Genomic DNA, 57,671 nt, shown 5'->3' on the forward strand with positions numbered 1-57,671 from the left:
ATCTGGCTCGCCTACGAGCCCAACGCCCTGGACGGCAAGGACAGCGAGTTCGCCAACGACGCCACCCGCGCCTCCAACGAACGCGGACGTTTCGCCACCTACTGGAGTCGCGCCGGCGGCCAGCAACTCAATACCGTGATGGCTGAGGAGGACATGACCAAGACCACCCTCAACCTCAGCGGCACGCCCTACAACATCTGGTACACCTGCCCCCGGGACAGCCGACGCATCTGCCTGCTCGACCCCTATGCCGACACCATCGGCCAGGACAAGAAGCAAGTGCTGATGACCACCATCTCCCTGCCACTGCTGGTGGACGGCAAGGTGCTGGGCGTGATTGGCGTCGACATCGCCCTGGACGCCCTGCAAGCCGCCGCTGTCGAGGCCCAGCGGGACCTGTTCGACGGGGCCGGGCACATGATGATCCTGGCCGGCAGTGGGCTGCTGGCCGCTGTCGGCGCTGATGCCGGCCAGGTCGGCAAGAACATCAATGAAACCTTTGGTGCCCAGGGCAAGGACATCCTCGCGACGCTCGCCGGCAGCCAATCGAAAGTCCTGCAGCAAGGCGACTTGATCCGCGCGGTCTATCCCTTCAGTCCGATTGCCGATGCCAAGGCCTGGGGCGTGACCATCGACCTACCACAACAGGTGCTGCTGGCGGACTCGGTCAAACTGCAGACCCTGCTGGATCAAGCCCAGACCAGCGGCACCCTGAAGACCCTGCTGGTCGCCGTCGGTGCCGGCCTGCTGGGCCTGCTGCTGATGTGGCTCAGCGCTTCCGGCGTGACCCGGCCGATCAACAGCGTGGCCGAGATGCTCAAGGCCATCGCCAGCGGCGACGGCGACCTGACCCAGCGCCTGAACTACAGCAAGAAAGATGAACTGGGCGAGCTGGTGAGTTGGTTCAACCGCTTCCTCGACAAGCTGCAACCGACCATTGCCCAGATCAAGCAAAGCATCACCGAGGCCCGCGGCACCGCCGACCAGTCTTCGGAAATCGCCCGCCAGACCAGCGAAGGCATGCAAGTGCAGTTCCGCGAGATCGACCAGGTGGCCACCGCGTCCAACGAAATGAGCGCCACCGCCCACGATGTCGCCAACAGTGCCTCCAATGCCGCGCAGGCCGCCCGTGGCGCCGACCAGTCGGCCAAGGAAGGCATGACCATCATCGAACGCAGCACCCGGGATATCAGCCTGCTGGCCGACGAGGTGAGCAAGGCGGTGGGTGAAGTCGAAGCCCTGGCGGTGAGCAGCGAGCAGATCGGTTCGGTGCTGGAAGTGATCCGCAGCATCGCCGAGCAAACCAACCTGCTGGCCCTCAATGCCGCGATCGAAGCGGCCCGTGCCGGCGAAAGCGGTCGCGGCTTTGCGGTGGTGGCCGATGAAGTGCGCAACCTGGCCAAGCGCACCCAGGACTCGGTGGAAGAAATTCGCGTGGTGATCGAACGCATCCAGAGCGGCACCCGTGACGTGGTGACCACCATGCACGCCAGCCAGAGCCAGGCGCAGAACAACGCCGGACAGATCCAGCAGGCGGTCCAGGCCCTGGGCAAGATCAGCGACGCGGTCACCGTGATCAGCGACATGAACCTGCAGATCGCCAGCGCCGCCGAGCAACAGAGCGCGGTGGCCGAAGAGGTCAACCGCAACGTCTCGGCGATCCGCAGCGTGACCGAAACCCTCACCGAACAGGCCAGCGAATCGGCTCAGGTGAGCAGCCAACTGAACGCCCTGGCGACTCAGCAGATGAAACTGATGGATCAGTTCCGGGTGTAACACCCAGCAGGCCTCTGACCTCGCGACATCGGTCAGAGGCGCTGCCGATCACCACAGATTATCGATACCGCGACTGTTGAATCACAACTTCAGCAAGCCGCTGTACAGCCCGTAAGCCGCCAGCGACGCCCCCATGAGCACCGCCGTGAAGATCAGCTTCTCCAGCGCCGTGAACAACGGCTCGCCCTGCTCGCGCTTGGCCTTGGCGAACAGAATCACCCCGGGCGCATACAACAGGGCCGACAGCAGCAGGTACTTCAAGCCGCCGGCGTACAGCAGCCAGATGGCGTAGCTCAGGGCCACGACGGCGACGAACAGGTCCTTCATCCGCTCCCGAGAGGCTTGCTCGTAGGTTTCCCCACGGCCGCTGAGCAACACCGCGTAGGCCGCCGACCACAGGTAGGGCACCAGGATCATCGACGATGCCAAATAGATCAGGCTGGTATAGGTGCCTGCGGAAAACAGGGTGATCAACAGGAAGATCTGGATCATCACGTTGGTCAGCCACAGGGCATTGACCGGCACATGGTTGGCGTTCTCCTTCTTCAAGAAAGCGGGCATGGTCCGGTCCCGGGCCGTCGCATAGAGAATCTCCGCGCACAGCAGGGCCCAGGACAACAGCGCCCCCAACAGGGAAATCGCCAGGCCGATGCTGATCAGCAAGGCGCCCCAGGGGCCGACGATGTGTTCCAGCACCGCCGCCAGGGAGGGGTTCTGCAGCGTGGCCAATTCCGGCTGGCTCATGATCCCCAGGGACAGCACGTTCACCAGCACCAGCAACGCCAGCACTCCGAGGAAGCCGATCACCGTGGCCCGCCCGACATCCGCGCGCTTCTGCGCCCGAGCCGAATACACGCTGGCGCCCTCGATGCCGATGAACACGAACACCGTGACCAGCATCATGTTGCGCACCTGATCCATCACCCCGCCAAAATTCGGATTGCTGCGTCCCCAGATATCGCGGGTGAAGATGTCGGCCTTGAACGCCACGGCAGCAATGACGATGAACATCACCAGCGGCACAATCTTCGCCACCGTGGTCAATTGGTTGATGAACGCCGCCTCCTTGATCCCGCGCAGCACCAGAAAATGCACGGCCCACAGCAGCAATGACGCACAACCGATGGCCACCGGGGTATTGCCCTGGCCGAACACCGGGAAGAAATAGCCCAGGGTGCTGAACAGCAGGACGAAGTAGCCGACGTTGCCCAGCCAGGCACTGATCCAGTAGCCCCAGGCGGACGAGAAGCCCATGTAGTCGCCGAACCCCGCCTTGGCATAGGCATAGACTCCGGAATCCAGCTCCGGCTTGCGGTTGGCCAGGGTCTGGAAAACGAACGCCAGGGTCAGCATGCCCACCGCAGTGATCCCCCAGCCGATCAGCACCGCACCGGCATCGGCACGGGCGGCCATGTTCTGTGGCAGGGAAAAGATCCCACCGCCAATCATGGAACCCACGACCAGAGCGATCAGTGCACCGAGTTGAAGCTTCTGCGCCGGTTGTGTCATTCCTACCTCTGCCTCAGTGAGTCGATCTGGCGATAAACCTACAGTTTATTAAATAACGTCTACAAATGTGCGTCTAACAGTAACAGTCAATTAATCATCCTTTATCCGCACAGGCTTTAGATACCCTGCAGAAGGCACTGAATAACCGACTGTTTTGTTATGTAAATGTACTAAGTGCCATCACTACCAAGTGATTAATCGAACACGCGTGAAGATTTGCACATTCTTCAAAACGGTCTAGCTTCAAACGTCGCTGGCAATGAGAATCCCTATTGATCAGGAGATCAAAAAGCCTCTGGAATGGCCCTCTCAGGGCAGCATTCTACCTCTCGCAATAAATCTTAAGTCATTCATTCACAACGGAATGCAGCGATGAACTGATCTAAGTCAGCTGTTCGGATTGCAAGCAGATTTACTCTGACGTCTCTCTTCTCCTGCATTGGAGTCATGCAATGTCTGAATCCCCCGGTAAACTAAGACTGGGCGCCTTAGTCGCCCTGGTAGTGGGTTCCATGATTGGCGGCGGGATCTTTTCCTTACCGCAAAACATGGCAGCCAGTGCCGATGTCGGTGCAGTTCTTATTGGTTGGGCAATTACCGCTGTCGGCATGTTGACCCTGGCATTTGTCTTCCAGACCCTGGCCAATCGCAAACCTGATCTGGACGGTGGTGTATATGCCTACGCCAAGGCCGGATTCGGCGACTACATGGGCTTTTCTTCGGCCTGGGGCTACTGGATCAGCGCCTGGCTGGGCAACGTCGGCTACTTCGTCCTGCTGTTCAGCACCCTGGGTTATTTTTTCCCGATCTTCGGCGAGGGCAACACCCCGGCCGCGGTGATCGGTGCCTCGATCCTGCTCTGGGCCGTGCACTTTCTGGTACTGCGCGGGATCAAGGAAGCCGCCTTCATCAACCTGGTGACCACGGTTGCCAAAGTGGTGCCGCTGCTGCTGTTCGTGCTGATCGCGCTGTTCGCCTTCAAGCTGGATATCTTCACCGCTGATATCTGGGGGGTGAAGAACCCGGACCTGGGCAGCGTGATGAACCAGGTGCGCAACATGATGCTGGTCACCGTCTGGGTGTTCATCGGCATCGAGGGCGCGAGCATTTTCTCCTCTCGGGCGGAAAAACGCTCGGACGTGGGCAAGGCCACCGTCATCGGCTTCATCACCGTACTGCTGTTCCTGGTGCTGGTGAACGTGCTGTCCCTGGGGATCATGACCCAGCCGGAACTGGCCAAGCTGCAGAACCCCTCCATGGCGGCGGTACTGGAACATGTGGTGGGCCACTGGGGCGCGGTGCTGATCAGCGTCGGCCTGATCATCTCGCTGCTGGGGGCGCTGCTGTCGTGGGTACTGCTGTGTGCGGAGATCATGTTCGCCGCAGCCAAGGACCACACCATGCCGGAGTTCCTGCGCCGGGAAAACGCCAACCACGTACCGGCCAACGCCCTGTGGCTGACCAATGCCATGGTGCAGATCTTCCTGGTCATCACCCTGTTCTCGGCCAGCACCTACCTGTCGCTGATCTATCTCGCCACCTCGATGATCCTGGTGCCCTACCTGTGGTCGGCGGCCTACGCGGTCCTGCTGGCAGTGCGCGGCGAAAGCTACGAACAGGCCCTGGCCGAACGCAAGAAGGACCTGATCATCGGCGGCATCGCCCTGCTCTACGCGATCTGGCTGCTGTACGCCGGCGGGGTCAAGTACCTGCTGCTGTCAGCCCTGCTCTATGCCCCCGGCGTGGTGCTCTTCGCCAAGGCCAAGATGGAACTGCACAAACCGATTTTCACCAACGTCGAGAAGCTGATTTTTGCCGCAGTGGTCATAGGCGCCCTGGTGGCGGCCTACGGTCTCTACGACGGCTTCCTGACCCTGTAACACCGCCTTTCAAGCAACACCCCTGATTGTTTTGTCTCTGGAGGATCACAGTAATGACCACGGAAAAAGTTAAGTACGGCGTCCATTCCGAAGCCGGTAAACTGCGCAAAGTCATGGTTTGCTCCCCAGGCCTGGCCCACCAGCGGCTGACCCCGAACAACTGCGACGAACTGCTGTTCGATGATGTGCTGTGGGTGGCCCAGGCCAAACGCGACCATTTCGACTTCGTCACCAAGATGCGCGAGCGGGACATTGATGTGCTGGAAATGCACAACCTGCTGACCGACATCGTTGCCATCCCCGAAGCCCTGGACTGGATCCTGGAGCGCAAGATCACCGCCAATCAGGTGGGCCTGGGCCTGGTCAACGAAGTCGGCTCGTGGCTGCGCAGCCTGGAGCCACGCAAGGTTGCCGAATTCCTCATCGGCGGCGTCTCGGCCGACGACCTGCCCAGCAGCTTCGGCGGCAAGACCATCGAGATGTTCCGCGACTTCCTCGGCCACTCCAGCTTCATCCTGCCGCCGCTGCCCAATACTCAGTTCACCCGCGACACCACTTGCTGGATTTATGGCGGCGTGACCCTGAACCCGATGTACTGGCCGGCGCGACGTCAGGAAACCCTGCTGACCACCGCCATCTACAAATTCCACCCCGAGTTCACCAACGCCGACTTCCAGATCTGGTACGGCGACCCGGATCAGGAGCACGGCAATGCCACCCTGGAAGGCGGCGACGTGATGCCTATCGGCAATGGCGTGGTCCTGATCGGCATGGGTGAACGCTCGTCGCGCCAGGCCATCGGTCAACTGGCACTGAACCTGTTCAAGCACAAGGCCGTGGAGCGTGTGATCGTCGCCGGCCTGCCGAAGTCCCGCGCGGCCATGCACCTGGATACCGTATTCAGCTTCTGCGACCGCGATCTGGTCACGATCTTCCCGGAAGTGGTGAGTCAGATCGTCGCCTTCAGCCTGCGCCCTGACGAAAGCAAACCGGGCGGCATCGATGTGCGCCGCGAAGAAGCCAGCTTCCTCGATACCGTGGCCAAGGCCCTCAACCTCAAGGCCCTGCGCGTGGTAGAAACCGGCGGCAACAGCTTCGCCGCCGAACGCGAGCAATGGGACGACGGCAACAACGTGGTGGCCGTGGAGCCGGGCGTGGTCATCGGCTACGACCGCAACACCTACACCAATACCCTACTGCGCAAGGCTGGGGTCGAGGTCATCACCATCAGCGCCGGCGAACTGGGCCGGGGCCGCGGCGGCGGCCACTGCATGACCTGCCCGATCATTCGCGATCCGATCGACTACTAAGCCTTTAGACGACACGCTCTCCGACCGCGCCTACCCGGCGCCGGTCGGACCGATTACCGAATCCGAGGAAAATAATCATGGCGTTCAACATCCACAACCGTAACCTGCTGAGCCTGGAACACCACACCCCACGCGAACTGCGCTACCTGCTGGACCTGTCCCGCGACCTCAAGCGCGCCAAGTACACCGGCACCGAGCAGCAGCACCTCAAGGGCAACAACATCGCGCTGATCTTCGAAAAGACCTCCACCCGTACCCGCTGCGCCTTCGAAGTGGCCGCCTATGACCAGGGCGCCAACGTCACCTACATCGACCCCAACTCGTCGCAGATCGGCCACAAGGAAAGCATGAAGGACACCGCCCGAGTGCTGGGGCGCATGTACGACGCCATCGAGTACCGCGGCTTCAAGCAGGAAATCGTCGAAGAACTGGCGAAATTCGCCGGGGTTCCGGTGTTCAACGGCCTGACCGACGAATACCACCCAACCCAGATGATCGCCGACGTGCTGACCATGCGTGAACACGCCGACAAGCCGATCCACGAGATCAGCTACGCCTACCTGGGGGACGCCCGCAACAACATGGGCAACTCGCTGCTGCTGGTGGGCGCCAAGCTCGGCATGGACGTGCGCATCTGCGCGCCCAAGGCCCTATGGCCCCATGACGACCTGGTGCAGCGCTGCAAGCAATACGCCGAGGAAAGCGGTGCCCGCATCACCCTCACCGAAGATCCGAAGGCCGCAGTCAAGGGCGTGGACTTCATCCACACCGACGTCTGGGTCTCCATGGGCGAACCGGTGGAAGCCTGGGCCGAGCGCATCGAGCAACTGCTGCCGTATCAGGTCAACACCCAACTGATGAAAGCCACCGGCAACCCTCGGACCAAGTTCATGCACTGCCTGCCGGCCTTCCACAACAGCGACACCAAGGTGGGCAAACAGATCGCCGAGCAGTATCCGCATCTGGCCAACGGCATCGAAGTCACCGACGACGTGTTTGAGTCCCCGGCCTGCATCGCCTTCGAGCAAGCGGAGAACCGCATGCACACCATCAAGGCGATCCTGGTTTCGACCCTGGCCGACCTCTAACTCGCCTCCCCCTGCCGGGGCTGACTTGCCAGCGAACTGATGTTCGCCGGCAAGCCGGCTCCTACAGAGCCTCTAGAAGGACTGCATTATGCGTATCGTCGTTGCACTGGGCGGTAACGCCCTGCTCCGCCGTGGTGAACCCATGACTGCGGACAACCAACGCGCCAACATCCGCATCGCCACTGAACAGATCGCCAAGATCCATCCCGGCAACCAGTTGGTGATCGCTCACGGCAATGGCCCACAAGTGGGCCTGCTGTCGTTGCAGGCAGCCGCCTATACCCAGGTTTCGCCCTACCCGCTGGACGTGCTCGGCGCCGAGACCGAAGGCATGATCGGCTACATCATCGAACAGGAACTGGGCAACCTGCTGGACTTCGAGGTGCCCTTTGCCACCTTGCTGACCCAGGTGGAAGTGGACGCCAAGGACCCGGCCTTCAAGAACCCGACCAAGCCCATCGGCCCGGTCTACAGCCAGGAAGAAGCCGAGAAGCTGGCCAAGGAAAAAGGCTGGGCCATTGCCCCGGACGGCGACAAGTACCGTCGAGTGGTGGCCAGTCCCAAGCCCAAGCGCATTTTCGAAATCCGCCCGATCAAGTGGCTGCTGGAAAAAAGCAGCATCGTGATCTGCGCCGGCGGTGGCGGCATTCCGACGATGTACGGCGAGGACGGCAAGCTCAAGGGCATCGAGGCGGTGATCGACAAGGACCTGTGTTCTGCGCTGCTGGCCGAGCAACTCGAAGCCGATTTGCTGGTGATCGCCACCGACGTCAACGCAGCATTCATCGACTTCGGCAAACCCACCCAGAAGGCCATTGCCCAGGCCCATCCGGATGAATTGGAGAAGCTGGGCTTTGCCGCCGGCTCCATGGGGCCCAAGGTCCAGGCCGCCTGCGAATTTGCCCGGCACACTGGCAAAGTCGCGGTGATCGGTTCACTCTCGGACATCGAAGCGATCGTCCAGGGCAAGGCCGGCACCCGCATCAGCACGGCAAAAACCGGCATCAGCTACCTGTAAGACGCTTGCTGTGAGAACACGGGGCGGGCCCGGTGCCTGCCCTCATTCAAAGCCCTGGAGGAGAGACGCCTATGGCCATGTTTGAGCCCGGTCACCTGCATATAGAGCGCCATGCGCTGAGCAAGGACGACTTCAGCTACAACCTGTGCATCGACTACGAACTGGCCCAGGACCCCAAGGAGGGTCATGGCATGCTGTTCACCCTGCACGGCACTATTGAAGACAAATCCTTGAAAGAGCAGTTCTTCCTGGCCAAGGACCTGGCCTTTGACTTCGCCCGTCACGCGACCCGCATCGCCCAACAGTACGGCTTGCCCAAGAGCGCCAGTATTGCCTCCATGCACAAGTACTACGACGAGATGTTCGAAGACGTACGCAAGCAACTGAACGTCAAGCCCGGCGACCCGATAAACCCCGAACACCTGGCATGACCTCCCCCCTTCTGTAGGAGCCAGCTTGCCGGCGAAATGACCAGCGCCATGCCTGGGTATCTGGTCCGCCTTCGCCGTCAGGCCGGCTCCTACAACAGCCCCACCGATTTCGACTAAGGCCATCGCCCAAGGCATACTGGCGCCCTTCAGTGTTCCAGAAGCCTCTGCCTCCCCATGCGTATCCACGTCAGCTTCATCGACCGCGTCGGCATTACCCAGGAAGTCCTGGCCCTGCTGGGCGGACGCAATCTCAACCTGGATGCGGTGGAAATGGTGCCGCCCAACGTCTATATCGACGCCCCGACCCTGAGCCCCCAGGTACTGGAAGAGTTGCGCGATGCGCTGTTCAACGTACAGGGCGTGCAGGCGGTAACGGTGGTCGACATCCTGCCCGGCCAGCGTCGCCACTTGCAGTTGGACGCCTTGCTGGCGGCCATGACCGATCCGGTGCTGGCCCTGGACAGCGCCGGCAAGGTATTGCTGGCCAACCCGGCGCTGATTGCCCTGTATGGCCGTGAACCGGCGGGAGAAAGCGTCGCCGAACTGTTTGCCGATGCCGCGCTGCTGGAGGCCCTGCTGGAAAACGGCTTTCGCCTGCCGCTGCGGGAAATCATGGTCAACGGACAGACACTGCTGCTGGACGCCACCCCCATTACCGATGCCGGCGCGCTGCTGACTCTGTATCAACCCAACCGCATCGGTGAGCGACTCTCGGCCCTGCACCACGATCACGCCGAAGGCTTCGATGCGCTGCTCGGCGAATCCCCGGCAATTCGCACGCTCAAGGCCCGGGCCCAACGGGTCGCGGCCCTGGATGCACCGCTGTTGATCCAGGGGGAAACCGGCACCGGCAAAGAGCTGGTGGCTCGTGCCTGCCACGCCATCAGCACCCGGCACAGCGCGCCCTTCCTGGCCCTGAACTGCGCGGCGCTGCCGGAAAACCTCGCCGAGAGTGAACTGTTCGGCTACGCCCCCGGGGCCTTTACCGGGGCCCAGCGCGGCGGCAAGCCGGGGCTGATGGAGCTGGCCAACCAGGGCACGGTGTTTCTCGATGAAATCGGCGAGATGTCGCCTTACCTGCAGGCCAAGCTGCTGCGTTTTCTCAACGACGGCAGCTTTCGTCGGGTCGGTGGCGATCGCGAGATCAAGGTCAATGTGCGCATCCTCAGCGCTACCCATCGTGACCTGGAAAAGATGGTCGGCGAAGGCAGCTTCCGCGAAGACCTGTTCTATCGCCTCAACGTATTGAATGTCGAAGTGCCGCCGCTGCGCGAACGCGGCCAGGACATCCTGCTGCTGGCCCGCTACTTCATGCAGCAGGCCTGCGCGCAGATCCAGCGCCCAGTGTGTCGCCTGACCCCGGGCACCTACCCCGCCCTGCTGGGCAACCGTTGGCCGGGCAACGTACGGCAATTGCAGAACGTGATCTTCCGGGCGGCGGCCATTTGCGAAAGCAATCTGGTGGACATCGGTGATCTGGACATCGCCGGCACCTCGGTAGCACGGCAGAACGATGCCGAAGTCGAGAGCCTGGAACAGGCAGTGGAAGCCTTCGAGAAGGAATTGTTGGAAACCCTCTACGTCAACTACCCCTCGACCCGGCAACTGGCCAACCGCCTGCAAACCTCCCACACGGCCATCGCCCATCGCCTGCGCAAGTACGGCATCCCCGGCAAGGCCTGACCTGCCCCCTCATCCGTAGGAGCCGGCTCGCCGGCGAAGAGGCCCTCAAGCCCTGTGTCGCTCTTAAGGGCGCTTTCGCTGACAAGCCAGCTCCTACCTCCCCGCCGCGTCTACCGTTCTAGAAGCGACCTGCAACTGTACTGAAAGCGCTACAGCGGAACGATTTCGCTACACAGCCTTGTAATCGCTGCCGTGCAAGGCTTTGATCCTCAAAGCCTTTTTTCTACAGGGCCAGATGTAGCGATTTCGCTACAAGCAAGCCCTTCAGGCTTTTCGATAAAACGCTCAAATCATTGATCTTAAAAGAACAAATCAATATTGGCCGTGTTCTTGCTATGGACATTGCCATTCGGCTCGGCCCTGCACGAGCATTCAATCGCGTCCACCAGACGAGTCTGGCCCTTGAGGAGTTTCCATGAGCGAGTTGCGTTTTACTGAAGATCACGAATGGCTGCGTAGCGAAGCGGATGGCAGTGTCACCGTCGGCATCACGGCTTTCGCCCAGAACGCCCTGGGTGATGTGGTGTTTGTGCAACTGCCGGAGCTGCAGAGCTACGACAAGGGCGCCGAAGCCGCCACCGTGGAATCGGTGAAGGCCGCCAGCGGTGTGTACATGCCCCTGGACGGTGAAGTGGTCGCCACCAACCCAGCCCTGGAAGACAGCCCGGAACTGGTCAACGAAGATCCGCTGGGCGAAGGCTGGTTCTTCCGCTTCATTCCCGCGGATGCCGCCGCTGTCGGCCAACTGCTGGATCAGGACGCCTACGACCGCCTGATCAAAGCCAGCGCCGAAGCCTGAGGACCCCGTCATGACCGTCAACCTGACTACCGCCAACGAATTCATCGCGCGCCACATCGGTCCGCGCCAGGGCGATGAGCAAGCCATGCTCAACAGCCTGGGCTTCGACTCCCTGGAAGCCCTGAGCGCCAGCGTGATTCCCGAAAGCATCAAGGGCACCAGCGTGCTGGACCTGGGCCATGGCCAGAGCGAAGCCGAGGCCCTGGCCTCGATCAAGGCCATCGCTAACAAGAACCAGTTGTTCAAGACTTACATCGGCCAGGGTTACTACAGCTGTCACACGCCTTCGCCGATCCTGCGCAACCTGCTGGAAAACCCGGCGTGGTACACCGCCTACACCCCCTACCAGCCAGAAATCTCCCAAGGTCGCCTGGAAGCCCTGCTGAACTTCCAGACCCTGATCAGCGACCTGACCGGTCTGCCCATCGCCAATGCTTCGCTGCTGGACGAAGGCACTGCCGCCGCCGAGGCCATGACCTTCTGCAAGCGCCTGAGCAAGAACAAGGGCAGCCACGCCTTCTTCGCTTCCGTGCATTGCCACCCGCAAACCCTGGACGTACTGCGCACTCGTGCCGAGCCCCTGGGGATCAACGTGGTGGTGGGCGATGAGCGCAAACTGACCGATGTCAGCCCGTTCTTCGGTGCCCTGCTGCAATACCCGGCGAGCAACGGTGACCTGTTCGACTACCGCGAACTGGCCGAGCGCTTCCACACCGCCAACGCCCTGGTGGCCGTGGCCGCGGATCTGCTGGCCCTGACCCTGCTGACCCCGCCAGGTGAGTTCGGTGCCGACGTGGCCATCGGCAGCGCCCAGCGCTTCGGTGTACCGCTGGGCTTCGGTGGTCCGCATGCGGCTTACTTCTCGACTCGCGATGCCTTCAAGCGCGACATGCCGGGCCGTCTGGTCGGTGTCTCGGTAGACCGTTTCGGCAAGCCGGCCCTGCGCCTGGCCATGCAGACCCGCGAGCAGCATATCCGCCGTGAGAAAGCCACCAGCAACATCTGCACCGCCCAGGTACTGCTGGCCAACATCGCCAGCATGTACGCCGTGTACCACGGCCCCAAAGGCCTGATCCAGATTGCCCAGCGCATCCACCAACTGACCGCGATCCTGGCCAAAGGCCTGGGCGACCTGGGTCTGGCCGTGGAGCAGGACAACTTCTTCGACACCTTGAGCTTGCATACCGGTGCCCGCACCGCCGCGCTGCACGACAAGGCTCGCGCCCAGGGCATCAACCTGCGGGTGATCGACGCCGAGCGCCTGGGCCTGTCCCTGGACGAAACCAGCACCCAGGCCGACGTTGAAGGCCTGTGGAACCTGCTGGGCGAAGGCAAGGCCGCGCCGGACTTCGCCGCACTGGCGGCTTCGGTCACCAGCAGCATCCCCGCCGCCCTGATACGTCAGTCGGCAATCCTCAGCCACCCGGTGTTCAACCGCTACCACTCGGAAACCGAGCTGATGCGCTACCTGCGCAAGCTGGCGGACAAGGACCTGGCCCTGGATCGCACCATGATCCCGCTGGGCTCCTGCACCATGAAGCTCAACGCCGCCAGCGAAATGATCCCGGTCACCTGGGCCGAGTTCGGTGCGCTGCACCCCTTCGCCCCGGCCGAGCAAAGCGCCGGCTACCAGCAACTGACCACCGAGCTGGAAGCGATGCTCTGCGCCGCGACCGGCTACGACGCCGTCTCCCTGCAGCCCAACGCCGGCTCCCAGGGCGAGTACGCCGGTCTGCTGGCCATTCGTGCCTATCACCAGAGCCGTGGCGATGACCGTCGCGACATCTGCCTGATTCCATCGTCGGCCCACGGCACCAACCCGGCCACCGCCAACATGGCCGGCATGCGCGTGGTGGTCACCGCCTGCGACGCTCGGGGCAACGTGGATATCGAGGACCTGCGAGCCAAGGCCATCGAGCACCGCGAGCACCTCGCCGCACTGATGATCACCTACCCGTCGACCCACGGCGTGTTCGAAGAAGGCATCCGCGAAATCTGCGGCATCATTCATGACAACGGCGGCCAGGTATACATCGACGGCGCCAACATGAACGCCATGGTCGGCCTCTGCGCACCAGGCAAGTTCGGTGGCGACGTGTCCCACCTGAACCTGCACAAGACTTTCTGCATTCCCCACGGCGGTGGCGGTCCTGGTGTCGGCCCAATCGGCGTCAAATCGCACCTGGCGCCTTTCCTGCCTGGCCATGCTGCGCTGGAAAACAAGAAAGGCGCGGTCTGTGCCGCCCCCTTCGGCAGCGCCAGCATCCTGCCGATCACCTGGATGTACATCCGCATGATGGGCGGTGCCGGTCTCAAGCGCGCTTCGCAGCTGGCCATCCTCAATGCCAACTACATTTCGCGCCGCCTGGAAGAACACTATCCAGTGCTCTATACCGGCAGCAACGGCCTGGTGGCCCACGAATGCATCCTCGACCTGCGTCCTTTGAAAGACAGCAGCGGCATCAGCGTCGATGACGTGGCCAAGCGCCTGATCGATTTTGGCTTCCACGCGCCGACCATGTCGTTCCCGGTGGCCGGTACCCTGATGATCGAACCGACCGAAAGCGAATCCAAGGAAGAACTGGACCGCTTCTGCGACGCCATGATCCGCATCCGCGAAGAAATCCGCGCGGTGGAAAATGGCGTCCTGGACAAGGACGACAACCCACTGAAAAACGCTCCGCACACGGCGGCAGAACTGGTGGGCGAATGGTCCCATCCGTACAGCCGCGAGCAGGCCGTGTATCCGGTAGCGTCGCTGATCGAAAGCAAGTACTGGCCGCCGGTTGGCCGGGTCGACAACGTGTTTGGCGACCGCAACCTGGTGTGTGCCTGCCCGTCGATCGAAAGCTACCAGGACGCTTGAGCCGTCCATCACTGGAGAGCCGTGCCCCTGCAGATACCGCGTATACCTGTAGGAGCCGGCTCGCCGGCGATGAGCAACGCATCAATCGGGTAGAACCGCGTCGCCTGGATCGCGGGCAAACACGCTCCTGCAAGTGCTTGCCTGCCGATCAATACAATAAGAAACCGGAGAACCAACATGTCCCTGAGCGTGTTCGACCTGTTCAAGATTGGCATCGGCCCCTCCAGCTCCCACACCGTCGGCCCGATGCGCGCTGCCGCGCGTTTTGTCGAAGGCCTGCGTCGCGATCAGCTGCTGGCCAGCACCACCTGCGTCAAGGTCGAGCTGTACGGCTCGCTGGGCGCCACCGGTAAAGGCCACGGCAGCGACAAAGCGGTGCTGCTGGGCCTGGAAGGTGAACACCCGGACACCGTGAATACCGAAAACATCGCCGCACGCCTGCAGCAGATACGCGGCAGCGGACGTATCGATCTACTCGGCGAACACAGCATTGCGTTCAACGAGAAAGAACACCTGGCAATGATCCGCAAACCCCTGGCCTATCACCCTAACGGCATGATCTTTCGCGCCTTCGATAGCGCCGGCCTGCAGACCCGTAGCCGTGAGTACTACTCGGTCGGTGGCGGTTTCGTTGTCGACGAAGACGCCGCCGGTGCCGACCGCATCGTCGAAGACACCACCCGCTTGACCTTCCCCTTCAGGAACGCCAAGGAACTGCTGCAACACTGCAGCACCTACGGTTTGTCCATCAGCCAGGTGATGCTGACCAATGAAAGCGCCTGGCGCCCGGAAGCGGAAACCCGTGCCGGACTGCTGAAGATCTGGCAGGTGATGCAGGACTGTGTGGATGCTGGCTGTCGCAATGAAGGGATTCTGCCCGGCGGACTCAAGGTCAAGCGTCGTGCCGCGGCCCTGCACCGCCAGTTGTGCAAGCACCCGGAAGCGGCCTTGCGCGATGCCCTGTCGGTGCTGGACTGGGTCAACCTCTACGCCCTTGCGGTGAATGAAGAAAACGCCAACGGCGGGCGAGTGGTCACCGCCCCCACCAACGGTGCAGCCGGGATCATTCCCGCGGTGCTGCATTACTACATGCGCTTCATACCCGGCGCCAACGAAGACGGGGTGGTGCGCTTTCTCCTGACTGCGGCCGCCATCGGCATTCTGTACAAGGAAAACGCCTCGATCTCCGGTGCCGAAGTCGGCTGCCAGGGTGAAGTCGGCGTGGCCTGCTCGATGGCGGCCGGGGCCTTGTGCGAGGTGCTCGGGGGCAGCGTGCAGCAGGTGGAGAACGCGGCAGAAATCGGCATGGAACACAATCTGGGATTGACCTGCGACCCGATTGGCGGCCTGGTGCAGGTGCCCTGCATCGAGCGCAATGCCATGGGTTCGGTGAAAGCCATCAACGCGGTGCGCATGGCCCTGCGCGGAGACGGGCAGCATTTCGTCTCCCTGGACAAGGTCATTCGCACCATGCGCCAGACCGGCGCCGACATGAAAAGCAAATACAAGGAAACCGCCCGTGGCGGTCTGGCCGTGAACATTATCGAGTGCTGATGCCCAAGCGACGCATCCGCACATTTTTCAGGAGTTGCCCATGTCCACCGAAACACTGTTGAAAACCCCATTGCACAGCCTGCACCTGGAACTCGGCGCCCGCATGGTGCCTTTCGCCGGCTACGACATGCCGGTGCAGTACCCGCTTGGGGTGATGAAAGAGCATCAGCACACCCGTGAGCACGCCGGTCTGTTCGATGTGTCCCACATGGGGCAGATCCGCTTGAGCGGTGCCAATGCCGCCAAGGCTCTGGAAACCCTGGTGCCGGTAGACATCATCGACTTGCCGGTGGGCATGCAACGCTACGCCATGTTCACCAACGAACAGGGCGGCATCCTCGACGACCTGATGGTCGCCAATCTGGGCGACGAGCAACTGTTCCTGGTGGTCAACGCCGCTTGCAAGGAGCAGGACCTGGCCCATCTGCGCCAGCACATCGGCGATCAATGCGACATTCAACCCCTGTTCGAAGAGCGCGCCCTGCTGGCACTGCAAGGCCCGGCAGCGGTCACCGTGCTGGCACGCCTGGCACCGGAAGTGGCGACGATGACCTTCATGCAGTTCAAGCCGGTGCAGGTGCTGGGAGCCGACTGTTTTGTCAGCCGTTCGGGTTACACCGGGGAGGATGGCTTCGAAATCTCGGTGCCGGCTGATCAGGCGGAAAAACTCGCCCGGGCGCTGCTGGCCGAGCCGGAAGTGGCGGCCATTGGGCTGGGCGCCCGTGACTCCCTGCGCCTGGAAGTCGGTCTGTGCCTGTATGGCCACGATATGAACAGCGACACGACGCCGATCCAGGCCAGCCTGCTGTGGGCTATCTCCAAGGTCCGCCGCGCCGACGGCGCCCGCGCTGGCGGTTTCCCCGGGGCCCAGGCGATCTTTTCCCAACAACAGGAGGGGGTCAGTCGCAAACGCGTCGGCCTTCTGCCCCAGGAACGGACGCCGGTACGAGAAGGCGCGGAAATCGTCGACGCTGAAGGCAACATCATCGGCAGCGTCTGCAGCGGCGGCTTCGGCCCGACCTTGGGCGGTCCATTGGCCATGGGTTACCTCGACGTGAAGCACAGTGCACTTGATACGCCAGTTGCTGCGATAGTTCGTGGGAAAAAGGTGCCAATGCTTGTAAGCAAAATGCCATTCGTGCCACAACGCTACTACCGTGGCTAAAGGACTGTTTCTATAAGTAACGCGGTTGCGTTAAAAGTGCACTAATCTGTAACGCAACCGCCATAAAACAGTGCATATTTTCGATACTGAACTCTACTTATAACGCCCGAAAACAATTGAACAACTCTATCGAATAAGCCCTGCACGCTAGTTCCGCCAAACCTCGGTAAGCTGAGTAAAACCGGGGCTTCGCGGGGCTTGTTTTTTCTCCCATAGTTGGCGTAGAGTTTCCCCACTGTGTTTGCATGGGTCGCTTGGAATCGTGACCTGGGCAGTAGCTAACAAGTTTGCTACAACCCGTTCGACGTCTCTTACTTTCCTGCAACCCAGCCCAGTACTCTTTCATGAGAAAGAGACTGTCATTAATTTTTTAGCGTCAAAGGAAATAAGAAATGTCCCAACGTCAGAGCGGTACCGTCAAGTGGTTTAACGACGAGAAAGGTTTTGGTTTTATCACTCCAGAAAGCGGTCCGGATCTGTTCGTACACTTCCGCGCCATTCAGGGCAACGGCTTCAAGAGCCTGAAAGAAGGCCAAAAAGTGACCTTCATCGCTGTGCAAGGCCAGAAAGGCATGCAGGCTGACGAAGTACAAGCAGAAGCTTAATCGTCTGTAACGAAAAAGCCCCTGATGCTGACATCAGGGGCTTTTTTGTGCGCGCAATTCCGTAAAATGGCTTCTTTTTTCAGTCGAGAGCCTGTCATGTCGAAACATCTGCTAAGCCCCCAAGGCGAATTCCCCGCCGCCGGTCTGGGTCGTCGCCTGGCAGCGATGTTCTATGATTTTCTACTCTGCGTCGCCCTGCTGATTGTCACGGGCGGCATCTACAAGCTGATCCAGATGCAAATCATCGGCGAAGCGCGGATGCGTGCCCTGACCGAATCTGGAGCCCTGGACGGCGACCCACTGTACTCCACCGTGCTGCTGTTCGTGCTGTTCGGCTTCTTCGCCAAGTTCTGGACCCATTCCGGACAGACCTTGGGCATGCAGGTCTGGGGCATTCGGGTGCAGAACGCCGATGGCAGCCGCATCAGTCTGTGGCAGGCCCTGTTGCGCTTCATGGTGTCCATCGCGTCCTGGCTGTGCGCCGGCCTGGGCTTCTTCTGGGTACTGGTGGACAAGCAGAAACGCAGTTGGCACGACATCTATTCCAATACCCAGCTGGTGCGCATCCCCAAGAAAAAGAAATAGCCCGCCACTCACAAAAACGCCCCGACAGATCGGGGCGTTTTCATGACCACGGGAGAAAACCGATCAGGCGTTACCCGCCAGTTTCATCCGCGCCGCCTGGGTAAAGTCCAGCATGCGCTTGAGCGGCCGAACGGCATTGGGGACCAGCGCCGGGTCCACATGGATCTCGTTGCTGCCCTGCTGCAGGCACTGCAAGGTACGCTCAAGGGTATTCATGGCCATCCACGGGCAATGGGCGCAACTGCGGCACGCCGCACCGTTACCGGCAGTAGGCGCCTCGATGAACACCTTGTCCGGGCACAGCTGCTGCATCTTATAGAAGATGCCGCGGTCGGTAGCGACGATGAATGTCTTGTTCGGCAGACGCTGCGCGGCAGCGATCAACTGACTGGTGGAGCCAACGGCGTCAGCCAGATCGATCACCGAGCTGGGGGACTCTGGGTGCACCAGGATAGCCGCCTCTGGGTACAGCGCCTTCATGTCTTCCAGTTGCTTGGACTTGAACTCTTCATGAACGATGCATGCACCGTCCCAGAGCAGCATGTCGGCACCGGTCTGGCGCTGGATATAAGTGCCCAGGTGCTTGTCCGGGCCCCAGATGATCTTCTCGCCGTTATCCATCAGGCTTTCGACGATCTCCAGGGCGCAACTGGAGGTGACCACCCAATCGGCGCGGGCTTTGACCGCTGCCGAGGTGTTGGCATACACCACCACGGTACGCTCAGGATGCTGATCGCAAAAAGCCGAGAACTCATCCACCGGGCAACCCAGATCGAGAGAGCAAGTGGCTTCCAGCGTCGGCATCAGCACGCGTTTTTCAGGATTGAGAATCTTCGCTGTCTCGCCCATGAAGCGGACACCGGCAACCACTACGGTCTTGGCCGGGTGGGCATTGCCGAAGCGCGCCATTTCCAGGGAGTCGGAAACACAGCCACCGGTTTCTTCGGCCAGGGCCTGAATCACCGGATCACAATAGAAATGTGCAACCAGCACCGCATCCTGAGCCTTGAGCTCGGCAGCGATGGCGGTGCGCAGATGGGCCTCTTGCTCAGCGCTCAAGGGTTTGGGCTGCTTGGCGTCGAGGTGGGCTTGAACCAGAAGGCGTTCAGAAATTTGCGTCATGTTCGCAAGACCTGCAGGCGCTTGGGCGCGAAAGTCGAGTATACCACCGGCTCCGGACCGCTTAGGGCCCCGCCGGGAGAGTGAGTTCATCAGGTACGGACAGCATTGGAGCCGCGCAAGGCTACAGAATATCCAGGGTATTCAAAAGCCTATTCTGCCCAACAGCCATGCCCTGCCCCGCCGGCTCCGTATCTGCCCGCACGCCCCCAAGCTACGCCCTGGCCCGCTGGTCGGACAGGGCACTACCCAGCCCCGGTCCGGCGTGCACCACCAGGAAGTACGAGGAACGACCCGACAGGAACTTCACGCCCCCCGAACAGCCCACAACCGCTCACCAAGCGATTCGCGGCACGGCAGCGCGATCCAGAAGCCAGGTCGCCACGTCGGGGCTGTTGATCACCGAACCATGGTGACTCTGCTCATCCCGCCAATAGCGATTGTCCTGGGCCGGATCGAGGCCCAAGCCCTGGGCCAGCGCCTCGGCGCTGCGACCGGCGGACAGCAGCACATCCACCGCGACTGCCGTCAGCGGCACGGCCTGCCACTCTGAGAGCAACAGGATATTGCCGTGGACGCAGTCGCGGCTGACCAACTGCGCATCCACCAGGTCGTCGATGTAGGCGTACTGCGGGTCGGCTTCCAGGCGTTGGGCAATGGCGGCCGGGGCCAGTCCTCGTAGCTCGGACAGCCGTGGCGGGTCCACCAGCAATACGGGCTGCGGCGCACTCGCCGGGCTCCGCTGTGCCACGCAACAAGCGGCCACATAGGCGCCGAAGGAATAACCAAGTACCGCGTCCACTGTACTCAGGTCGTGCTCCTGGGCAATGTTTCGGGCCAGGGCGTCGACACTGGAATAGGGCCAGTAGTCGCTGTAGTTGACCTGCACCAGCGACACCCGCCCCTTGAGCGCCCGCCCCAGGGCGGAAAAACAGATCGGATGGCCGACGAAGTCGGGAAAGCAGATCAGCTTCATCCCCGCTCCCCCGCCGCAACAAAACACTCAAGGAAGGCCCGGGCCTGCGGCTCTGGCAAATAGCTGTTGAGCAGCACCTCGCAGTCCTGGGCCGACTTGACCAGCGTCAGATCAAGCAGGGTCTTGGGCCACTCCGTGACCGGGTTGGCGATCCGGGTTTGCAGCCACTGTGCATCACTGGCCGGCAACTCGACGAAGTTGCACAGAAACGCCGGGACAAAGCCGTACAAGCCCAGCGCAGCGAGTATCTCCTCATAGCCGAGCGCCGCGCGGGCCAGCTTGGCATTCAGGTAATCCTGGGTGGCCTGCGGCTCGCAACCCTCGGCAAATCGCTGCGGTGTCAGTGGCACCGGCACGGTGTAAGTGGAGAAACCGCTGATCACCGCACGCTCGGCCCAGGCGAACAGCAGATTGACGATAGGCGCTTCGATCCCCAGTCCCCCGGCACAGCCCTGGCGAAATGCCTGCAACAGGTGGAACAGGCGTTGAGGCGAGGCCAGCTTCAGCGGGTCCATGGCCAACCGCGTCCGCATCTGTACGGCCTGGGCGGTGGTCACCGGCGCCGCGGCATCGGCCAGCGGCGCATACTCGTCGGCCTCCTGCTCCCAGGCCTCGGTGCCGGCATCTGCCAGGCGCTCATAGTCCTCGGCCTGCATCAGGTTGTTACCGATAAAAGAGAAATCCGTCCCCTCCGATATCAACTGCGGGTCCTGCGCCAACTGCTCAACACTGCGCAGCAGGCTCAGTTGTCCGACGTGATTGCCGAGAATGTGATGCAGCCACAGCCCCAGGTGCAGGACGCCGTCAACGCGCACCTTGAACAGGCTGCACAGGTCCTGTTCGAACAACGACAGCGGCCGCTGGAGGAAGTGTTCCACGCAGGCCTCCTGGCTGGGGAACTCTGCCACGGCGTCCTGCCACAGGCGCGCAGGCGGCTCGGGAGCCAGGTCAAAACAGTACTCGCCCTCGACCCGTGCCACTCGACAGGCCGTTAGCGGATAGCGCTGCTTCAGCCCCTGGGCCAGCGTCGCCAGGTCCACCCCGGCGGCCGGCAACTGCTCGGGCCGGAACAGATAGAGCACGTTGTTGGCCCGCAGGTCCTTGTGCAACAGCTCGGCATAGACCATCGACAGCTGACTCTTGTTCAGGCCGATCCAGCGACTGTCGCCAGCCGCCTGCAACGGCTCGGGAACGCTGTGCAGCGCCTCCCGGGCCTGGCTGGCGGAGGTGGCGCGGACCACGGCAAAACGCCCCAGGTGGGTGTTGATCGAAAACCCTGCATGGGCTTCGGACAGGGACTCCTGCTGCAGTGGCGTGACGTAGTACTGCTCGGTACCCCTTTCCAGCAACGACGCCAAAGCAGGCTGCGCCTGCAGCCAGTCCAGCAACTGCTGCAGGCTGCTCATGCGGTAGAACTGCTCCAGACCCAGGCCCTCCCGGCCCAGGTGCCGGTTCACCGTGTCCACCAGCTTGATCGCCCCCAGAGAGTTGCCTCCGTTGTCGAAGAAACTGCGCTGGCGGTCATGGGCCAACACGCCGAAGCGCGCGAGAAACCGCCCCGCCACCGACGCGTCCGCTTCACCGGTCGGATGTTCACAGCACAGACGCTGCTTCAGTTCAGCGATATCCAGCTTGCCGGACGCCCGCAGGGGAAAACGTTCAAGCCCGACAAAGCGCTGCGGCACCATGAACGGTGGCAGGCGTTGCCGACCATACTCGGCCAGCGCCCCGGGCTCGACCCCTGGGGCTTCCAGGTACACCAGCAGCAACTGGGCCTCGCTCCGCAGATCATCCAGCAGCACCGCACAGTCGAGCATTCCCGGGTAACGCTTGAAGGCCGCAGCCACTTCAGTCAGCGACAGGCGCTGGCCACGCAACTTGATCTGGTCATCGCTGCGGCCGTGAAAGTGATAAAGGCCCTGGCCATCGCGGGACACCAGATCGCCGCTGCGGTAGCAACGCAGCGTCTGGCCCTGCCACGGCAGTTCGATGAAGCGCTCCCGGGTCAGCGCGACGTCCCCAAGATAACCGGGGGACAGCCCGCCCCCGGCAATCAGCAATTCGCCGGGCTCATCCACGTCGCATTCCTGCCCGTCGGCACGCATCAGCAACAGCACAGCATCGTCCACGCCATGGCCAATGGGGATCTCCCGGGTGCTGTCAACGTCCCGGGGAATGGCATAGACACAGGTGCCCATGGTGTTTTCCGTGGGGCCATAACCGTTGTACAGCGTCAGCCCGTCGGCGGCGGCATAGGCCTGCTGGATATGCCCCGCGGACAGTACCTCGCCGCCGACCATCAGCCGCTGGACGCCCCGCAGCCAGTCGCGATCGATGTCGATGAAGGTATTGAACAGGGTCGAGGTCAGCCACAGGCTGTCGACCCCAGCGTCATGGATGTAACGCCGCAGGTGCCCAAGGGTCAGCGGACCAGGGACATGGATATGCAGCTCGCCGCCATTGAGCAGCGCGGTCCAGATCTCGAACTGCGAGGCATCAAAAGTCAGGTTCGAGGCATAGAGCATGCGAAAGCCCGGCTGCAGCGGAAAGTGTCGCGGGCGGTCGCAAAAGCCCAACACCCCACGATGGGTGCAGGGAATGATCTTTGGTGCGCCGGTAGTGCCGCTGGAAAAGTTCACGTACACCGGCTCGGCACCGGTTAGCTGCGGCCAGCACGGTGCCTCGTCCGTCGGCGCCAGCAATGACTCCAGTGCCAGGTACCCTGGGCCACCGGCCACATCCTGGGTGATGCGCCAATGCACGCCGCTGCGCTCACAGACCGACTGGTTCCACTGGGGCGGATTGCTGCGGTCCAGATAGCAGTACGAAAGGCCTGCCCGGACCATGCCCACCAGCAGCACCAGTTGTTCGATCGAACGCTCCACTTCCAGGCCCAGGGTGCTGCCCGGTGACAGGCCGAGGCCCAGCAGCCGCGCCGCCACCCGAGCCGAGCGCTGCTCCAGCTCCCGGTAGCTGAGTCGTGCGCCGTTGCAGCTCAGCGCGGTGTCCGTGGCGTGGTGGGCGAAGACTTCATTCAGGCGCGAAGCAATAGATAGGTGGCCCATGCCGTTACCCTTCCCTGTGCTTGATCAGGTTGATTCCAGGGGCGAAGAACGCCGCGCTGTTGTAGGTCTGCAATGCCTGCTCCAGGTCCATCTCGACTCGCTGCAAGTGCTCCAGCCAGGCCTTGCCGGCCACCAGGTAGTCAAGGCAGCGCGCGATATTGCGCTCCACACTGGCTTCCCCCACCGGGCACTGCACGTTCTTGAGGCCATGATGGTAAGCGTCGTCGCGATAACCGTTGCCGCAGCGGGAAACGTTGACGATGTCGATGTTGCCCATTTGCGGCGAGAGCTCCAGGGTCAGGCTGACTCGCCCGACATTCACCAGCCGCGAACGGGTTTGCCCGTTGCCCTCCGGGGCGAGCAGGACCAGCAAGCGCGCAAACAAGGCGCTGATATCGCCATCGATGCACAGGAAGATCCGGGTGAAGCGCCCGGCCATCGCCCCAGGCTCGGCCAGCAGGTCGAGCACCTGCACCGGCAGGCCCGGATCGATGGCGGCCGGGTTCAGGTCGGCAACCCAGATCTGCGCGCCATGACAGGCCGCCACCAGGCCCAGCATCTTGCCCACCAGGCCCATGCCCACCACCAGAATCTGTTCCCCCGCCAGCAATTGCGCACGGTCCACCGCGTGCACGGCCGTGGCGCCCAGGGTGGCGAGAATCGCCTGGTCCTGAGTCAGTGACGGCGGCACCTTGCACACCAGGCGCTGCGGCACCTGAATCCAGTTGGAATGGGTGGCGATCTTCCAGCCCATGGCCACCACCCGGTCCCCCGGCTGCAAGCCTGCAACCTGGGCCCCGACCGCACGAACCACCCCGACCGCGCAGTAGCCCAGCGGCAACTGCTCGCCCGTCTCGCGGACCTGCTGCAGGTAGTGGCGCTCGGTCCCCGGGCTGACCATGGAGTAGTCCACTGCCACCCGCACTTCGGTAGCCGCCAGTTCGGCGAGCGGCGCCTCAACGGCGATCACGCCATTGGTGCCACAGGCTGTGAGTGTGTAGCGATCGGCGCGCATCAGGCCTCCCGTCCGGTCAGGCGATCCAGGCATTGGGCAAACCCTGGAAAGGAAGTCTGGTAGCAATGCCCTTCGAGGATGGTGGCCTTGAGCCCGTGGGCCAGCAGTAGCACATGGGCGGTCATCGACAGGCGATGGTCGCCGAAGGTCGGGATCGCCCCCTGCACTCGCGGTGTCTGCCCACCCGAGACGTGCACGTCGTAGCCCTCGACCCGATAGTCCAGGTCCAGGGCATTGAGCATGCTGCGGGTGGCGGCGATCCGGTCCGACTCCTTGAAGGTCAGTTCGTAAAGGTCACTGAAGGTCGCACTTCCCGGCAGCACGCAGCTGATGGCCAGGGCCAGCGGCACCTCGTCGATCATCGCGTGGAACTGGTGCTTGTCGCGCAAGTCATGGGCCCTGGGCCGGCCACCGCCGCGCAGTAGCAGACGCCCCACCGGCTCGCCATGGCGAATGCTGTCCACTTCCAGGGTCAGGTTGAAACCGCAGGCCAGCAGCCAGTTGAAGAAGCCCAGGCGCGTCGGATTCAGGCATACGTTGTCGAAGCTCAGGCACTGCTGCTCCTGGTAGCGGTTGCACAGCAGGAACAGCGCGGCAGGATAGGCAATGGCCGACGGGTCGCGGGGAACGCTGATCTCGGCGGGAATCGCACAGTCGCGGGGCTGATAGTGGATCTGCAATTGCTCGTCCTGCAGCCAGTCGCCAAAACTGTTGATGATGCGCTGGGTGTGATCCCGGGCCACCACCGGGTAACGGATCGACATTGGCTTGCGTGCCGCGACCCCGGCGAACAGCAAGGTACTGATGGCCTGGGCACTGCCAATCCGGATCTGCGCCGCACCGCCCTGGAACGATGCCGGGTGGATGCGGATCGGCAGTGCTCCCGGCCGGCCCAGGTACTCCAGGTGGGCGCCCATCTGGTTCAAGGGCTCGACGATCCAGTCAAAGGGGCGATTGCGCAGGGTCTCGTCGCCGTCGACGATGCACGGCACATTGAGCCCCACCAGCATCCCGATCAACAGCCGCGCCGCAGCGCTGGAGGGCCCCAGGTCGACCCGCCGATCATGGGTTGCCTGGGCGAACTCACCGCTGATCTCCAGGGTCTGTGGCGCTTGCCCCGGCGTGACCTCAAGGCCCAGTTGCTGCAGGGCATCGAGCAGCAGGGTCACCGCCTTGCCCCGGTTCAAATCCCGCAGGCGCACCGGGTGCCGAGCCAGCGCAGCGAACAGGATCATCCGGTGGCTGATGGACTTGTCCGACGGCAGGTAGCCATCGATGTTGACCCAGACCTGCTGTTCACGGTCCAGGGTGAAATCGATGGGCCGGTCCGGATAATCGATCATTGGGTACTCCTGTACTTGGCGGGGTTGATCAGTTCGGCGTCGTCCACCAGCGCTTCGCCCTCGAAGTGGTCGCCGACGCCGGGGCCGGCGGGCAGCACCAGCGGCTGGGTTTCGTAGAAGCGCCGGCGGTTCTTCTTGCGCTCAAGGCCGAGGTTGAAACCACTCAGGTCGACGCCCCAGCTTTCCAGCCGGCCGTGGGCGATGGCACTGTCCACCAGGGCCTGGCCCGTGTCGGTACGGATCAGCGCACGGCCGTGTTTCTGCTCCTCGGAACCGTTGAGGCTGGCTTCAAAGATGTTCGGGTCGCCGTCACAGACGCTGACGTCGGCCAGCCCGCTCATCCAGTCACCGCAACTGAGGCAGCGAAAGGTCTTGTTGTCCTTGAGCTTGCCGAGAATTTCCCAGAAATCGATGCCGAAGGTCTGGCTGTCCAGCAGGGTGACTTGCAGGCGCCCGGGGTAATCGCCTTCGCGGTACTTGATGTCGCGGACCTGTTGCGGGTCCTGGCCCAGCACTTCGCTGATGATGCTGCGGGTGCCTGCCGGCAAGGTGTTGGAGGAACAGGCGGTCTCGATCACGCAGACGATCTGGCTGCGGGCCCAATGGCCGATGGCCGTGTCCCGGCGCTGCAACTTGCGGATCGCCTGCACGTGGCAGGCCAGCCCCACCAGGGCGATGCGTGCCTCTGGCTGCTGTTCGTAAACTTCACGCAGGGCATTGAGGTAGGGCGCCAGTTGGTAGGTGGACTGGGCATTGTTGATGATCGCCTGCGCCGCGCTGCCCAGCTGCGGGGCGCTGCGCCAGCCCTGCTCGGGGTGACGGCCCATGGTCAGGGTCAGGTCCACGGCGAAGTGTTCCCGAGCGGTCAGCAACAAGGTGGTGGCGGTGCCGCCACTGGCCGAGCGCTGGACAATCTGCGGATCGGTGGAGCGCGCGCCGATGGCCTGGCGACTGATTCCCAGCCAGCGCTCATCGGTGCGGCGGGTACGACCGAACAGCTCCAGCTCGGCGCGATCGGTATCCGGCTGCAAGCCCGGACACACCGCCAGGCACTCGGTGCAACTTCCACAACTGTCGCCGATGCCCTCCAGCAAAGGCACCACCCGGTCCGGGTCGAAGCTGATCACTTGCTCTGGACACACCAGGGCACAGGCGCCGCAACCGGCACACAGATTCTGATCGAGCACCGTTAGTTTCAATAACATCCCTGTCATCTTGGATAAGCCTCGTGTGCCGTTTTCCGGGTGCAGCCGGCCGCGCCCCCGCGAATCGGGGGCGGGCAGAACCTGCAGTGCTGAAGTGGCCGCTGACGGTCAGCTCAAAGCGGGCGTTCCATCTTGATGATTTCGATGGACACCGGGCTGTTGCCACGGCTGAAAGTGCCTTCGCCGATCTTCTGGAAGCCGTGGTAGGCATAGAAGCCTTCGGCCGTCAGGGTCGCCTCCAGGTAGGCGGAGCTGGCACCACTGGCCCGCAGCCGGGCGAGCGCCACCTCCAGCAAGCGGCTGCCGATACCGCGCCTGGCACCGTCGCCGCGAATGAACAGCTTGCTGACCTCGTTGCCGTCAAGCTCGACGAAACCTTCGATCTGCTCGCCCTCGGCCAGCCACAACGAGCCCTTTTCCACGGCTTCGCGGTAGGTTTCCGGGGAGCGCCCATCAAGCCACATGCGGATCTGCTGATCGCTGTATTCAGAGGTGCACAGGCGCTCTACCGAGTTGCGGTGGGCCTCGAAAATGCCGATCAGATCGTCCGTGGTTGCCTGGCGTATCCGTACGTTGCTCATTCAGCTGAACTCCACTTTCTTGGGGGCGGGGTGGTAGCGAAACTTGAAGTTGATCAGGCTGCCCAGCATCACCAGGGCACTGCCTAGCATCAGGTGCAGGCTCAGGGGCGTCTCCCCCAGCCATGCCGACAGGTAACTCGCACCGATCGGGTACAACACGCCAACGTAGCCGGCGTTCTCGGCGCCCATGCGCTTGATCAGGTCGATGAACAGCACGAACACCAGCGCCGAACACACCACCCCCAGGTACAGCAGGATGCCGAGGTCGGCCAGGGTTCCGGGAAGCTGCAGCCCATGGCCGCTGAGCAGCAGGCTGATGGCGTACAGAGCGCAGGCCCAGCCGGACGCCACCTTGTTGATGTGCAGGGTGCCGAGCTGGAAGGTCTTCTGGATATGTTCGGAAAGCACCGAGGCGATGGCCACTGCCAGAAAGGACGTCAGCCCCAGCGCCACCCCGGCCAGCGACAGCGGCCGCCCCGGATCGCCAAGCATGAACAGCCCCAGTCCGGCGATGCTCACCACTGCGCCGAGCAGATTGTGCAAGGCAACCGGCACCTGCAGGAACACACGCTTGAGACCGATGATGAAGAAAATCACGAAGGCGCTGAGGCAGGCCATCTGCGCGGCGCCCAGATAGGCAGTGGCCAGGTAGGCCAGGCCAATGCCGGCATAGAAGTACACCGCCCCCACCGTGGCCATCAGCAGGTAGGCCTTGCGTGTCACTGGCTGCCGGGGACCGGCGAACAGCCGTTGCCACAACCACAGCACCCCATAGGCGATCAGGAAGCGCAGCATCAGCGAAGAGCCGACGTCGCTGCGCTCCACCTGCAGGGAGATGGCGATCCAGTTGGTGGACCAGATCAGCAGGCAACCGAGAAACATCAGCACGGCAACCAGTGAACGAGGTTTCTTGTTGTTATCGGGCATGGCGTTCATGGAGGTTTCTCTAGTTCAAGGCCGTGGCGATCCCGCTCAGCAGCGACTCCAGGCGCTCGGCGCCGAAGACCTGCGGGTCGTAATCGATTTTCAGCAACAGCTCGCCCGCGGCCAGGTAGCCGGTGAACTCCAGGTGATGGCTGGGGCTGCCTTGCATCAACTGCAGGCTCAAGGGATGCACGCCGACCCGGGCCCCGGGTTGGTTCTCCACGGCGCCGAGGAAGTTGTAGCTGTAGCCACAATCGAACAGGCCCTTGAGCCGCTCGGCCTCGGGCGTGGCGAAGTAGCGGTTGCCGAAACTGTGGGCGATCCCCTGGCTGGCCTGTTGGCTGGCCTTGATTGCGCCGGCGATCTCCTGCAGGTCCAGGCTGGCGACCTGCAACACCAGGGGATAGATCACCGTCAGCCAGCCAAACACGCTGTTGAGCTCGGCGCCGCTCTTGTCCAGGGCCCGGCCGTGATCCAGCAAATGGACTTTCTGGAACGGATTGTCGTCGCCCTGGCTCATGGCGCGAAGGATCGCCGCCAGCAACAGCTGGCTGGTCTCGGCCACGCCCTGGGCCCACTGCGCAAGGTCGCCGACCGGCCCCAGCGACAGCTCGGCACGCCGAAACGCCTCGCGCCGGGGAAACTCGGGCGGCTGCGCCGTCAACTGTGTGCAGCGGCTCCAGGGCAGCGCCTCCCAGAACGCCTCATGGGTAGCAGCGGCATACTCACGCTGGTAGGTCTGCTGCCACTCCTCGAAAGCCGTGGGTCGGGCCCAGCGCTGCATGCACTCCAGGCCCTGCCCCAGGCATTCGTCCAGCTCGGAAACCAGTAGCATCCAGGAGTACCGATCGACCTGGAACTGATGCCCGGCAATGATCAGGTGGTGGCCATCGGCATCCTGTTGCTGACTGAAACACAAGCGTTGCCCCTGACTCAGGGAGATGGTCGCGCAGGTCTGGGCCACGGCTTGCTGCAGGTCTGTCGTGGCGGGCAGTAACCCGAGGTCCTGTACACCTTGCTCGATGAAGTGATGGCTGAATATCGCCCGCAACGCCTGACTGACCCGCCCAGGCTCCTCGCCCGCGGCGATATCCAGCACCAGGGCCTGGTTCCAGTGGTCCAGGTCGCTGATCCCGCGGCTGAGTAGAAAACGCCGATTGGGCAAGCCAATGGCCTGTGCTTGGGAAACCCCGGGACGGGCCTTGGCCTTCACCGGTTGCAGCTGCAACTGCCCCAGCGCCTGATCCGACAGCAGCTCCTCCAGGTCCAGCACCAGGCCTTTTCTCTTCAGCGTGGCGACCACCTGCAAGGCCCGCAGCGAATCACCGCCATTGTCGATAAAACTCCTGGCCGGATCCGCACTCTGCCCGCCGAGCACCTGGCCGATGGCTTGCCACAAAGGCTCCGATGCGGCCTGCACTGACACTGATGCCATGGCACTGGCCGCCAATTGCGCGAGCGCCTGCCGGTCGATCTTGTTGTTGCGGTTCAGGGCGAAACGCTCTACCAGCATGAACCGCGCCGGCACCCTGTGCGCCGGTAGCGCGGCCCTGGCGGCCTGACGCAGCAGGTCTTCGCCGAGGCTGGCATCGCGGGCAATGACAAAGGCCACCAGGGCCACGTTGTCCCCCACCTGATGGGCGATCACGCAGGCTTCCTGCACCTGGGCCAGGGCCTTGAGCTCCGACTCCACCTGAACCAGGCTGACCTTCTGCCCGTTGACCTTGACGATGGAATCCTTGCGCCCCAGCAAGCGGATGGCGCCATTGGGCAGGCGGCACGCCAGATCGCCAGTGGCGTAGCACGGGCGCTGCGGGTCCGTAGGGCTGGGCTGGGTCAGCTCGACGATCAGCCCGCTGGCCGGGTCCAGGCGCCGGGCAACCAGGGAGGAATAGAGCAGCAGTTCACCCACACCCTCGCCATAGGGCTGCTCCGGCTCTTGGGCAATGTCCAGGGTTACGCCCTCCACCGGCCGATCCAGGGCCCAGGTCGGCTCCTGCAGGGTCTGCCCCTGGTCGATCCTGGCGTAGAGCGCGGTGGTGCATTCGGTCGGCCCGTAGGCGTTGAACAATTGCGAACCTGGCGCAAAGGCATGGTTGAAACGCTGGATGTCCGAGGGGTGGATGATCTCGCCGCCGATCACCAGCCGCTTGGGCCGAGTGTAAGTGGTGCTGGCGTCGCTATAGAAGGCTCGCAGGTAGGGCACGGTCATGTGCAGCACGTCGATGTCATGCTCAGCGATCATTGCCTCGACGGCGGCGAAGTCATGTTCCCGGGGATTGAGGCTGCACAGGGTGGCGCCGGTCTTCAGGCTGGCGAAGATGTCCATCAGGCCGGCGTCCCAGCCAGCGGAAGCCAGTTGCAGGACACGCTGCCCGGAGCCGATACCGACATAGCCGATGTAGTTGTCGATGTGCCGATCCAAGGCCTCGATGCGCTGCACTATGGCCTTGGGCTCGCCGGTGGAGCCGCTGGTGAAGATCACGTATTCCTGGCAGCGCAGCGGGTATTCACGGCCAGAGGCTACGGGCCGGGGCTGCAAGTGCAGCAGGTCGAGCACCGGCAAGGAGGCGCTCAGCTGCGGGCCGGGCCGGGTTGTGCCATTGAGGATCAGATTCACGCCCAGGCGCTCAAGCACCGGCGCCAGCTCGTCCAGGTTGCTCGCCGGGTCAATGAACACCACTCGCCGGGCAGCGGACAAAGCCGCGATCAGCGCCGCATACAGGGCCCGGCCATGGCTGGCATACAGCGCCACCACCGGCTGCGACAGCCCTTCCAGCTCGGCACTGAAGGCCTCGCGCAGCTGGTCGAGCTCGGCAAAACCAAGGCTGCCCTGGACATCAATGATTCCTGCATCTGCAACATCGGTACCCGCCATGCGGGCAAAAGCCTGCAACATGATATCCCTGCCTTGTTGTTTTTAGAGGGAGCGGCAAACGCCCTGCAGCGTCTGCATGAATGCCTGGATTTCCTGTCGGGAGATGCTCAGTGGTGGGGTCAGCTTGACCGTCGCCGGGTTGCGTCCGCCGGTGCGCACGATCACGCCGTGCTCCAGCAGGCGGTTACGCAGCGCCAGTACATCGCCGGTGCTGCCGGTCCCGTCGAAGTCAAAGGCGAGCATCATGCCGCGACCGCGCACATTGGCCACCCGCGAATCCTGCGTCCCCAGTTCCTCGAGGGCCTGGCGCAGATAGGCACCGTTGCTCGCCGCCCACTCCCAGGGTTGTTCCTGGTGATAGATGTCCAGCACCTTGGAGGCCATGGCGCAGGCCAGGGGCATCAGGGTGAAGGTAGAGGAATGCTCGGCATACCCCAGGCAGTCCACCAGCTCCGGGCGGCCCACCACTGCAGAAATCGGCAAGCCATTGCCCAGGGCCTTACCCAGGACCAGCAAGTCCGGCAGTAACTGCGGGGTGCTGAAAAACGGTGTTCCAGTGCGACCGAAACCGGTGTAGATCTCATCGAAGATGGTGATCACGCCGAAGGTCTTGCCCAGTTCGACAATCGTTTCGAGCAACGCCAGGGGCACCGGGTACATGCCTTCCGCCGCCTGGATCGGCTCGATGATCAGCGCCGCCGGCAAGCGATTGGCCTGCTGCGCCTGGCGCAGATCCTCGGCCAGTTGCTCGCGCCACAGGGCGGCTCGGGCCGGGTCCTGGTCGGCGTCATAATCCAGGGTCATAGCGGTCAGTTGCAGGCTGTCGCCACCGGCCAGGTGCTTGCGAAAACTGCGGTTGGAGGTCACCGACAAGGCGCCCTGGGTCTTGCCATGGAAGGCATTGTGGAAATACACCACGCCCTGGCGTCCAGTAGCGGCGCGGGCGATTTTCAGCGCCACCTCGATCGCCTCGGCACCGGTGACCGCGGCAAACACCGAAGCTTGCGCGTAGGGCACCAGGCCCGCCAGCTTGGCCACCACTTCATGGCGCTGTGGGTTGTCGATGTTCCAGCCGGTATGAATCAGCAGTTCGGATTGACGCTTGAGGACCTCGACCAGGTCATCGCGCTGATAACCCAGGTTGGCGGCACCGCTGCCACCGGACATGTCGAGAAAGGATTGGCCCTGCTCATCGTAAAGAAAACATCCCTTGCCACGAACAACGGAAGGGCTGGAGGGGGCGCTGCGCTTAACGGATATTGCAACCGCTTCTGTGAACATCCTGTCACCTTGAGTAAGCCGGGCTTGTGACTCACGCACATACTCAGGGACAGATTCGTACAGGCAGGGCAAAGCCCTGCTGACTGCGAAGTTACCGACCCTGGTACGTGTTCTCCTTGCCAGGGACGCAACCCCTGTCGGCAATGGCGGCAAGATTTACGCGGGAGGCATTTGCACTGTCAACGAGACCCGCACTTATTTCGAATTTAAAGCGATAACCACTGAAAAAAAGGGGGAATTCAGATAAAGCCCCTGAATTTATCAAGGTTTTTAGAGAGGAGTCCGGCTAGCAGCAAAAGGCCAGCCTCTGCAGAAGAGTCGATATTTGAGCGATGGGAGGACGGCAAGCTGAGCAGATGAGGGGCGGGATCACGGTTTTTTGCAAAGCAAAAAAAAACCCGGAAATCCTCACTTTCGTGGGCCTTCCGGATTTTCTAAACCGCCAAATATGGTGGGTCGTGTGGGATTCGAACCTACGACCAATTGGTTAAAAGCCAACTGCTCTACCAACTGAGCTAACGACCCGCTGTGTGGTGGCGCGTATAATACTGATTTCTAACGGGAATTCAACACCCTATGTGAAAAAAATCAAAAATAAGGTGTTGGATCGCTGATTCCGGCCGCATTGAAGCCCTCCGCACGCAGACGGCAGCTGTCACATTTGCCGCACGCGTGCCCCCTGTCGTCCGCCTGATAGCAGGAAACCGTCAGCCCGTAATCCACTCCCAGACGTACCCCAGCCTTGATGATCTCGGCCTTGCTGAGGTTCTGCAGAGGCGCCTGGATACGGAAGCCCTGCCCTTCGACACCGGCCTTGGTCGCCAGGTTGGCCATGCGCTCGAAAGCTTCGACGAACTCGGGACGGCAATCCGGGTAGCCGGAGTAATCCACGGCGTTGACGCCAATGAAGATATCCCGCGCCTCCAGAACTTCCGCCCAGCCAAGGGCCAGGGACAGGAACACGGTGTTGCGTGCCGGCACATAAGTAACCGGAATACCTTCACCGGGCGTTTCCGGCACATCAATGGAACTGTCGGTCAGCGCCGAACCGCCAATGCCGTTGAGGTTCAGGCCAATCACCTTGTGCTCCACCACGCCCAGGTCGCGAGCCACGCGCTCGGCAGCGTGCAACTCGGCACGATGGCGCTGGCCATAATCGAAACTCATGGTGTAGCAGCGGTAGCCTTCGGCCCGGGCCATGGCCACCACGGTGGCCGAGTCCAGGCCGCCGGAGAGCAGGATCACTGCACGTTTTTCGGTCAATGCTTGGTTCTGTGCTTGCTCAGTCATATCAGCGCCCCGGCTCATCATTCCAAAGGTATTTGTGCAGTTGCAGTTGCAGGCGCACCGGCAGGTTGTCAGCGACGATCCAGTCCGCCAGGTCCCGTGCATTCAGGTCATGGTGGCTGGGCGAGAACAGCACTTCACCGGCACGTCGCTCCAGGCCGTACTGGATCAGCTTGGACACGGCCCAGTCATAGTCCTCGCGGGAACAGATGACAAACTTGACCTGATCGTTGGCGGTCAACAGCTCGATGTTCTCGTAGCGATTGCGGTGGGACTCCTCGGACCCGGGAGTCTTCAGGTCGAGAATCCGGCTGACTCGCGGGTCCACCGCGGAGATATCCAGAGCACCACTGGTTTCCAGCGACACTTCATAACCGGCATCGCACAGCTGCTTGAGCAAGGGAATGGCATTGGGCTGGGCCAGCGGCTCACCGCCGGTGACACAGACATAACGCGGACGAAAACCGGCAACCTGCTCCAGCAGGCTGTCGAGGGTACGTTGGGTGCCACCGCTGAAGGCGTAGGCACTGTCGCAGTATTGGCAACGCAGCGGACATCCGGTCAGGCGCACAAAAACCGTGGGCAGCCCGGCAGTCCGAGTCTCCCCCTGCAACGAGTAGAAAACTTCGGTGATTCTCAATGTGTCTTGCATAGTCGCCACGGGCGTAACAGCTAAACAGGCTGTCCGCCTCCGTCAGGCACTTCAAGGAACCCCGCCATTGCGCAGATCCCAGGAAGCGTGTTTCAGAAAAAGGGCATGGATTCTAACGAAAAAACCCGCGGCAAGCGCGGGTTTCTTGTAACGGCTACCAACGCATTTACATGCGTTGCAGATCCCGTTGTGCCAACTGAGCGGCGGAAGTGCCTGGGTACTGGGCTACCACCTGCTGCAGAATGCCTTTGACCCGGTCGGTATGACCCAGGCGGCGCTCTACATCAGCCAGCTTGTACAGCGAGTCCGGCACCTTGGCGTGCTTCGGATACAGCTGGGAAACCTTGGCGAACGCCTGACCTGCACCTTGCAGATCACCCTTGGCCAGGTTCACTTCACCCAGCCAATACTGTGCGTTGCCAGCGTACTGACTGTTGGGGTACTTGCGCAGGAATGCCGAGAAAGCCTGGCTGGCCTTGTCGAAATCCTTGGCTTTGATCAGGTCGAAGGCAGCATCGTAATAGAGCTTTTCCTTGGCCGGATCACCGGGTTCGCTGCTGGCGGCTGGTGCCTGGGCAGCAGCACCGGCTGCGGCACCGGCGGCATTGGTATCGCCACCGGCAGAAGAATTCTCAGGAGTTGCGGCAGGTGCAACACCGCTTCCTATGCGCCGATCAAGATCCTGGTATCGCTCCAGGCTTTCTTGCTTCATGCGCGCTACATCATTTTGCAGAACTTCGATCACACCCTGTTGGCGTGCAATCTGCTCCTGCATTTGCTGCAGTTGCTGGAACAGCTCGCCCTGTGCCGAGACAGGGGTCGAAACCCCTCCCCCGGCATAGGCGCCGTTCGTGCCATAACCCGCTGGCGGATAACTGCTCCCGCTATTGTTATAGCCGGAGTTGTTATCGACCACAGGAACCGCAGACCACGCCGCAAGCGGCGTGAGACTGAGAGCCAAAATAGTTACAGCACGACGGCACGTTCGCATGACGAATTACTTACGCAGTTCGACGCGACGGTTTTGAGCCCAGGACTGCTCGTCGTGGCCAGTAGCAACTGGACGCTCTTTACCGTAGGAAACCAGCTCCAGCTGAGCTGGGGAAACGCCTTGCAGAACCAGGTAGCGTTGAACGGCTTTCGCACGACGCTCGCCCAGTGCCATGTTGTACTCACGAGTACCACGTTCGTCGGTGTTGCCTTCCAGAACAACGCGAGCGCCGTTTGCTTTCAGGTCTTTGGCGTGAACGTCCAGAGCGCGCATGGCTTCTGGCTTCAGGTCCGAGCTGTCGTATTCGAAGTAGAAGGTGGTGATTGCGCGCAGAGCAGCTTCTTCGCTCAGGGAGCCATCAACAGCACCAGTGTTAGCGCCGTAACCAGCGTTTGGATCAACAGCGCCTTCGCCGGCGTTGTCGCCACCTTTGGAGGAGCAACCTACAGCCACAGCCATGGCCAGAGCCAGCGCAGCAAACTTACCAAACTTCAACATTTCCATCGTGAAACTCCTAATGAACCCCAGTGTGTTAAGTGAAACATTGTAGCGCCGCGTCAGTTCAGGTAAGGGGACCAGGACGGTTCTCTGACTTCGCCTTGAGCGGTAGGAAGCGGGAGCCTCACACGTCCATTAATGGACACGAGCATCAAGACTCCCCGGCCCTGCTGGCGGGTGGCGTAGATTACCATGGTGCCGTTGGGCGCAACAGTAGCTGACTCATCAAGGTTGGTGTCTGTAAGGATTTTTACGCTACCGCGCTGCAAATCCTGAGCCGCCACCCGGAAGTTGGTGAAACCGTCCTGGCGGTGAATCATTACCAGGGTCTTTTCGTCAGCAGAAAGTTTCGGGTTGGCGTTGTAGTTACCAATAAAGGTCACACGCTCGGCGCCACCGCCATTGATGTTGCTTTTATAGACCTGCGGCTTGCCGCCACGGTCGGAAGTGAAATAGATGGTGGAACCATCCTTGCCCCAGAACGGCTCGGTATTGATGCCCGGACCACTGGTGACACGGCTGATTTGCCGGGATGCCATGTTCATCACATAGATATCCGGGTTGCCATCCTTGGACAGAACGAATGCCAGGCGAGTGCCATCAGGCGACCAGGCAGGCGCACCGTTCAAGCCTTCGAAGTTGGTGATCTGCTCACGACGCCCAGTGTCGATGTGCTGGACGAAGATCCGCGGACGCTTCTGCTCGAACGACACATACGCAATGCGCTTGCCATCAGGAGCGAAACGCGGCGACAGGATCGGCTCGCGGGACTGCAACAGAGTCACCGCCCGTGCGCCGTCGTAGTCCGAACGCTGCAGGGTGTAACGGGTGTTGTTCACCGAGAAGCGCTCAGCCGTCACATACAACAGGCGCGTCGAGAACGCTCCCTTGATGCCGGTGAGTTTTTCAAAGGACTGGTCGGAGATGTAGTGCGACATGTCCCGCAGTTGGTCGACGCTGCCCGACACGCTGCCGGTCAGCACTTGCTGCTCGGTGGCGACGTTGAACAACGCGTATTGCACCTGCAGGCGACCGCCCGCCGGAACAATGCTGCCGACCATTACGTACTGGGCGCCCAGTGCTTTCCAGTCACGGAAAATGACTTCGCTGGCCTGGGTCGGCAAGCTGATCATGTTCTGCTTTGGAATCGGTGCGTAGTAACCCGAGTTGCGCAGGTCGTCACCGATGATCTGCGCCATGTCGTCCGGCAGCACGCTGCCGCCCTGCCAGCCGAATGGCACTACCGCGATAGGCGTTGCCCGGTCGCTGCCACTGGTGACCAGAATATTTTTTTCATCCGCTGCCGCTATCCCTGCCATACAGCAAATAACGACAAGCATTCCTCGAAGAAGGTTTCTCACAAGGCTAGATCCTCAGGTGTGAATGTCATCTTGAATGAACGATAGGGCGCGAAATCCTTCGGACTCAAACCCTGCATTTCTGTCAAACGCCCAATGTTCTTGACTGCCGCCACCGCCGAAGCGTCGAACGGACCATCACCACTGGACTTGATCACGCTGACCGTGGTCACCGTGCCATCAGGCAACATGCCGATCCGCAGTTCCACCGTCATGCCCTTGCGCGCCGAAGGTGGACGAGCCCAGCCTTCCGCTGCACGGATACGAATCAGGTCATCGAAACTGCCCGCGACACTGTCACCCACCTCATCCGATTTCGTGGCTTCACGCTCCGGCTTATCGGAAAGCAAGTCCGCCAAGGCCTGGGCCTTTTTCTCTTCGGCAGATTTGCGCGCTGCTTCCTGGGCCTTTTTCTTCGCGGCGTCGGCGGCAGCTTTTTTCTTCGCATCCTCGGCGATCTTTTTCTTCGCCTCGTCTGCTTCGGCTTTTTTCTTCGCGTCTTCCGCGGCTTTCTTCTTCGCGTCTTCGACGATTTTCTTCTTCGCTTCTTCAGCGGCCTTTTTCTTGGCCTCTTCTTCAGCGGCTTTCTTGGCTTCTTCTTCAGATTTCTTCTTGGCTATATCAGCCAATTGTTTCTCTTCAGCCTTTTTCGCTTCCGCGGTTTTCTTGGCTTCATCAGCCTTCTTCGCTTCGTCAGCTTTCTTGGCCTCGTCGGCCTTTTTCGCTTCCTCGGCTTTTTGAGCAGCCTCTTCTTTCTTTTGTTCCGCAGCCTTGATCTCTTCCTGCTCGACCTTTTTCTGCTCCAACTGCTCGGCTTCGGTCTGACGCGCGGCGGATTTCTTCGCCTCACCCGCAATCTTGTGATTGGTCTGGGTGGTCGCCGGACTCTTCGATTTCAGCTGATACAGGGTCGCCTGAACGATCGGCTTGGCCGGGGGCAGTTCCGGAGTCATGGCAAAGCTGACGAACAGCATGCCAAACACCAGCACGTGCAGGGCAATTGCCCAGACACTTGGCCAGAAGTAGCTTTCCGAGGCGGACGGCTCTCGCTGTTGGTGCATCAGGGCGCCTCGGTAATCAAGCCAACGTTACCGACTCCGGCTTTCTGCAGGCCGCCCATGGCACCCATCACGGCGCCGTAGTCGACGGATTTATCACCGCGAATGAACACCTGGGTGTGTTTGCCGCCTTCATTGCCAGCACGAATGATCTTGGTCACCGCGTCGGTCATCTGCGGCAAGGTCATCGCCTTGTCCTGTTGCTTTTCGGTATCGACTTCACTGCCAAGGTTCCAGTAATAGGTCTTGTCAGCCTTGATCGAGATGGTCAGCACCTGGGTGTTGTTGTCCTGGGGCAAGGCTTCGCTGGAAACCTTGGGCAGGTCAACTTTCACGCCCTGGTTGAGCATCGGCGCGGTCACCATGAAGATAACCAGCAGTACCAACATCACGTCGATGTAGGGCACCACGTTCATCTCGGCAACCGGCTTGCGTTTGTGGCGAACTCGGGCCATGGGGTTTACCTGCTCACTCTTCGCTGGTGTGCACTTTACGGTGCAGGATCGCCTGGAACTCGTCGGCGAAGGTGTAGTAACGGCTGATCAGCGTCTCGCCACGAGCGGCGAAACGGTTGTAGGCGATCACCGCCGGGATGGCCGCGAACAGACCGATGGCCGTAGCGATCAGGGCTTCGGCGATACCCGGGGCCACAGTGGCCAGGGTCGCTTGCTGGGCCTGAGCCAGGCCGCGGAAAGAGTTCATGATCCCCCAGACGGTACCGAACAGACCAATGTATGGACTGACCGAACCGACGGTGGCGAGGAACGGCAGGCTCTGCTCGAGCTTTTCTTCTTCGCGGGAAATCGCTACACGCATGGCGCGGGCTACGCCTTCCATGACGGCTTCAGGATCGACGCCCGGTTGCTGGCGCAGACGGGAGAACTCCTTGAAACCGGCACGGAAAATCTGCTCGACACCGGAGTCCGGGTCTGGGTTGCTGCCCGCCTGACGGTACAGCTTGGACAGGTCGATACCGGACCAGAAGCGCTCTTCGAAGCTCTCCAGGGCACGTCGACCGGCGCGCAGCAGATTGCTGCGCTGAAAGATCATGATCCATGAAGTCACCGATGCGGCAACCAGGGTCAGCATTACCAACTGCACTACAACGCTGGCATTGCTGACCAGGCTCCACATGGAGGAATGGTCGACGACGTTAGCTTCCACGCTTTATCTCCTGCTCTGAGTGTGTACCCGCGCTGCTCTCGTCGGCAAAGGCCGTACGCAGAGCGTCTGGAATGGCGCGGGGTTTGAAAGTGTCGGCGCGCACACAGGCCACCAAAAACTGCCCTTCACAGAGCAGCGCATTATCCGTGGATCGCCTGACCTGCTGAGTGAAACGCAGGCTGACCCGGTTCAACTCGGTGACATGGGCACTGACCAGAAGCTCGTCGTCCAGTCGCGCCGGCGCGTGATAACGCGCTTCGCTGGAATGCACGACGAATAACAGGTTCTCCCCTGCCAGCTGCGATTGGGCAAAGCCCAGGTGTCGTAGCCGCTCGGTTCGAGCCCGCTCCATAAACTTAAGGTAATTAACGTAATACACGATGCCGCCGGCATCGGTGTCCTCGTAATAAACGCGACAACGATGTGCGAACGGCCCAAGCCCGTTTTGCGCGCGCATACTCTAGTGCTTACTCCTCAGGTTGCCAATCCGGCCAGGCAACTGTTTTTTCATTCTTGAACGACTTTTCGTGAAGTTTTAACGATGCCAGTCCCTAGGACAGCACAAACCCCGAATAAATCGACAAGGCGCGGGTTATTAATCGTCCACGGCATCGAGGAATTCGTCTACCACGGGCATGTCTCCCATTCGTGACGGAATGTTAAGACCAAAGTGCAGGTAGGCGTGCCGGGTTACCACACGACCACGAGGGGTACGCATGATGTAGCCCTGCTGGATCAGATACGGCTCCAGCACATCCTCGATGGTATGGCGCTCCTCGCTGATGGCCGCAGCCAGGCTGTCGACGCCCACCGGGCCACCGTCGAACTTCTCGATCATGGTCAGCAATAAACGCCGGTCCTGGTGGTCAAAGCCACGCTCGTCAACATCCAGCAGGTTCAGTGCCAGATCAGCGATCGGCTTGGTGATATGCCCCTTGGCCCGCACTTCGGCGAAGTCCCGTACCCGACGCAACAGGCGGTTGGCGATCCGCGGCGTACCCCGGGCGCGCCGAGCCACCTCGAAGGCGCCTTCCGGGTCCAGCGGCAGCCCGAGAATACCGGCGGAACGACTGACGATGGTCGCCAGGTCTGCGGTGCTATAGAACTCCAGGCGCTGAACGATACCGAAACGATCGCGCAACGGGTTGGTCAGCATCCCCGCACGCGTGGTCGCCCCAACCAGAGTGAACGGCGGCAGGTCCAGCTTGATCGAACGCGCCGCAGGGCCTTCGCCAATCATGATGTCGAGCTGAAAGTCCTCCATGGCCGGGTACAGCACTTCCTCGACGATCGGCGACAGCCGATGAATCTCGTCGATGAACAGCACATCATGGGGCTCAAGATTGGTCAGCAGCGCCGCCAGATCGCCAGGGCGCTCCAGCACCGGGCCAGAAGTGCTCTTGATCGATACGCCCATTTCCTCGGCGATGATATTGGCCAATGTGGTCTTGCCCAGCCCCGGAGGGCCAAAGATCAGGGTGTGATCCAGGGATTCGTTGCGCCCACGGGCGGCCTGGATGAACAGCTCCATCTGCTCGCGCACGCTGGGCTGGCCGATGTAGTCGGCCAGACTGACCGGGCGAATCGCCCGATCCTGAATTTCCTCGCGCTCACGGGGCCCCGTGGCGGCGATCAGACGGTCAGCTTCAATCACTTAAATCATTCCCTTCAGGGCTCGGCGGATCATGTCTTCACTGCTCAAGCCTTTGTCTTTGATCGCAGATACCGCCTTACTGGCCTCCTGCGGCTTGTAGCCCAGGGAGATCAGCGCACTGACCGCATCCGACTCGGCGCTGGCCACCGGCACTGGCGCATCCGGCTGGTTCGGCACCAAGGCAAACATGCTCGGTACGGCTTCCCAGGCCTTGAAACGGTCCTTGAGTTCCACCAGCAGGCGCTCGGCGGTCTTCTTGCCGACACCAGGCACCTTGGTCAAGGCCGAAGTGTCCTGAGCTTGCACGCAGCGCACCAGCTCATCCACCTCAAGGCTGGACATCAAGGCCAGGGCCAGTTTCGGGCCTACACCATTGAGACGGATCAACTCGCGAAAAAAGTCTCGCTCGCGCTTGCTGGCGAAGCCGTAGAGTAACTGCGCGTCCTCACGGACGACCAAATGGGTGTGCAAGGTCAGGGGTTCGCCGACCGACGGCAAGCGATACAAGGTGGTCATCGGCACTTCGACTTCGTACCCCAGCCCGTTTACATCAAGAATCAGGTGCGGCGGCTGTTTCTCAGCCAGGGTGCCGCGCAAGCGTCCAATCACGTTTCAGATCCTTAGGCGATGGCCAGCCCGCAGCTGGCGACTCGTTGGGCGAGCGTCTGCGCCGGCTACCCAGGCGTACAACGCTCAACCCTTAAAATGACTGCGCTGATGCTATCAGAGACGCAAGCGACCGCCACGACTGCGTGCCGTTCCCAACCCATGGGGCAACAGACTGGAACGGGTGTGGGCGTGACAGATGGCAATGGCCAGGGCGTCCGAGGCATCGATCTGCGGTTTGGTGGTCAATTTGAGCAGGTGCATGACCATCATCTGCACCTGCTCCTTATTGGCGCCGCCGGTGCCGGCCACGGCCTGCTTGACCTGGGTGGCAGTGTACTCGGCAATCTCCAGCCCTTCTTCGGCGCCGGCGACAATTGCCGCGCCACGTGCCTGGCCAAGCTTCAGCGCCGAGTCGGCGTTGCGCGCCATGAACACCTTCTCGATCCCCATGGTCACCGGACCGTAGGTCTGGATGACCTCACGAACACCGCGATAGACGATCTGCAGCCGATCGGGCAGCTCGCCGGCGCCGGTACGGATGCAACCGGAGGCCACGTACACACAGCCGCGCCCCGTGTCTCGAACCACGCCATAACCGGTAATGCGCGAACCGGGGTCGATGCCAAGAATAAGAGTCATAACGCCTGCTGCTTGAATAAAGAGGCTTGCCGGCCATGACCGGAACAGCGAAAAGGCAGAAGCCGGAAGTACCCTGCCGCGCAATCATCGCGGCTTCGCACATCCGGCTTCAAGGTTAGTGCAGTTGGATCAGCCGAGCTGCTCGGCAACCGACTCCGGAATATCTGCGTTGGAATAAACGTTCTGCACGTCATCCAGGTCTTCCAGCATGTCGATCAGCTTGAGAACCTTTTCCGCACCTTCCAGATCCAGTTCGGCACTGGTGGTAGGCAGCATGACGATTTCCGCGTCAGCAGCAGTGAAACCCGCCGCATCCAGGGCATTGCGCACGCCATAGAAACCGGCGAACGAGGTAAACACATCGACGGAGCCGTCTTCGTTGCTGACCACGTCGTCGGCATCGGCTTCCATCGCCGCTTCCATCAACGCGTCTTCATCGACACCTTCGGCGAAGGTGATCTGCCCCTTGCGCTCGAACAGATAGGCCACCGAACCGTCCGTGCCCAGGTTGCCGCCACACTTGCTGAAGGCATGACGCACAGCCGCCGCGGTGCGGTTGCGGTTGTCGGTCATGCACTCGACCATCACCGCCACGCCGTTGGGGCCATAGCCTTCATAGGTCAGCTCGACCACGTCGTCGCTGCCGGCAGCACCGGTACCACGAGCGATGGCACGATCGATGATATCGCGACTCATGTTGGCGCCCAGAGCCTTGTCCAGGGCCAGGCGCAGACGCGGATTGGAGTTCGGATCGCCACCGCCCTGGCGGGCGGCAACGGTCAGCTCACGAATCCACTTGGTGAAGATCTTGCCTCTCTTGGCATCCTGACGCTCTTTGCGGTGCTTGATGTTCGCCCACTTGGAATGACCTGCCATAACTTGCTCCAAATTCTCTTTGAAACATTGCCCACGCCACTTGGCGGGTGCGGGCAACAAAAACTCGACCCATAGAAAAAGCGCACCCGAAGGTGCGCCTTATCGGGCCGGCTTACTCAGCCTTGGGCTGTTCGCGCAGGCGGATGTGCAGCTCGCGCAGAGCCTTGGCATCCACCAGACCCGGTGCCTGAGTCATGACGCAGGCCGCGCTCTGGGTTTTCGGGAAAGCGATCACTTCACGGATCGACTGGGCGCCGGTCATCAGCATCACCAAACGGTCCAGGCCGAAGGCCAGGCCACCGTGCGGCGGCGCGCCGTACTTGAGGGCGTCCAGCAGGAAGCCGAACTTCTCTTCCTGCTCGGCTTCGCTGATACCCAGCAGGCGGAATACCGCTTGCTGCATTTCCTTGCGGTGGATACGGATCGAACCGCCACCCAGCTCGGTGCCGTTCAGCACCATGTCGTAAGCGCGCGACAGAGCGATAGCCGGGTTGGCTTCCAGTTCTTCAGGCGAGCATTTCGGCGCGGTGAACGGGTGGTGCAAGGCGGTGAAGCTGCCGTCGTCGTTCTCTTCGAACATCGGGAAGTCGACTACCCACATCGGAGCCCATTCGCAGGTCAGCAGGTTCAGGTCGTGACCGAGCTTGATGCGCAGGGCGCCCAGGGCTTCGCTGACGATCTTGGCCTTGTCGGCACCGAAGAACACGATATCGCCGTCGACCGCACCCACGCGATCCAGGATCACGTTCAGGTTGGCTTCCGGGATGTTTTTCACGATCGGCGATTGCAGACCTTCAACACCCTTGGCGCGCTCGTTGACCTTGATGTAGGCCAGGCCCTTGGCACCGTAGATGCCGACAAACTTGGTGTAATCGTCGATCTGCTTGCGCGGCATGCTCGCCCCGCCTGGAACGCGCAAGGCGGCAATACGGCATTTCGGATCGTTGGCCGGGCCGCTGAACACCTTGAATTCCACTTCTTTGAGCTGGTCGGCAACGTCCACCAGTTCCAGCGGGTTGCGCAGGTCCGGCTTGTCGGAACCATAGCGACGCATGGCTTCTTCGAAAGTCATGTGCGGGAATTCGCCGAATTCCAGATCCAGCACTTCCTTGAACAGGTTGCGGATCATGCCTTCGGTCAGGCCCATGATGTCTTTTTCATCGAGGAAGCTGGTCTCGATGTCGATCTGAGTGAACTCAGGCTGACGGTCGGCACGCAGGTCTTCGTCGCGGAAGCACTTGGCGATCTGATAGTAGCGATCGAAGCCGGCCACCATCAGCAGCTGCTTGAACAGCTGTGGCGATTGCGGCAGAGCGAAGAAGCTGCCGGCATGGGTACGGCTCGGCACCAGATAGTCGCGAGCACCTTCAGGGGTGGCGCGAGTCAGGATCGGGGTTTCCACGTCGAGGAAACCGTTCTCGTCCAGGTAGCGACGGATGCTGGTGGTCATGCGCGAACGCAGGCGCAGCTTCTCGGCCATTTCCGGACGACGCAGGTCGATGAAGCGATAGCGCAGACGGGTTTCTTCACCCACGTCGGAGTATTCGTTGAGCGGGAACGGCGGGGTTTCCGCTTCGTTCAGCACTTCCAGCTCGTAGCCCAGCACTTCGATCATGCCCGAAGCCATGTTGGCGTTGCCGGCACCGGCCGGACGCAGACGCACCTTACCGGTGATCTTGACTACGTATTCGCTGCGCACGCGGTCGGCGGCGGCGAAGGTTTCAGCGCGGTCCGGGTCGAACACCACCTGGGCCAGACCTTCACGATCACGGATATCGAGGAAAATCACTCCGCCATGGTCACGGCGACGGTGGACCCATCCGCAAAGGGTTACTTCCTGACCTTCCAGGCTTTCGTTCAGTTGGCCGCAATAATGGCTGCGCATCATGGTAGTGGTTTCACTTCTCGTAATTCGAAATTCGATGGAGGCCTTGCGCACCTCAAGGTGCCGGATAGTGCAAGAACTCGCGCGTGTCGTTCAACTTAGTCAGCTTTGTCGCCACCGGCCAGGTTCTTCTTGGAGCCGGTCTTGAAGTCAGTTTCATACCAGCCAGTACCACTGAGGCGGAAACCGGGCATGGACAGCATCTTTTTCAGTTCAGGCGCCTGGCAGGCAGGGCAGTCGACCAGCGGCGCGGCGCTGATCTTTTGAATGGCTTCCAACTGATGACCACAGGAAGCGCATTGGTAGTCGTACATGGGCATGGGGAGCGTCTCGGCAATCCAGATTACTGCTTGAACTACAGCCAGAGCCCACGCCAAAGCTCGGGCTACCTAGCAAAGAGCGGGATTATATCCATTAAATCGGCCCTGTGCAGCCGTATGACCATATAGATAGCGGACGCTGCGAAAAGGTGCGAATGACGCCTTGGACGCCATTCGCTATTACAGGCTTAACGATTTTCCAGCAGAGAGCGCAGCATCCACGCGGTTTTTTCATGCACCTGCATACGCTGGGTCAGCAGATCCGCGGTCGGCTCATCGCTGACTTTGTCCAGCAACGGAAAGATGCCGCGGGCGGTGCGGGTTACCGCTTCCTGACCGGCCACCAGCTGTTTGATCATTTCTTCAGCCGCCGGCACGCCCTCCTCCTCCTTGATCGAGGACAGTCGGGCATAAATGGAATAGGCGCCCGGAGCCGGGAAGCCCAAGGCACGGATACGTTCGGCAATCAGGTCAACGGCCAGGGCCAGTTCGTTGTATTGCTCTTCGAACATCAGGTGCAGGGTGCGAAATTGTGGGCCGGTGACGTTCCAATGGAAGTTATGGGTTTTCAGGTACAACACGTAAGTATCCGAAAGCAGACGGGAAAGACCGTCGACGATGGATTTACGATCTTCTTCGCTGATACCGATATCAATTGCCATGTTTCTCTCCGTTAACGGGATGGATTCACCCAATCAGCTGCCGGACCACTCTAGCAAGAGTACTGCTCCCCCGCCGACCCGGATCGTCGATCCGCCTGCGGTGGATTGTCTCGCGGCCCAGCCAAGGCTTTTAAGCGTTGAGTTCGAGCCAGCTCTGACAGCAGGGGAAAACCGACGTTCCTTGAAAAAACCTCTGCCATCCGTCTAGAACAGGTCTTTGCCCGATGCTGCGAATCCACCACCTGCCCCGCTGCATTTCCAGCCTCCCGCCGAGGGCCGCTACTGATTTGAGAAGGCCTGGGCTTTGCTGTTAAATAGAGCCCGTGTCGCTGTTGCCTATTTCTTCGGCCAGCGCGCATAGGCTGACACCGCGTACGTAACCACCGCCTCACCTATTTGTTCAGAAGCGAACCGTGCGTGATCAGCTCTTCCTTGTGCTTCCTTCTTAACGTGAGTTAATCAAAATGTTGAAAATCGTCCACCTGCTGACAGGCATTGCAGCTTTGCTGCTGTCCTTGATTCCGAGCCTTAGATCCGACGCAATTCCCTACCTGCAACAACCCGATGCTATTTACCTGGCCCTTTTCGGCCTGCTCAACCTGATCCTCGCTCCAGTTATCCCTTACTGGAACAAAGGCTCGCGCCATCATCTGCAGAATCTGGTCAGCGCCCTGCTGGTACTGGTCGTCGTCCTGCAAACCCTCACCCTGCTGGCACCAATGCCAGTCATTGGTGGCCAACCGGCGGTCCTGGTCAGCCTGCTGACCGCTCTGCTCGCCGTGGTCCTGCATCTGGCCATCAGCTTTTACAAGTCCTCACCGGCGGCCTCCGCAGCGCCTGCCTACGACATGAGCAACCGCGATACCGGCACCGTGAAGTGGTTCAACACGTCCAAGGGTTTCGGCTTTATCTCCCGGGACTCCGGCGACGATATCTTCGTGCACTTTCGCGCCATTCGCGGAGAAGGCCACCGTGTCCTGGTAGAAGGCCAGCGCGTAGAGTTTTCGGTGATGAACCGCGACAAGGGCCTGCAAGCCGAAGATGTCATCGCTGCATTGCCGCGCCGCTGATCCGCGCCCACAAAAAACCGCGCCAAGGCGCGGTTTTTTTTATACCTCAAAGACAGCTGCTCTCCCTCAATAATGCGGGGGCGGCGCCTCCTCCTCGAAAGATTCGAACTGCCCGACCATTTCTTCCTGACGCTTGAGCAAGGCACTCATCTGCAACTGCAGGCGTTCCACAATCTTCTGTTGCGATACCAGAACATCGTTCAAGGCTTGAATGGTGTCGTCCTGGAACGCCAGGCGGCTCTCCAGATCGGTTACACGTTCTTCCAGACTCATGACTCAGCCCTCCAGAAACTGGAAATCATCGGCCAACACCACCCGCAGCCGATCACGGATCGCCGCAACCTGCTGCGAATTGTAAGGTTTGGCCGGGTGCTTGCCCCATACCGGCGCAGGCCAAGCCACATCATCGCGCTTACGCACGATTACATGCATATGCAACTGGCTGACCACGTTACCCAGGGTTGCCACATTCATCTTGTCGGCGTCGAAGGAGTCCTTGAGCACTTCAGCCAGAACCGTGGTTTCCTGCCACAGTTGCTGCTGGTCGGTGACATCCAGCTGAAACAACTCGCTGATATCTTCTCGACGTGGCACCAGGATGAACCAGGGATAGTTTGCGTCATTGGACAGCAGCAACCGACAGAGGGGGAAATCCCCGATAGGCAATGTGTCTTGTTGCAGCCGTGAATCTAAAGTGAACACCGCGCTTACTCCCGCTCAGCTCATTCCAGCCTGGCCCTCAGCATCAACGACACTCGCCAGGCGACAGACGCGCAGCATACCTGCGAATGCATTGGGCTTCATGGTCAATGAGCCTGAGCCCCGATAGCGCCTTCTTACTCCCGGCAAGGAGCCGACTTCAATGCAAGAGCCACGCCCCATAGCAGAACACTTTCCTGCATCTCGCACCATTTGCGCACAACACGCAGAAAATGCCCAAAAAGTGACTGGCTAAGCCATTGATGTTCCTCACTCTATCTGCCCACTACTGTATGAACCGTGCACAGCGTTGCAAAAGTTTTGCACCAGAATCGCACAGGCGGTCTACGCTAAATTCCTCAAGCATCCGCCGTTTACTCACTTTGCAGTGTGCAGCGGTAACGTTTTGGCACGCTGTGCAACTTATTGCACAGTCCTGCACTAGGAAGAGCATCGCGTCAAGCCAAACAAAAAGACGCTTGAAATGGCGATTTTATGCGGTTTTTACAGGTCGGCATGCCGCCCAGAAGAAAAAAGACGGAGCAAATTCGATTTGTGCACGCTTGTTGCATTCAACCCGACATCGTCTGCGGCGGGCCATCCGAAGTGGCCCATCACAGACTCATAATAATAGTGGCAGGGTTGCCCCGCGGTGCTTTGTAGAGTGTGTGCATGGGGGGCTTAATTCCTCGTGATATTGCTTCGAAGAACACTGCATAAGTTGTTGGTCCGGATACAGACTGACTGCAGAATTGCGACACCGATCGAGCAATTTGCGACAGGGTCGTAAAGAAGCTGAAAGGATAGATAGGCAAGTATCGCCAACATTGTCAGCGTGATATAAGTTTGCGCCGACACAAAAAGAAAGAGCCGCCCAGATAATAAAACAGGTGGGACGGCAGTACTCTTCTAAAAACCAAAGGAGCAAATCACGATGCGCGTGATGAAGTGGAGCATGATCGCCCTGGCTGTATCAGCAGGCACCTCGCAGTTCGCAATCGCGTCCTCCCAGGACGACGCAAAGGGCTTTATCGAAGACAGCACCCTGACCGCGAAAACCCGTGCGATGTACATGAACCGTGACTATAAAGACGGCGTGGGCAACGTGCGTCGTGGTAACGGTACTTACACCACTGGTACTGACGATAAAACCAGCGGCTACCGTCAAGACACCGGTATCAGCGAGTTGCTCAACTATCAATCCGGCTTCACCCAGGGCACTGTCGGTGTCGGTGTCGATGCCATGGCCATGGGCAGCGTGAAACTCGACGGCGGCGCAGGTCGTGCCGGTAACGGTTTGTTCGCTACCAATGGTTCCGGCGAACCGGAAAACACTCAGTCCAAACTGGGCGCGGCAGCGAAATTCCGCATCTCCGACACCGTTCTGAAATACGGCAACCAGTTCGTATCCAGCCCGGTCTTCACCACCGACGACGGCCGTCTGTTGCCTGAAGTCGCCACCGGTACCCTGATCACCAGCAACGAGATCAAGGGTCTGGAACTGAGCGCCGGTCGCTTCACCGCTCTGAGCGCGCAAACCGGCATGGGCCGTGACAGCATCAACGGTCGCAGCCGTGTCACCGGCAAGCAAAACCCAGGGCTGAGCGCAGCGAACATCGCTGGCTTCACCTACTCGGGTCTTGAGAACTTCATTTTCGCCGTGCACGCCTCCGACGTTGAAGACTACTGGAAGAAGCAGTACGTCAACGTCAACTACACCCTGCCACTGAGCGACAAACAGTCGTTGAACTTCGACTTCAACGGCTACCGCAGCAAGGACGACGGCAAGAAACTGGCCGGCGACCTGGACAACCGCGTCTGGAGCCTGGCAGCCGCCTATAGCATCGAAGCCCACAAGTTCACCCTGGCCTTCCAGCAGTCCGCTGGTAAAACCGGTTACAACTACGGCGTCGACGGTGGCGGTACCGTTTACGTAGCCAACTCCGTGCAGATCTCCGACTTCGTTGGTGAAGACGAGAAATCCTGGCAGGCGCGCTACGACCTGAACATGGCCTCCTTCGGCGTACCTGGCCTGAGCTTCATGACCCGCTACATTCGTGGCAGCAACGTTACCGTTGCCGACTCCAGCGATGGCAAAGAGCACGAGTGGGACGTAGAAGCCAAGTACGTACTGCAGGAAGGCCCGGCCAAGGACTTGTCCTTCCGTCTGCGTAACGCGATCTATCGTGGTACCAACAGCGATTACCGCGCGACCAACTACGACAACCTGAACGACCTGCGTCTGATCGTAGAGTATCCACTGAGCATCTTGTAATTTCAGTGCTCAGCTGAATGCACTAACACGCAGTTAAAATAAAAACCGCCGCCCTGAATCAGGTCGGCGGTTTTTTTATGCTTGCAAAAAACATTGGCGACGAAAAGACAAACTAAATAGCAAGCTAACTAAGCAGGCAAGCATCAATAGTTGTTGTCCGCTGACGCTGATTGCAACTTGATAGTTATCAATGGCCGCCCGTGAAAACAAACAAGGGGCTGATAGCCCCTTGTCTTGAACAGCACTAGTTGACCGAACGGCCAACTCATAAAACTGACTTATTGCGTTGCCGTTTCCTGAACCACACGAATGACTCGCTGTGGAAAGGGAATATCAATACCTGCCGCCTTCAAGCGATCACGGGACAATTCATTGAACCGGAACATCACATCCCAGTAATCCGCCGTCTTGACCCACACCCGCAATGACAGGGTAATCGCGCTGTCGCCCAAAGTGGAAACCACTGCTACTGGCGCCGGATCGGCCAGTACACGCTCATCCTTGGCCAGCTCCAGCAACACTTCACGGGCCTTCTGCAGGTCCGCGTCATAATCCACACCCACGTCGAACACTACCTTGCGGGTCGGCTGACGGTTGTAGTTGGTGATGATGCCGTTGGACAGATTGCCGTTGGGCACGATCACCGTCTTGTTGTCACCGGTACGCAGCACGGTGTGGAAGATCTGAATGCTGTCCACGCTACCGCTGATGCCCTGAGCTTCGATGAAATCGCCAATGCGGAACGGACGGAACAGCAGGATCAGCACCCCGCCGGCGAAGTTCGCCAGACTGCCTTGCAAGGCCAGGCCGATGGCCAGACCGGCGGCACCGATCGCGGCGACGAAAGAGGTGGTTTCTACACCAATCATCGAGGCCACACTGACGATCAGCAGCACCTTGAGAATGATGTTGGCCAAGCTGCTGATAAAGCCTTGTAACGCCAGATCGGCATTGCGCAGCGCCAGCAGCTTGCCCACTTTATGAGTCAACTTGTTGATCAGCCACCAGCCGATGGCCAGGGTGAGTACCGCCAGCAGCACACGGCTGCCGTATTCCATGATCATGGGAATCCAGGCTTGGGAAGCCCGGACCAGGTTGTCTACTTCAGCGTTCAAATCCATCTATCTCTCCAGATTCCCGGGGTTACGGCGTGCTTGACTGACCGGCAGAACGACCGGCTCGCCTGGAGCTCAATCGTTTCTGCCATTGCTCCGGCCTCGGACGCCAAAAAGCTCTAGAGGTTCCCGGAGAAGCGGATCAGTCGCGGAAGTTGTTGAACTGCAGCGGCATGCCGAATTCTTTGGCACGCAGAGCGGCGATGGCCTCTTGCAGATCGTCGCGCTTCTTGCCGGTGACGCGTACCTGCTCGCCTTGAATGGCAGCCTGTACTTTCAGCTTGGCATCCTTGATATGAGCGACGATCTTCTTCGCCAACTCTTTATCGATACCTTCCTTGAGTACGGCCTCCTGCTTCATCACCTTGCCCGAGGCGTAGGCGTCCTTGACCTCCAGGCACTGCACGTCGATCTTGCGCTTGACCAGGGCCAGCTTGAGGATCTCGATCATGGCCTCGAGCTGGAATTCGGCTTCGGCGGTCAGGTTGACGGCCAGATCCTTTTCCTTGAACTCGAAGCTACCCTTGCCCTTCAAGTCATAGCGGCGGTCCAGTTCCTTGACGGCGTTTTCCACCGCGTTGGTGACTTCGTGCTTGTCCAGTTCGGATACCACGTCAAACGACGGCATGTAATCTCTCCAAATAAAAAGGGGCGCTGTTCAAAACATCGAACACGCCCGGCTTGCGGTTAAAATCCGCGCTCATTATAACGGGTCTTTCCCCTCCTTCACCGCGCGCCCTCTGCGGGGCTGCCAAACAGAGCGAAAACTTGATGTCCACGACCTGGCATGTTCTCGGCGCCGGCAGCCTCGGCACCTTGTGGGCCACCCGCCTGGCCCGCGCCGGCTTGCCGGTGCGCCTGATACTGCGCGATCAGGCACGCCTGCAGGCCTATCAGGCGGCGGGCGGCCTGACCCTGGTAGAGCAGGGCCAAAGCAGCTTGCAGGCGATTCCCGGGGAAACCTGCGATAGCCCCGCACCTATCCACCGCCTGCTGCTGGCGTGCAAGGCCTACGACGCCGAAGCGGCGGTGGCCAGTATCGCCCCCCGCCTGGCCCAGGGCGCCGAACTGATCCTGCTGCAAAATGGCCTGGGCAGCCAGGACGCGGTGGCCGCCAGAGTGCCCAACGCGCGCTGCATCGCCGCCTCCAGCACCGAAGGCGCATTTCGCGATGGTGACTGGCGTGTGGTCTTTGCCGGCCATGGCTACACCTGGCTTGGCGACTCAGGCCACCCTACCCCACCGATCTGGCTGGATGAGTTGAGCGCCAGTGGCATCCCTCACGAATGGAGCACCCAGATACTGACCCGACTCTGGCGCAAGCTGGCGCTCAATTGTGCAATCAATCCTTTGACGGTGCTGCACGACTGCCGCAACGGCGGCCTGCAGCAACACCAATGTGAAGTGGCAACCTTGTGCGCCGAGCTGAGCGAGTTGTTGCAATGCTGCGGACAACCCACCGCGGCGGAAAACCTGCAGCAAGAGGTGGAACGGGTCATCCAGGCCACCGCCGCCAACTACTCCTCGATGCATCAGGATGTGGCCAGTCAACGACGGACCGAAATCAGCTATTTACTGGGCTATGCCTGCCAGGCCGCGGCCCGTCACCGCTTGCAGTTGCCTCATCTGCAACAGTTGCAGCAACGCCTGGTGAGCCACCTGCGTCTACGCGGATTGCCCAGCGCCTGAGCAGCGGCTACGCTGCCCACTTGCTCATCTCCAGCGATATAGCCGATGCCATTGCGCCAGCGTCTTGAAAACCTGCCCGTGGGCCAAAAGCTCCTGGCCGCCCTGCTTGTCCTGTTGACCACCGTGCTGTTGGTCGCCAATCTGACCTTTATCAGCGCCGCTTACTGGATATCCCAGGAAAGCATGGCGCCCCAGGCACTACAGACCATCGGCCGGCTGGTCTCCAACCCGGCCTTGGCGGTACAGGCTCTGAACTCTCCCGAAGATGCACAAAAGCTGCTCAGCGAGCTGGACAGCTACACCCCGCTGCGAGCGGCCGCCCTCTATGACGGCAAGGGCATGCGTCTGGCCCAACTGCAACACGGAGAGCACCTCAAACTGCCCGAACGCTACCGGCACATCGAAGCCTGGCAACTGACCGAATTTCGCAGCAACCAAGTGATCGCTTTGCCTCGCCCGGGCCAGGCGCCAGGCCATCTGTTGCTGGTGGCCACCAGCGAACTGCCAATGGCGTTCTACACTGGCACCCTCACCGCAAGCCTCGGGATCCTCATTTTCAGCGTGTTGCTGTGGTTGATCATCGCGCGGCAGATCAAGCGCCTGATCACCCAACCGATTCACCAGCTCGAAGTGCTTTCGCGTCAGGTGACTCGCGAGGAGAACTACTCGCTGCGCGCCTCCCGGGGCAACCACGATGAAATCGGCAGCCTGGCGGAAGCCTTCAACACCATGCTGTCGCGTATCGAAGCCCGGGAGCAACAGCTCAAGCGTGCCCGGGACGACTCCCAGGCTGCCTACGATCAGGCCCAGGGACTGGCGGAAGAAACCCGCCATACCAACCGCAAGCTGGAACTGGAAGTCCAGGTGCGCAGCAAGATCGAGAAGAAGCTCACCGGCTTCCAGAACTACCTCAACAGCATCATCGACTCCATGCCCTCGGCGCTGATCGCGCTGGACGAACAGCTGTACGTTACCCAATGGAACCAGGAGGCCAGCGCCCTGTCCGGCACCCGCCTGGACGAAGCCCTGAACCAGCCGATCTTCCTCGCCTTCGAACCCCTCAAACCGTTCCTGCCGCAACTCAAGGAAACCGTCGAGCAACACACCGTCACCAAGGTCGAGCGGGTGACCTGGTTCAAGGATGAGGAGGCCAAGCACTATGCCCTGACCTTCTACCCACTGATGGGCGGCGCCGGACGCGGCGTGGTGATCCGGATCGACGACATCACCCAGCGCCTGTCCCTGGAAGAAATGATGGTGCAATCGGAGAAGATGCTTTCGGTGGGTGGTCTTGCGGCCGGCATGGCCCACGAGATCAACAACCCTTTGGGAGCGATCCTGCACAACGTGCAGAACATTCGCCGCCGGCTATCGCCCGAACTGCCAAAGAACCTCGAACATGCGCAGCAGATCGGCGTCGAACTGCAAACCGTCAATCGCTACCTGGACAGCCGTGAAGTACCACTCCTGCTGGACGGCATTCAACAAGCTGGGGCACGGGCAGCAAAAATCGTCACCCACATGCTCAGTTTCAGCCGACGCAGCAATCGGCAGATGGCGCCGTGCGACCTGCCGGCACTGATCGACCAAGCGGTAGAAATCGCCAGTAACGACTTCGACCTGGCCATAGGTTTCGACTTCAAGGGCCAGGCCATCATTCGCCAGTTCGACCCGAATCTGGGCCCGGTCCCGGGCACCGCCAACGAACTGGAGCAGGTGCTGCTCAATCTGCTGAAGAACGCAGCCCAGGCCATTCATCAGCGCGATGACGACAGCGAACCGGGACGCATCATCCTGCGTACCCGACTCAATCCTCCCTGGGCGGAAATCCAGGTGGAAGACAACGGTATCGGCATGAGCGAGAGCGTTCGCAAACGCACCTTCGAGCCCTTCTTCACCACCAAGGAGATCGGCCAGGGCACCGGACTCGGACTTTCAGTGTCGTACTTCATCATCACCAACAACCACAAGGGGCAAATGGAAGTGCAATCGACCCGGGGCCAAGGCACCTGCTTTACCTTGCGCCTGCCCCTGGCCAGCAGCCAGCCCCAGATTCAAGAACCCCTACCACTGGAGAACTAAGCATGGGTTTTCGCTTGTCGAAGATTTACACCCGCACCGGCGACAAAGGCGAAACCGGGCTCGGAGACGGCCGCCGGGTTGCCAAGGATCATCCTCGAGTGGAAGCCATTGGTGAAGTCGACACCTTGAACAGCCAGCTGGGACTGCTCCTGGCCGGCCTGGAGGAGCAGGTTGATACCTGCCCGGGCTTCAAGGAAGTCATCGAGGTATTGGCACCCTGTCAGCACCGGCTGTTCGATCTGGGGGGCGAACTGGCAATGCCGGTGTATCAAGCACTCAACGAGGCCGAGGTGGAGCGTCTTGAGGCGGCCATCGATGTCTGGAATGAAGAGCTGGGCCCCCTGGAGAACTTCATCCTGCCCGGCGGTTCGTCACTGATCGCCCAGGCCCATGTTTGCCGCAGCCTGGCTCGCAGCGCCGAGCGTCGCTGCCAACACCTGAATGCGGTGGAACCCTTGCAGGGAGTAGGACTGGCCTACATCAATCGCCTGTCGGACCTGCTGTTTGTCGCCGCACGCCTGATTGCCAAGCGCCAAGGCATCGCCGAAATCCTCTGGCAGGCCGCCGCCAAACCCACCCCCTCGGCGTAGGCGCCGGCTTGCCGGCGAAAAGGTTTGCACAACGCCCAACGACGCCTTCGCTGGCAAGCCAGTTCCTGCATAGACGGCTGCTAGCCAGCGCTGCCACAGAGGATGTCTTCAGTCCTGTGGCCAGAAGGCGCGGATACCGGCAACACCTTGAGCACCGGCTTCCCAGGCTTGCTGACATTCGGCAGGCCCCACGCCCCCCAGCAGATAGACGGGCCTGTTGAAACTGCTGATCAACTGCTGCGCCTGCTCCCAACCCAGGGGTTGGGCATCGGGGTGAGTCTGGGTCGGCTGAACCGGGGACAAGGTCACGAAATCCACATCCATCTGCTGCGCCAGGGACAACTCTTCGGCGTTATGGCAGGAGGCGGCCAGCCAGCGATCATTGCCAAAAGGCCGCCCGGCGCTGGCGTACTTGCGCAATTGCGCCGCAGTAATGTGCCAGCCGGCAGAGGGGAAATCCCCTAGCCACTCGAACGGCCCCTTGAGCATCAACTGCGCCTTGCCCGCACACAGGCCCACTGCGTCCACTGCCAGATCGCGGTACTGGGGATCGTAGCCACCAGGAGCCCGCAACTGAATCAGCTTGCAGCCCTGGGCGATGGCCTTCTGCATGCCACGCAGCAAGGTCGGGGTTTCCAGGCCTTCCGGGGTAATCAGGTAGTGAGCGGGTAAACGCGCTGCAGCGACAATCGGCTGATTGGCTGCGGGGAACTCATAATCGGCCAACTCACGAGGGCTGACCCACGCCAGGGGCTGCCCTTCCGCGCCGTGGGCTTGGCCACTGAACGCCGAGACTTCCCAGACATCCAGCAACACCTGTTTGTCCGGATAGTCGTGCTGCACTTTGATCAGCGGGCGCGCCATCTGTACGACGATGCCCAGCTCTTCCTGCAGTTCACGGGCCAGCGCGGCTTGTACCGCTTCACCGGCCTCGACCTTGCCTCCGGGAAACTCCCACAGGCCACCTTGATGCTGAGTATCGGCACGCCGGGCAATCAGGATCTTGCCGGTGGCATCCCGGATGACGGCCGCAGCCACATGTACTCGTTTCACCGCACTGTTTCCTCTGATCAGGCATTGGGCCTGGCCCTTACAGGCCAGGCGTTGATATGTGCGCTTCGCCGGCAAGCCGGCTCCTACAGTGGGTGGAGCGGCGTTGCCGGAGAGGTTTTTAAGTGCGGTATTCCGCGTTGATCTTCACGTATTCGTGAGACAGGTCCGTGGTCCAGATGGTCTCGCTGCACGTACCACGACCCAGTTCGATGCGAATGGTGATTTCTTCCTGCTGCATCACTGCCGCGCCCTGGGCCTCGGTGTAACTGGCAGCCCGCGCGCCGCGGCTGGCAATGCAGACTTCGCCGAGGAATACATCGATCTTGCTGACATCCAGATCCGTGACGCCAGCACGGCCCACAGCGGCGAGGATGCGACCCCAGTTCGGATCGGAGGCGAACAGGGCCGTCTTGATCAGCGGCGAGTGAGCTACGGTGTAGCCCACGTCCAGGCATTCCTGATGAGTGCCGCCGCCGTTGACTTCAACGGTGACGAACTTGGTTGCACCTTCGCCGTCACGGACGATGGCCTGGGCCACTTCCATGCAAACCTCGAACACCGCCTGTTTCAGGGCAGCGAACAGCGGCCCCTCGGCCTGGGTGATTTCCGGCAGCTTGGCCTGACCAGTGGCGATCAGCATGCAGCAATCGTTGGTCGAGGTATCGCCGTCGATGGTGATGCGGTTGAAAGACTTGTTGGCACCGTCCAGCAACAGGTTCTGCAGCACTTCCCGGGAGACTTTGGCATCGGTGGCGATGTAGCCGAGCATGGTGGCCATGTTCGGACGGA

Annotated in this window: 51 protein-coding genes and 1 tRNA gene (2 of these 52 only partly in view); 18 read left to right on the forward strand and 34 right to left on the reverse strand. The window is 61.0% G+C overall.

From position 1 onward, the window contains the following. Window positions 1–1,776, forward strand: the 3' portion of a protein-coding gene (locus P7C00_RS24835; protein WP_346632418.1) for a methyl-accepting chemotaxis protein. Its footprint begins 369 nt before the window's first position; the window shows 1,776 of its 2,145 coding nt (coding positions 370–2,145); its start codon lies beyond the left edge, outside the window; it ends in the stop codon at window positions 1,774–1,776. Between the two features lie 81 nt (window positions 1,777–1,857). Here the strand turns inward: P7C00_RS24835 and arcD (P7C00_RS24840) are convergent, their stop codons facing one another. Next, the gene (gene arcD, locus P7C00_RS24840; RefSeq protein ID WP_346632419.1) at window positions 1,858–3,285 is read right to left on the reverse strand and encodes an arginine-ornithine antiporter; all 1,428 of its coding nucleotides are present in this window, start codon (window positions 3,283–3,285) and stop codon (window positions 1,858–1,860) included. Between the two features lie 452 nt (window positions 3,286–3,737). On the opposite strand from arcD (P7C00_RS24840), the gene arcD (P7C00_RS24845) reads away from it, so the two are divergent. The 12 genes from arcD (P7C00_RS24845) (at window position 3,738) to P7C00_RS24900 (ending at window position 18,269) form a co-directional block, all read left to right on the forward strand. After that, a complete protein-coding gene (gene arcD / locus P7C00_RS24845; RefSeq protein WP_221811109.1) occupies window positions 3,738–5,165 on the forward strand; it encodes an arginine-ornithine antiporter in 1,428 nt (475 codons plus the stop codon). A 53-nt stretch (window positions 5,166–5,218) separates the two neighbouring features. Further along, window positions 5,219–6,475, forward strand: coding sequence for an arginine deiminase (gene arcA / locus P7C00_RS24850; RefSeq protein WP_123726159.1), 1,257 nt, complete (start codon window positions 5,219–5,221; stop codon window positions 6,473–6,475). A 77-nt stretch (window positions 6,476–6,552) separates the two neighbouring features. Then, window positions 6,553–7,563 (forward strand): ornithine carbamoyltransferase, encoded by a 1,011-nt coding sequence (locus tag P7C00_RS24855; protein WP_123726158.1) that lies wholly within the window; start codon window positions 6,553–6,555, stop codon window positions 7,561–7,563. 88 nt (window positions 7,564–7,651) lie between these two features. Beyond that, window positions 7,652–8,581: a carbamate kinase gene (gene arcC, locus P7C00_RS24860; protein ID WP_346632420.1), complete on the forward strand. Its 930-nt coding sequence runs from the start codon at window positions 7,652–7,654 to the stop codon at window positions 8,579–8,581. A gap of 71 nt (window positions 8,582–8,652) precedes the next feature. Further along, entirely contained in the window at window positions 8,653–9,012 is a 360-nt protein-coding gene (locus tag P7C00_RS24865; protein WP_102860580.1) for a DUF5064 family protein, read from the forward strand. Between the two features lie 174 nt (window positions 9,013–9,186). Beyond that, window positions 9,187–10,695: a sigma-54-dependent transcriptional regulator gene (locus P7C00_RS24870; protein ID WP_404937530.1), complete on the forward strand. Its 1,509-nt coding sequence runs from the start codon at window positions 9,187–9,189 to the stop codon at window positions 10,693–10,695. Between the two features lie 415 nt (window positions 10,696–11,110). Further along, on the forward strand, window positions 11,111–11,494 hold the full coding sequence (gene gcvH, locus P7C00_RS24875; protein ID WP_102860578.1) for a glycine cleavage system protein GcvH: 384 nt from the start codon (window positions 11,111–11,113) through the stop codon (window positions 11,492–11,494). Window positions 11,495–11,504: 10 nt separating this feature from the next. Then, window positions 11,505–14,360 (forward strand): aminomethyl-transferring glycine dehydrogenase, encoded by a 2,856-nt coding sequence (gcvP, locus tag P7C00_RS24880; RefSeq protein ID WP_404937531.1) that lies wholly within the window; start codon window positions 11,505–11,507, stop codon window positions 14,358–14,360. 177 nt (window positions 14,361–14,537) lie between these two features. Beyond that, complete coding sequence (locus P7C00_RS24885; protein WP_346632423.1) at window positions 14,538–15,914, forward strand: L-serine ammonia-lyase; 1,377 nt, start codon at window positions 14,538–14,540, stop codon at window positions 15,912–15,914. A 40-nt stretch (window positions 15,915–15,954) separates the two neighbouring features. Beyond that, window positions 15,955–17,079, forward strand: coding sequence for a glycine cleavage system aminomethyltransferase GcvT (gene gcvT, locus P7C00_RS24890; protein WP_404937532.1), 1,125 nt, complete (start codon window positions 15,955–15,957; stop codon window positions 17,077–17,079). A 392-nt stretch (window positions 17,080–17,471) separates the two neighbouring features. Further along, on the forward strand, window positions 17,472–17,684 hold the full coding sequence (locus P7C00_RS24895; protein WP_007977299.1) for a cold-shock protein: 213 nt from the start codon (window positions 17,472–17,474) through the stop codon (window positions 17,682–17,684). 96 nt (window positions 17,685–17,780) lie between these two features. After that, window positions 17,781–18,269, forward strand: a complete 489-nt coding sequence (locus P7C00_RS24900) for an RDD family protein (RefSeq protein WP_346632425.1) — start codon at window positions 17,781–17,783, stop codon at window positions 18,267–18,269. Between the two features lie 63 nt (window positions 18,270–18,332). Here the strand turns inward: P7C00_RS24900 and nadA are convergent, their stop codons facing one another. The 27 genes from nadA to P7C00_RS25035 form a co-directional block, all read right to left on the reverse strand. Then, entirely contained in the window at window positions 18,333–19,391 is a 1,059-nt protein-coding gene (gene nadA, locus P7C00_RS24905) for a quinolinate synthase NadA (RefSeq protein ID WP_346632426.1), read from the reverse strand. Between the two features lie 331 nt (window positions 19,392–19,722). Continuing rightward, entirely contained in the window at window positions 19,723–20,364 is a 642-nt protein-coding gene (locus P7C00_RS24910; protein WP_346632427.1) for a thioesterase domain-containing protein, read from the reverse strand. After that, window positions 20,361–23,429, reverse strand: coding sequence for an AMP-binding protein (locus P7C00_RS24915; RefSeq protein WP_404937533.1), 3,069 nt, complete (start codon window positions 23,427–23,429; stop codon window positions 20,361–20,363). Before P7C00_RS24915 ends, P7C00_RS24910 begins: the two co-directional genes overlap by 4 nt. A gap of 4 nt (window positions 23,430–23,433) precedes the next feature. Next, on the reverse strand, window positions 23,434–24,444 hold the full coding sequence (locus tag P7C00_RS24920; RefSeq protein ID WP_346632429.1) for a zinc-binding alcohol dehydrogenase: 1,011 nt from the start codon (window positions 24,442–24,444) through the stop codon (window positions 23,434–23,436). Beyond that, the gene (locus tag P7C00_RS24925) at window positions 24,444–25,787 is read right to left on the reverse strand and encodes a 3-phosphoshikimate 1-carboxyvinyltransferase (protein ID WP_346632430.1); all 1,344 of its coding nucleotides are present in this window, start codon (window positions 25,785–25,787) and stop codon (window positions 24,444–24,446) included. The genes P7C00_RS24920 and P7C00_RS24925 overlap by 1 nt, the downstream gene beginning before the upstream one ends. Further along, a complete protein-coding gene (locus tag P7C00_RS24930) occupies window positions 25,784–26,992 on the reverse strand; it encodes a Coenzyme F420 hydrogenase/dehydrogenase, beta subunit C-terminal domain (protein ID WP_404937534.1) in 1,209 nt (402 codons plus the stop codon). Before P7C00_RS24930 ends, P7C00_RS24925 begins: the two co-directional genes overlap by 4 nt. A gap of 113 nt (window positions 26,993–27,105) precedes the next feature. Next, window positions 27,106–27,573 carry a GNAT family N-acetyltransferase gene (locus P7C00_RS24935; protein ID WP_346632432.1) on the reverse strand — a complete coding sequence of 156 codons (468 nt, stop codon included), beginning with the start codon at window positions 27,571–27,573 and terminating at the stop codon, window positions 27,106–27,108. Beyond that, a complete protein-coding gene (locus P7C00_RS24940) occupies window positions 27,574–28,509 on the reverse strand; it encodes a DMT family transporter (protein ID WP_404937535.1) in 936 nt (311 codons plus the stop codon). It abuts the gene before it with no gap. Between the two features lie 10 nt (window positions 28,510–28,519). Continuing rightward, the gene (locus P7C00_RS24945) at window positions 28,520–31,396 is read right to left on the reverse strand and encodes an AMP-binding protein (RefSeq protein WP_404937536.1); all 2,877 of its coding nucleotides are present in this window, start codon (window positions 31,394–31,396) and stop codon (window positions 28,520–28,522) included. 21 nt (window positions 31,397–31,417) lie between these two features. Beyond that, on the reverse strand, window positions 31,418–32,656 hold the full coding sequence (locus P7C00_RS24950) for an aspartate aminotransferase family protein (protein WP_404937537.1): 1,239 nt from the start codon (window positions 32,654–32,656) through the stop codon (window positions 31,418–31,420). A gap of 449 nt (window positions 32,657–33,105) precedes the next feature. Further along, window positions 33,106–33,181 (reverse strand) — tRNA-Lys (locus tag P7C00_RS24955). Between the two features lie 63 nt (window positions 33,182–33,244). After that, complete coding sequence (queC, locus tag P7C00_RS24960; protein ID WP_162884155.1) at window positions 33,245–33,919, reverse strand: 7-cyano-7-deazaguanine synthase QueC; 675 nt, start codon at window positions 33,917–33,919, stop codon at window positions 33,245–33,247. 28 nt (window positions 33,920–33,947) lie between these two features. Continuing rightward, a complete protein-coding gene (gene queE, locus P7C00_RS24965) occupies window positions 33,948–34,595 on the reverse strand; it encodes a 7-carboxy-7-deazaguanine synthase QueE (protein WP_123726124.1) in 648 nt (215 codons plus the stop codon). A 166-nt stretch (window positions 34,596–34,761) separates the two neighbouring features. After that, window positions 34,762–35,586 carry a tol-pal system protein YbgF gene (ybgF, locus tag P7C00_RS24970; RefSeq protein WP_123726123.1) on the reverse strand — a complete coding sequence of 275 codons (825 nt, stop codon included), beginning with the start codon at window positions 35,584–35,586 and terminating at the stop codon, window positions 34,762–34,764. 6 nt (window positions 35,587–35,592) lie between these two features. Beyond that, entirely contained in the window at window positions 35,593–36,090 is a 498-nt protein-coding gene (pal, locus tag P7C00_RS24975) for a peptidoglycan-associated lipoprotein Pal (protein WP_003227510.1), read from the reverse strand. A 53-nt stretch (window positions 36,091–36,143) separates the two neighbouring features. After that, complete coding sequence (tolB, locus tag P7C00_RS24980; RefSeq protein ID WP_015636767.1) at window positions 36,144–37,424, reverse strand: Tol-Pal system beta propeller repeat protein TolB; 1,281 nt, start codon at window positions 37,422–37,424, stop codon at window positions 36,144–36,146. 17 nt (window positions 37,425–37,441) lie between these two features. Next, window positions 37,442–38,503, reverse strand: a complete 1,062-nt coding sequence (gene tolA, locus P7C00_RS24985; protein WP_346632437.1) for a cell envelope integrity protein TolA — start codon at window positions 38,501–38,503, stop codon at window positions 37,442–37,444. Next, on the reverse strand, window positions 38,503–38,955 hold the full coding sequence (gene tolR / locus P7C00_RS24990; RefSeq protein WP_011063015.1) for a protein TolR: 453 nt from the start codon (window positions 38,953–38,955) through the stop codon (window positions 38,503–38,505). The genes tolA and tolR overlap by 1 nt, the downstream gene beginning before the upstream one ends. Before the next feature lie 13 nt (window positions 38,956–38,968). After that, a complete protein-coding gene (tolQ, locus tag P7C00_RS24995) occupies window positions 38,969–39,664 on the reverse strand; it encodes a protein TolQ (protein ID WP_011063016.1) in 696 nt (231 codons plus the stop codon). Next, window positions 39,654–40,121 carry a tol-pal system-associated acyl-CoA thioesterase gene (gene ybgC, locus P7C00_RS25000; protein ID WP_346632438.1) on the reverse strand — a complete coding sequence of 156 codons (468 nt, stop codon included), beginning with the start codon at window positions 40,119–40,121 and terminating at the stop codon, window positions 39,654–39,656. Before ybgC ends, tolQ begins: the two co-directional genes overlap by 11 nt. 138 nt (window positions 40,122–40,259) lie before the next feature. Then, window positions 40,260–41,318 (reverse strand): Holliday junction branch migration DNA helicase RuvB, encoded by a 1,059-nt coding sequence (ruvB, locus tag P7C00_RS25005; protein WP_011063018.1) that lies wholly within the window; start codon window positions 41,316–41,318, stop codon window positions 40,260–40,262. After that, window positions 41,319–41,927, reverse strand: coding sequence for a Holliday junction branch migration protein RuvA (gene ruvA, locus P7C00_RS25010; RefSeq protein WP_123726120.1), 609 nt, complete (start codon window positions 41,925–41,927; stop codon window positions 41,319–41,321). Window positions 41,928–42,041: 114 nt separating this feature from the next. Further along, complete coding sequence (ruvC, locus tag P7C00_RS25015) at window positions 42,042–42,566, reverse strand: crossover junction endodeoxyribonuclease RuvC (protein ID WP_011063020.1); 525 nt, start codon at window positions 42,564–42,566, stop codon at window positions 42,042–42,044. A 129-nt stretch (window positions 42,567–42,695) separates the two neighbouring features. Continuing rightward, on the reverse strand, window positions 42,696–43,442 hold the full coding sequence (locus P7C00_RS25020; protein WP_346632439.1) for a YebC/PmpR family DNA-binding transcriptional regulator: 747 nt from the start codon (window positions 43,440–43,442) through the stop codon (window positions 42,696–42,698). Window positions 43,443–43,554: 112 nt separating this feature from the next. Continuing rightward, complete coding sequence (gene aspS, locus P7C00_RS25025) at window positions 43,555–45,330, reverse strand: aspartate--tRNA ligase (protein ID WP_404937538.1); 1,776 nt, start codon at window positions 45,328–45,330, stop codon at window positions 43,555–43,557. A gap of 95 nt (window positions 45,331–45,425) precedes the next feature. Continuing rightward, a complete protein-coding gene (locus P7C00_RS25030) occupies window positions 45,426–45,647 on the reverse strand; it encodes an FmdB family zinc ribbon protein (RefSeq protein WP_010457489.1) in 222 nt (73 codons plus the stop codon). A gap of 188 nt (window positions 45,648–45,835) precedes the next feature. Continuing rightward, on the reverse strand, window positions 45,836–46,309 hold the full coding sequence (locus tag P7C00_RS25035) for a Dps family protein (RefSeq protein WP_011063023.1): 474 nt from the start codon (window positions 46,307–46,309) through the stop codon (window positions 45,836–45,838). A gap of 464 nt (window positions 46,310–46,773) precedes the next feature. Between P7C00_RS25035 and P7C00_RS25040 the strand changes: the two genes are divergently transcribed. Further along, on the forward strand, window positions 46,774–47,379 hold the full coding sequence (locus P7C00_RS25040) for a cold-shock protein (protein WP_346632441.1): 606 nt from the start codon (window positions 46,774–46,776) through the stop codon (window positions 47,377–47,379). A 66-nt stretch (window positions 47,380–47,445) separates the two neighbouring features. Here the strand turns inward: P7C00_RS25040 and P7C00_RS25045 are convergent, their stop codons facing one another. Together P7C00_RS25045 and P7C00_RS25050 are read right to left on the reverse strand one after the other, a co-directional pair. Continuing rightward, window positions 47,446–47,652 carry a SlyX family protein gene (locus P7C00_RS25045; RefSeq protein WP_346632442.1) on the reverse strand — a complete coding sequence of 69 codons (207 nt, stop codon included), beginning with the start codon at window positions 47,650–47,652 and terminating at the stop codon, window positions 47,446–47,448. A 3-nt stretch (window positions 47,653–47,655) separates the two neighbouring features. After that, window positions 47,656–48,081 carry an HIT domain-containing protein gene (locus P7C00_RS25050; RefSeq protein WP_404937539.1) on the reverse strand — a complete coding sequence of 142 codons (426 nt, stop codon included), beginning with the start codon at window positions 48,079–48,081 and terminating at the stop codon, window positions 47,656–47,658. A gap of 931 nt (window positions 48,082–49,012) precedes the next feature. On the opposite strand from P7C00_RS25050, the gene P7C00_RS25055 reads away from it, so the two are divergent. Next, window positions 49,013–50,353 carry an OprD family porin gene (locus P7C00_RS25055; protein WP_102860552.1) on the forward strand — a complete coding sequence of 447 codons (1,341 nt, stop codon included), beginning with the start codon at window positions 49,013–49,015 and terminating at the stop codon, window positions 50,351–50,353. Between the two features lie 278 nt (window positions 50,354–50,631). Here the strand turns inward: P7C00_RS25055 and P7C00_RS25060 are convergent, their stop codons facing one another. Both P7C00_RS25060 and P7C00_RS25065 read right to left on the reverse strand, forming a co-directional pair. Further along, window positions 50,632–51,474, reverse strand: coding sequence for a mechanosensitive ion channel family protein (locus P7C00_RS25060; protein WP_404937540.1), 843 nt, complete (start codon window positions 51,472–51,474; stop codon window positions 50,632–50,634). 136 nt (window positions 51,475–51,610) lie between these two features. Next, window positions 51,611–52,096, reverse strand: a complete 486-nt coding sequence (locus P7C00_RS25065; RefSeq protein ID WP_346632445.1) for a YajQ family cyclic di-GMP-binding protein — start codon at window positions 52,094–52,096, stop codon at window positions 51,611–51,613. A 143-nt stretch (window positions 52,097–52,239) separates the two neighbouring features. Between P7C00_RS25065 and P7C00_RS25070 the strand changes: the two genes are divergently transcribed. From P7C00_RS25070 to P7C00_RS25080, 3 genes are read left to right on the forward strand one after another with little or no spacing between them, the layout of a single operon-like run. Continuing rightward, the gene (locus P7C00_RS25070; protein ID WP_346632446.1) at window positions 52,240–53,157 is read left to right on the forward strand and encodes a putative 2-dehydropantoate 2-reductase; all 918 of its coding nucleotides are present in this window, start codon (window positions 52,240–52,242) and stop codon (window positions 53,155–53,157) included. Between the two features lie 45 nt (window positions 53,158–53,202). Continuing rightward, window positions 53,203–55,239 carry an ATP-binding protein gene (locus P7C00_RS25075; RefSeq protein WP_346632447.1) on the forward strand — a complete coding sequence of 679 codons (2,037 nt, stop codon included), beginning with the start codon at window positions 53,203–53,205 and terminating at the stop codon, window positions 55,237–55,239. 2 nt (window positions 55,240–55,241) lie between these two features. After that, window positions 55,242–55,829, forward strand: coding sequence for a cob(I)yrinic acid a,c-diamide adenosyltransferase (locus P7C00_RS25080; protein ID WP_346632448.1), 588 nt, complete (start codon window positions 55,242–55,244; stop codon window positions 55,827–55,829). A 108-nt stretch (window positions 55,830–55,937) separates the two neighbouring features. Here P7C00_RS25080 and P7C00_RS25085 read toward each other — a convergent pair whose 3' ends face one another. Next, window positions 55,938–56,882, reverse strand: coding sequence for a Nudix family hydrolase (locus P7C00_RS25085; RefSeq protein ID WP_404937541.1), 945 nt, complete (start codon window positions 56,880–56,882; stop codon window positions 55,938–55,940). Window positions 56,883–57,000: 118 nt separating this feature from the next. Next, a protein-coding gene (gene argJ, locus P7C00_RS25090; protein WP_404937542.1) for a bifunctional glutamate N-acetyltransferase/amino-acid acetyltransferase ArgJ crosses the window boundary here: on the reverse strand, window positions 57,001–57,671 show its 3' portion. The gene runs 547 nt beyond the window's last position; the window shows 671 of its 1,218 coding nt (coding positions 548–1,218); its start codon lies off the right edge, out of view; the stop codon is at window positions 57,001–57,003.

The sequence above is a fragment of the Pseudomonas sp. JDS08PS003 genome (assembly GCF_045013505.1).
GTDB lineage: Bacteria > Pseudomonadota > Gammaproteobacteria > Pseudomonadales > Pseudomonadaceae > Aquipseudomonas > Aquipseudomonas protegens_B.

Excerpts from the sequence above, each read along its gene's own strand:
- arcD (WP_346632419.1), bottom strand. The coding sequence starts at position 3,285 with ATGACACAACCGGCGCAGAAGCTTCAACTCGGTGCACTGATCGCTCTG.
- arcD (WP_221811109.1), top strand. The coding sequence starts at position 3,738 with ATGTCTGAATCCCCCGGTAAACTAAGACTGGGCGCCTTAGTCGCCCTG.
- arcA (WP_123726159.1), top strand. The coding sequence starts at position 5,219 with ATGACCACGGAAAAAGTTAAGTACGGCGTCCATTCCGAAGCCGGTAAA.
- P7C00_RS24855 (WP_123726158.1), top strand. The coding sequence starts at position 6,553 with ATGGCGTTCAACATCCACAACCGTAACCTGCTGAGCCTGGAACACCAC.
- arcC (WP_346632420.1), top strand. The coding sequence starts at position 7,652 with ATGCGTATCGTCGTTGCACTGGGCGGTAACGCCCTGCTCCGCCGTGGT.
- P7C00_RS24865 (WP_102860580.1), top strand. The coding sequence starts at position 8,653 with ATGGCCATGTTTGAGCCCGGTCACCTGCATATAGAGCGCCATGCGCTG.
- P7C00_RS24870 (WP_404937530.1), top strand. The coding sequence starts at position 9,187 with ATGCGTATCCACGTCAGCTTCATCGACCGCGTCGGCATTACCCAGGAA.
- gcvH (WP_102860578.1), top strand. The coding sequence starts at position 11,111 with ATGAGCGAGTTGCGTTTTACTGAAGATCACGAATGGCTGCGTAGCGAA.
- gcvP (WP_404937531.1), top strand. The coding sequence starts at position 11,505 with ATGACCGTCAACCTGACTACCGCCAACGAATTCATCGCGCGCCACATC.
- P7C00_RS24885 (WP_346632423.1), top strand. The coding sequence starts at position 14,538 with ATGTCCCTGAGCGTGTTCGACCTGTTCAAGATTGGCATCGGCCCCTCC.
- gcvT (WP_404937532.1), top strand. The coding sequence starts at position 15,955 with ATGTCCACCGAAACACTGTTGAAAACCCCATTGCACAGCCTGCACCTG.
- P7C00_RS24895 (WP_007977299.1), top strand. The coding sequence starts at position 17,472 with ATGTCCCAACGTCAGAGCGGTACCGTCAAGTGGTTTAACGACGAGAAA.
- P7C00_RS24900 (WP_346632425.1), top strand. The coding sequence starts at position 17,781 with ATGTCGAAACATCTGCTAAGCCCCCAAGGCGAATTCCCCGCCGCCGGT.
- nadA (WP_346632426.1), bottom strand. The coding sequence starts at position 19,391 with ATGACGCAAATTTCTGAACGCCTTCTGGTTCAAGCCCACCTCGACGCC.
- P7C00_RS24910 (WP_346632427.1), bottom strand. The coding sequence starts at position 20,364 with ATGAAGCTGATCTGCTTTCCCGACTTCGTCGGCCATCCGATCTGTTTT.
- P7C00_RS24915 (WP_404937533.1), bottom strand. The coding sequence starts at position 23,429 with ATGGGCCACCTATCTATTGCTTCGCGCCTGAATGAAGTCTTCGCCCAC.
- P7C00_RS24920 (WP_346632429.1), bottom strand. The coding sequence starts at position 24,444 with ATGCGCGCCGATCGCTACACACTCACAGCCTGTGGCACCAATGGCGTG.
- P7C00_RS24925 (WP_346632430.1), bottom strand. The coding sequence starts at position 25,787 with ATGATCGATTATCCGGACCGGCCCATCGATTTCACCCTGGACCGTGAA.
- P7C00_RS24930 (WP_404937534.1), bottom strand. The coding sequence starts at position 26,992 with ATGTTATTGAAACTAACGGTGCTCGATCAGAATCTGTGTGCCGGTTGC.
- P7C00_RS24935 (WP_346632432.1), bottom strand. The coding sequence starts at position 27,573 with ATGAGCAACGTACGGATACGCCAGGCAACCACGGACGATCTGATCGGC.
- P7C00_RS24940 (WP_404937535.1), bottom strand. The coding sequence starts at position 28,509 with ATGAACGCCATGCCCGATAACAACAAGAAACCTCGTTCACTGGTTGCC.
- P7C00_RS24945 (WP_404937536.1), bottom strand. The coding sequence starts at position 31,396 with ATGTTGCAGGCTTTTGCCCGCATGGCGGGTACCGATGTTGCAGATGCA.
- P7C00_RS24950 (WP_404937537.1), bottom strand. The coding sequence starts at position 32,656 with ATGTTCACAGAAGCGGTTGCAATATCCGTTAAGCGCAGCGCCCCCTCC.
- queE (WP_123726124.1), bottom strand. The coding sequence starts at position 34,595 with ATGCAAGACACATTGAGAATCACCGAAGTTTTCTACTCGTTGCAGGGG.
- ybgF (WP_123726123.1), bottom strand. The coding sequence starts at position 35,586 with ATGCGAACGTGCCGTCGTGCTGTAACTATTTTGGCTCTCAGTCTCACG.
- pal (WP_003227510.1), bottom strand. The coding sequence starts at position 36,090 with ATGGAAATGTTGAAGTTTGGTAAGTTTGCTGCGCTGGCTCTGGCCATG.
- tolB (WP_015636767.1), bottom strand. The coding sequence starts at position 37,424 with ATGCTTGTCGTTATTTGCTGTATGGCAGGGATAGCGGCAGCGGATGAA.
- tolA (WP_346632437.1), bottom strand. The coding sequence starts at position 38,503 with ATGCACCAACAGCGAGAGCCGTCCGCCTCGGAAAGCTACTTCTGGCCA.
- tolR (WP_011063015.1), bottom strand. The coding sequence starts at position 38,955 with ATGGCCCGAGTTCGCCACAAACGCAAGCCGGTTGCCGAGATGAACGTG.
- ybgC (WP_346632438.1), bottom strand. The coding sequence starts at position 40,121 with ATGCGCGCGCAAAACGGGCTTGGGCCGTTCGCACATCGTTGTCGCGTT.
- ruvC (WP_011063020.1), bottom strand. The coding sequence starts at position 42,566 with ATGACTCTTATTCTTGGCATCGACCCCGGTTCGCGCATTACCGGTTAT.
- P7C00_RS25020 (WP_346632439.1), bottom strand. The coding sequence starts at position 43,442 with ATGGCAGGTCATTCCAAGTGGGCGAACATCAAGCACCGCAAAGAGCGT.
- aspS (WP_404937538.1), bottom strand. The coding sequence starts at position 45,330 with ATGATGCGCAGCCATTATTGCGGCCAACTGAACGAAAGCCTGGAAGGT.
- P7C00_RS25030 (WP_010457489.1), bottom strand. The coding sequence starts at position 45,647 with ATGCCCATGTACGACTACCAATGCGCTTCCTGTGGTCATCAGTTGGAA.
- P7C00_RS25035 (WP_011063023.1), bottom strand. The coding sequence starts at position 46,309 with ATGGCAATTGATATCGGTATCAGCGAAGAAGATCGTAAATCCATCGTC.
- P7C00_RS25040 (WP_346632441.1), top strand. The coding sequence starts at position 46,774 with ATGTTGAAAATCGTCCACCTGCTGACAGGCATTGCAGCTTTGCTGCTG.
- P7C00_RS25045 (WP_346632442.1), bottom strand. The coding sequence starts at position 47,652 with ATGAGTCTGGAAGAACGTGTAACCGATCTGGAGAGCCGCCTGGCGTTC.
- P7C00_RS25055 (WP_102860552.1), top strand. The coding sequence starts at position 49,013 with ATGCGCGTGATGAAGTGGAGCATGATCGCCCTGGCTGTATCAGCAGGC.
- P7C00_RS25060 (WP_404937540.1), bottom strand. The coding sequence starts at position 51,474 with ATGGATTTGAACGCTGAAGTAGACAACCTGGTCCGGGCTTCCCAAGCC.
- P7C00_RS25065 (WP_346632445.1), bottom strand. The coding sequence starts at position 52,096 with ATGCCGTCGTTTGACGTGGTATCCGAACTGGACAAGCACGAAGTCACC.
- P7C00_RS25070 (WP_346632446.1), top strand. The coding sequence starts at position 52,240 with ATGTCCACGACCTGGCATGTTCTCGGCGCCGGCAGCCTCGGCACCTTG.
- P7C00_RS25075 (WP_346632447.1), top strand. The coding sequence starts at position 53,203 with ATGCCATTGCGCCAGCGTCTTGAAAACCTGCCCGTGGGCCAAAAGCTC.
- P7C00_RS25080 (WP_346632448.1), top strand. The coding sequence starts at position 55,242 with ATGGGTTTTCGCTTGTCGAAGATTTACACCCGCACCGGCGACAAAGGC.